Raw genomic sequence first — 57,671 nt, 5'->3', positions numbered from 1 at the left:
GATGCCAAGCTCGGCGAGCTTGTCGATCAGCGCACCGACGGTCCAGTCGAACTGGACGATCGTGTCGCCGCGCGGCCCCATGCCCGAGGTGCCGACGAAGCGCGGATGCGGCGCGCGCGGGACGTGCGGCTCGTTCATCGCGAAATAGAGAAAGAAGGGCTCGCCTTTTCGCGCGGTCACGAAATCGATTGCCTTGCCGAGCAATTGGTCGGTGAGATCCTCGTCCTTCCAGCGCGCCGCCTTGCCGCCGCTCATGTAACCGATGCGGCTGATGCCGTTGACGATCGTGTTCGAATGTTCGGGATCGCCCTTGAATTTGAGCTGCTCGGGATGTTCGGCTCCGGTCGGCTCGTCACCGACCTTGGCCTTGTAGTCGACGCGGATCGGATCGGCGGGATCGAGGTTCATGACGCGCCGGTTCTCGATCAGCACCGTCGGCACGCGGTCGAGCGTCGCGGGCATGAAATAGCCATAGTCGAAGCCGACATCGAGCGGCCCGGGCGCGATCTCGCCGTTCCAGTCGACCTTGCCGTCGCCAAGGCCGAGATGCCATTTGCCCACGACGCCGGTGGCATAACCCGCCTTCTTCAGCATATGCGGCAAGGTAAACTGCCCCGGGCGGATCAACGCGGGCGCATCGCCGGGCAGGATCTGCGTTCCCGACGCGCGCCAGGCATAATCGCCAGTCAGTAGCGCATAGCGCGACGGAGTGCAGGTCGCCGAAGGCGAATGCGCGTTGACGAAGCGCGTCCCGCGCGCCGCGAGCCGGTCGACATGGGGCGTCTTCAGCGCCTTTGCACCATAGCAGGAGAGGTCGCCATAGCCGAGATCGTCGGCATAGATGACGATGATGTTGGGTTTGGTGCGCGGCGTGGCCGCCAAGGCGACTCTTGGCAGAGCAGCCACCCCCGCGCCCGCCAGCAGGAGCGCCCGACGCGACAATGTGGATTTCAAGGCCCCTCTCCTCCTCGCCCAGAGTAGGATATATATGATTTAATCAGAGGACGCAACGCGGCTAGGCTATTTCGCCTGCATCCGCCGGAAATCGTCGATCCAGGCATAGTTGAACGCTGCGGTGCCATCCGCATTCGGACGGATCGTGCGGCCCGCATAGACGCTGTTGAGCAGCCACGGTGTCTTCTTCGGACCGAAATTGTTCGACATCGAGCTGCCCTGCTTGAAGCCGTAGGTCGCGACCGCGAGCCGGCCGGTGTCGCGGAATATCTTCATCTGGTTGGCGACATAATGTTTGCGGTTCTCGAACCACGGGCTCATCCGCAGGAAATCGTCCCACTGCTCCTTCGGGAAAGGCGTTTCGAGCGCCGCCTTGATGATCTGCCAATTCTGCGCATCGCGCGGCGCCCGATATTTGTCGGCGAAGGCGGGCGCGACCGGCTTGGCCAGATTTTGCTGCCACCAGCCGACGAGCGAGAATTCGGTGACGATGAACGTCTGCTCGGGACGCATCCGCGGCAGGATATAGTCGAGAAACGCCTTCGACAGCTCGATTCTGGGAACATGCGGGTGGATATTGACGCCGTCGATCTCCGGCGTCGCCTTCACGAACGCGAGCCAACGTTCGGTCGACGGCGTGATATTCTTCCTGAGGTCGAGCCGGTTGAGCGCCCCCATATAAAGCTTCGTCTTGCAGTCGCCGCCGCAATTGGCCTTGCGATAGGCGATGATCCGGCCCGCCATCGCCTCGTAAAAGGCATTGAGGTCGAGGTCGCGATCCTGCTCGCGCGTTTCGAAATAGGGCTCGTTGCCGATCACCAATATGTCGACCTTGCCCATCACGAGCGGCAACACCGCATCGAGTCGGGCCAGCTCGCGCGCGAACTCCGCGCTTCCCGCCTTGGCAAAGTCGCGGTCGTTCTGCGGCCATTTCAACGTGAAGATCGTCTTGTACCCGCGCGCGCCGGCGTCAAGCACCGTGCGGATCGCGCCATGTCCGGCCGCCCCGCGATCAACCTGCGGCATCGGCAGGAAAAGCCGAATCCATTTCGCGCCCGCGCTATCGAGTTCGCGATAATCGACGTCCTCATAATGCTCGTTGAAATTCGCCCCGAGCGCACCCTGCGCCATCGCTGCACCCGGCTGCGACGCCAGCGCCGCACCCGCCACCCCAATCCATTTTCCCCGCATCCCGCCTCCCGTTCCATGCCGCAAACTTGACTCATCTTAATTATACGATAATACAGATATAACGAAGTCGCTCAGCCGACAAGGGAGGAATGGATGAAATCGGCCCGGCACACGCGTCGATGGATGATCGGGGCGGCAGGAGCCGCCCTTTTCGCAATGCTCGGCGCCGGCACCCCCGCCCGCGGCTTTGCACCCGCCTCAATACCGGCGGAATCGCCCGCGCCGGCGCGGCAGCCGAATATCCTCTTCATCCTGATCGACGACATGGGATATGCCGACCTGTCGCTGACCGGCAACACGCTGGTCGCCACGCCGAACATCGACGCACTCGCGCGCGACGGCATGGTGATGACGCAATTCTACGACGCCGCGCCGATCTGCTCGCCGTCGCGCGCCGGCTTCATGACGGGACGCTTTCCCGCGCGCGACCGCTTCGTCACCTATATCGACGGCCGCAAGCGCAACCGCGCCTTCGGTCAGGCCGACTGGCTCGACCCGTCGCTGCCCGTCCTGCCGCGCCTGATGCGACAGGCGGGTTATGCCACCGGCCATTTCGGCAAATGGCACTTGGGCGGCGGACGCGACGTCGGCGACGCCCCGCTTCCATCGGCCTATGGCTTCGACGAAAGCTATACCCAGTGGGAGGGCCTCGGTCCGCGCGTCCTGCCCACCGACCTCACCAACCGGCTCGGGCAGCAGAGCGCCGAACTCGGCCAGGGCCCGGTCGAATGGCTTCCTCGCGCCGAGATCACCCGCCGCTTCGTCGACAAGACGCTGAATTTCGTCGGACGCAGCAAGGACCGCCCGTGGTTCGCACAGCTCTGGCTGACCGACATGCATACGCCGTGGGTGCCCAGCCCCGAGCAACTCGCGGTCACCAAGGGCAAGGGTGCCACGCCGCGCGAGGACCAGTTCCTTGCCGTGCTCGTCGCGATGGATGCCGAGATCGGCCGCCTCGTCGACGGCCTGCGGCAAGCGGGCGAACTCGAAGACACGCTGATCGTTTTCACCTCCGACAACGGCCCCACCATCGGCGCCAACACGCCGGGGTCGGCGGCGCCCTATCGCGGCCGGAAAGCGAGCCTCTACGAAGGTGGCGTACGCCAGCCGCTGATCGTCCGCTGGCCCGGCCACATCGCCAGCGGCGGCCGCGATGCGCAAAGCGTCGTGCAGGCGGTCGACCTGTTGCCCACGCTCGCCGCGATCACCGGCGCGCCGAAGCCGGCCGGGATCGACGGCATCGACATTTCTGCCGCGTGGCGGGGTCGGCCTCTCACCTCGCGCCCCGATATCTATAGCCATATCGCCCGCACGGACAGCGAAGCCTTCGGACCTCTCTATTCGATCCGGTCGGGGCCCTGGAAATTGCTGATGAACGCCGGCGGCAGCGACGCAGAACTCTACAATATCGAACGCGACCCGCAGGAGCGGCAGGATCGCGCGGCCGAGGAGCCGGCGATCACCAGGACCCTGTCGGCAAAGCTCGCCAAATGGATCGCCGGCCTGCCCGCCCCGACCATGTCCAAACAACCGCCCATGTAATGGAAATATCGGTGGCGGATCGGGCCCGGACCGGTCATCGCCGCCGTCCTTTATTTTATCATATTAATTCTATATCTGGCCAAATTTTTAGGGGGAGATTACCATGCGAAACCGAATAATCCTGGCGTGCACCACGTCGGCCTTGGCGCTCATCGCCATGCCATCGGCGGCACTGGCCCAGGATCAGGATGGACAGGTCACCGTCGATTCAGCACCGGAGGACCCGACGGCCGATGACGCCATCGTCGTTACCGCGATCCAGCGCAGCCTCGAGACGTCGCAGGCGATCAAGGAAGACTCCGATCAGATCGTCGATTCGATCGTCGCCGAGGATATCGGCAAGCTGCCCGACGTCACCGCGACCGAATCGCTGGCGCGCATCACAGGCGTCCAGGTCGATTATGCGAACGGCACCGCCGCCGGCACCCGCGTTCGCGGCTTGCCGAACATCGCCACCACCTACAACGGACGCGAACTCTTCACCGGTCAGGGCCGCGCGGTCGCACTTCAGGACTTCCCGTCGAGCAGTATCGCCCGCCTCGACGTCTATAAATCGGGCAGCGCCAATCTGCTCGAACCCGGCGTCGCCGGCCTGATCGACGTGCGGGCGCGCAAGCCGCTCGATTTCAAGGGCGACCGCATCGCCGGCGGGATCAGCGGCGTGCATTGGAAACAGTCGCAGAAACTGGGTGTCGACGCCAACCTTCTGCTGAGCAAGCGGTGGGAAACGGGCATCGGCGACATCGGCTTTCTGATCGAGGGATCCTACACCGACCTCAAATTCCTCGATTCCTCGCGCAACGTCGCGCAGGCGATTCTCAGCCGTAACGTCGCGGGCCTCGGCACGATCCGCTATCCGTCGTTCGTCAACATCAACTATAACACCGCCGACCGGTATCGGCCGTCGGTGGCGACCGCGCTGCAATGGCGCCCGAGCAACGAGCTCGAACTCTATGCCGACTTCCTGTTCCAGGGCTATCGGAGCAGCGGATACGGCAGCAACCTCCAGATCAACTCGGGCGTGCAGGCCAATCTGACCGACATCGAACTGTTTCCCGGCACCAACAAGGTCAAGAGCATGACCGCGAGCGCGGGCGGCATTCCGACGGGCAACCAGAATGTCGTCTATGGCAAGACCGACACCTATCAGGCGGGCACCGGCTTCATCTGGAAGCGTGACGGCCTGAAGATCACCGGCGACGTCGCCTTCACCGATTCGACCTACACTCGCGAAACGACGCAGTTCAACTATTCGCTCGTCGTGCCGCAACCGACGCGGACCTATGATTTCGACACCGACATCGGCGCCGGTGGCGGCGGGGTCGTCGTGTCCAATTTCCCCGTCAACGATCCCTCGCGCTATCGCATGGTGGCGCTTGGCGAAAATGGCGAGCGGAGCCACGGCCGCGACTGGCAGGGGCGGCTCGATCTCGATTACCGGATGGGGCCGACGGGCGTCACCAACCTCCAGGCGGGTGTCCGCTTCAACAGCCGCGATTTCGACTTCGCCAATTATTCGGAACGGGGCAATGCACCCGCCGGTCAATTCTATTCGCTGCTGCCGCTCGACTATCACACCGTCGCCCCGGGTTTTCGCGGGGACAAGGTGCCGATCACGCGCGTCTTCCTCACCCCGACCGCCGACAGCATCATGGCGAATCTGGACTTCCTACGCGATCTCACGGGGGACCGTACCGAAGTCCCGCCGTTCGACCGGGTCTATTTCGGGAATGAAAAGGGATATGCGGGCTATGTCCAGGGCCGCTATGCTTTCGACCTCGGCAGCATGACGGTCGATGGCCTCGTCGGCCTTCGCGCCGTGCGCACCGAGACCGAGATCAACGGGTTCGACCGGGTGACCGAGGGCGGAGAGACGATCCTGCGGCCGGTATCGCGCAGCAAATCCTATACCGACTTCCTGCCCAACGTCAGCGCGCGCCTGCGCCTGATGCCCAAGCTGCAACTCCGCCTCGCCTTCACCGAAACGCGGACGCGGCCCGGCTTCGGCGACCTGAATCCCTCGCTGACGATCGGCGCCCCGGCGACGATCTGCACGCCCAGCCCCGACGATCCGGAGGCGGGACCGAACAACCCCAATTGCGTCCGCACGTCGAATGGCGGCAACGCCGACCTCGAGCCGATCAAGTCGCAGAACTACGACGCGTCGCTCGAATGGTATTTCTCGCGCGGCGGCTCGCTCACGCTCGGTCTTTTTCAGCGCGACGTGACGGGCTTCATTTCCGACTTCACGACCGATGTCGAGGACGCCGAGTTCGGACGCCTGCGCGTCACGCGCCCGTTCAATGGCGGCGAAGGCCGGCTGCGCGGCATCGAAGCGGCGTTCCGTACCTTCCTCCGCTTCCCGCAGCTGCCCGAATGGCTGCAGAATTTCGGCGTCCTCGCGAACTATACCTATATCGACCATGGCACCGAATTGCCCGAGGCGCTGGCGGAGAGTCTGCCGGGCAAGCAGCGGATCGCGGGGGTGTCGAACCATATCGCGAACGCGTCGGTCTTTTACGAAAACCGGTCCTTCTCGGCGCGGCTTTCGTATAATTACCGGTCGGACTTCGTGGTTGTGTATAACCGCGTGAACGACCCGGCGCTCGGTGCGGCGGTGCTCGGCCCGACGCTGCCGGTGGTCGAAGACGGCCGCGGCAGCCTCGACTTCAACGCGACGCTCGATCCGACGAAGAATGTGACCATCGCGTTCAGCGCCACGAACCTGCTCGGCGCGGCCGCGACCAACCACCGGCAATATGACGCCGACGGAAACACCTATCCGTGGCAGACGCGTTTCCTCGAAACGATCTATCGCGTCGGGGTGCGCTTCCGCTTCTAATCCCATCCTCCACGGGAAACATCGGCCCGCAATCGCTACCCGGCGATTGCGGGCTTCTTTTTCGGGCGCGTGAAACGCCGTGCGCGTCATTCGCCGGCCGCCGCCTGTGCAGCATGCTTGCGTTTCCCCTTCCCGCGCTTGCCCTTGCCCGGCGCCTTGCCGCCTTCCAGCCGGCCCTTGACCACACCGCCGTCGACCTTGTTCGGCCACGGATCGACGAAGCTCGTCGCGGCCCAGTCACCCCACTGCTTCGCCATGCGCGCGGCGATGTCGGGGTGCGCGGCGGCAAGGTCGCGGGTCTCGGTCCGATCGCTGCTCATGTCGTAAAGCTGCCAGGGAGCGCCGAACTGCGCGACCAGCTTCCACTTGCCGTCGCGGACCGCCTTGTTGCCCTCATGCTCCCAGAATATCGGCACGCTGCGCGTTAACGACCCGCCCTCGAACGCACCGGCGAAGCTGCGCCCCGACATCGGGCGAATCTCGTGTCCGTCGAAGCGCGCGGGATATCGGGCGCCGGCAAGCTCGGCGAGCGTCGGCATGATGTCGACCAGATGCCCGGGCTCGCGCACCATCGTGCCGCGTGACTTCGCATCGATCCCGGCGGGCCATGATGCAATCAGCGGCGTCGCGATCCCGCCTTCCTCGGCATAATGTTTGAAATAGCGGAACGGCGTGTTCTGAAGCGTCGCCCAGTTGAGCCCGACAAAGACGTTCGAATCTTTGCCGCCCCACGGCGCCGCGCCGGTGCGGCCGTCGGGACCGCTTTCGGCGTTGCCGCCATTGTCCGACATGAAGAGGATCAGCGTGTTGTCGAACTCGCCGCGCGCCTTGAGGTCGGCGACCAGCGTCCCGACCGCCTTGTCCATCCGCGAAACGGCGGCGGCATAGACCGCCATGATCGTGTCGAACCGGTCCTTGTCGGCCGCAGGCAGCTTGTCCCAGTCATAAGCCTCGGGCAGCACGTCCGGCAGTACCGCATCGGCGGCGATCAGCCCCATCTTCTTCTGGCGCTCGAACCGGTCGCGGCGCAGCCTCTCCCAGCCCGCCATATATTTGCCCTTGAACTTCGCGATCTCGTCGGCGGGCGCCATCACCGGAAAATGGACCGCGGTGAACGGCAGGTAAAGGAAGAAGGGCTTTCCTGCCGCCTTCGCTTCGTCGACGAAGCGCACGGTCCAATCGACCAGCATGTCCGACGCATACCATTCGCCCTCGCCCACCTCGGGCGAGTCGAGCGGCGTGCGCTGGCCGTCGATCATGACGAACTCGCGGCCCGGCTGGTTCGGGAAATAGGTCCCGCCCTTGTGAAACAAGGAGCGGTCGAACCCCACCTCTTTCGGCGGTGTGCCATGCTGCGCGCCGACGTGCCATTTGCCGGCCATTCCGGTGAAATAGCCTGCGGGCTTCAGCACCTCGGCGATCGTGACCGCGCGGTCCGCAATCCGCCCCTGAAGACCCCCGAGACCGGGGCGCACGACGCTGTCGAGTCCGCCCATCCCCGCTTCGTGCGGATAAAGTCCCGTCAACAGCGACGCGCGCGACGGGCTGCAACGCGCCGTATTGTAGAATTGCGTGAAGCGAAGGCCGTTCGCGGCCAGCGCGTCGAGGTTCGGAGTCGGAATCTCGCTGCCATAAGGTCCGATGTCCGAAAAACCCATGTCGTCGACGAGGATGACGATGATATTGGGGCGCTTGCCCTGCTCGGCCGGTGCCGGGGCCGCGGGCTTGGCCGGAGCCTGCGCGTTGACCGCAAACGCGCATGGTCCCGCGAGCAATGCCAGCGCGGCTGCGGTGGTCGCGGCTCCGCGCATGACGCACCCTATCGACTTCGAAACTCTCATACTCATCCCTCTTTCAGGCCACTGAATTGACCTATTTATCTTATAAGATTTGTCGCAGAAGTATGTTAGCTGAATATAGCCGCAGGTTATGGCCTTGCATTGCCTTTGAAGACGCGCGAATCCGATGGTTCGATCATGATGCCCCTGTCCCCACCTGAGAGGCCTTTCATGATCGCCAGCCCCTATCTTCTCTATCTTGGCCATGTGAACGACGAAGTCGGCATCAAGACCTCGCGCGGCCTCGCGGTTTTCCGGCCCGGCGATTGCGTCGGCGAATTTCGCCACGACGATTGCGAGCTGTCGCTGGTCCTCCCCCGGATGGGATTTGCCGAGGCAGTCGCGGCAGGCGCCCGGACGCTTGTGCTCGGCATCGCCAATGCGGGAGGCAAGATGGGCGATGACCTCGTCCGCGACGCCGTCGCCGCGATCGAGGCGGGGCTAGACGTCGCCTCGGGCCTCCACAACCGGCTGCGCGACGAACCCGCGCTGGTCGAAGCCGCAAGGCGCCACGGCCGCACGCTCCATGACGTTCGCGATCCGCGCCCCGACATCCCGATCGGCAACGGCAAGCGCCGCGCGGGCAAACGCCTGCTCGCGGTCGGCACCGATTGTTCGGTCGGCAAGATGTATGCGACCCTCTGCCTCGAACGCGCGATGCGCGCGCGCGGCATGGCCGCCGATTTCCGCGCGACGGGCCAGACCGGCATCCTGATCGCGGGCAGCGGCGTACCGCTCGACGCGGTGATCGCCGATTTCATCTCGGGCGCGATCGAGCAGTTGTCGCCCGCGCGCGACGACGATGGCTGGGACCTGATCGAAGGCCAGGGCTCGCTCTTTCACCCCTCTTTCGCAGGGGTATCGACCGGCCTCCTCCACGGCGCGCAGCCCGACGCGCTGGTGCTGTGTCATGATCCGGTGCGCCCGCACATGCGCGGGCTGCCGCACTATCCGATGCCGGGTCTTCGCGAGACGCTCGACGCGAACCTCCAGGTCGCGCGACTCACCAACCCCGACGTTCGCGCCGTCGGCGTCGCGCTCAACACATCCAAGCTGTCCGCCGCCGAGGCCGAGCGGCTGTGCGCCGAGACCGCCGACGCGCTCGGCCTGCCCTGCACCGACCCCTTCTCCATGGGCGTCGACCCCATCATCGACTGGATCGCCAAATGCTTCGAACCCTCGCCGCGCAAAGCGACGCTTTCCCTCTAGCCCGGCCGTTCCGTATCTCGCGCGGGGTCAAGACCGTGGCGGATGTGGTGACGGTCGAAATCGGGCGCGATGGCGTCACCGGGCGCGGCGAAGGCGTGCCTTATCCGCGCTATGGCGAATCGATCGCGGGCGCGCTGGCCGCAATCGAGGCGGCGCGCGGCGCGATCGAGGCGGGCGCGACGCGCGAAGAGCTGGCCGAAATCATGCCCGCAGGCGCGGCGCGCAACGCGGTCGACTGCGCGCTGTGGGACCTCGAAACCAAGGCATCGGGACAGAGCGTCACCGACCGTCTCGGCCGCCCGCCGCTTGGCGCCACCCCGACCGCGATCACCGTCAGCCTCGACGATCCCGCCGCGATGGGCGCCGCCGCCCGCGCACTCGCCCGCGCCCCGCTGATCAAGATCAAGGTCGACCGCAGCGATCCCGAAACGCAGATCCGCACCGTGCGCAACGCGGCGCCCGCCCCGCGCGTCATTGTCGACCCCAATGAAAGCTGGACCTTCGCCGAGGTTGAACGGCTCCAGCCCCTGCTCGCCGAATTGCGTATCGACCTTCTCGAACAGCCGCTCCCGGCGGACGAAGATGGCGCACTCGTGGGCTTCACTCCGCTCGTCCCGATCGCCGCCGATGAATCGGCGCATGTCGCGGGCGACGTCGGCGCGCTCGCGGAGAAATATCAGGTCATCAACATCAAGCTCGACAAGACCGGCGGACTGACCGGCGCGCTCGCGCTCGCCGACGCTGCCACCGCCGCCGGGCTCGGCGTGATGACCGGCAGCATGATTTCCTCGTCCCTGTCGATCGCGCCCGCGCTGATAATCGCGGCGCGATCGGCCTTCGTCGATCTCGACGGCCCGCTGTGGCTGGCGGAGGATCGACCGGGCGGCGTCGGGCACGGCACAGGTGTCTTGACGCCGCCCGCACGAGGCTTTTGGGGAACGGCATAAAGTCCTTAGCTATGTAAGAAAAAAGGGGTGTCGCACATGATCGGTTCTTTGAGGACAACCACCGCGGTCGTCGCGCTGTTCGCCGCGGGCGGCGCGCTGGTGCCGCAAGGCGCCGCGCAGCCGGAGGCGGCCGCCGACCTGATCCTGCGCGGCGGCACCATATACAGCGGCGAGGCCGAACCCTTTCGCGGCGACATCGCGATCCGCGGCGACCGCATCACCTATGTCGGCCCGAAAGCCCCGGGAACCGCAGCGCGAACGATCGATGCCACCGGACTTATCGTCGCCCCGGGCTTCATCGACCCCCATACCCATGTGGGTGAGGCGCTCGCCTCTTCCGATCCCGCCGCGCGGCTCGTCCTTCCCTTCCTGACGCAAGGCGTCACCACCGCCTTCATCGGGGTCGACGGCGGCGGCGATCCCGACATCGCCCGCACCTTCGGCACCGCAAAGCCAGGCAAGGACGGCGAAGGCGAAGCGGGGCTGGGTCAATCGAAGCGCGACTTCGGGATCAATTTCGCCGCCTTTGTCGGCCTCGGCGCCGTGCGTTCGAAGGTCATCGGTGCCGCCGACCGCGCGCCGACGCCCGTCGAACTCGACCAGATGACCGGCCTTGTCGACAAGGCGATGTGCGACGGCGCACTCGGACTTTCGACCGGGCTTTTTTACGCTCCGCAAAGCTTCGCAAAGCGCGACGAAGTCGTCGCGCTTGCCAAGGCCGCGGCGGCGAAGGGCGGCATCTACGACAGCCATTTGCGCGACGAATCGAGCTATACGATCGGCCTTTCCGCCGCCGTCGACGAAGCGCTGTCGATCGGTCGCGATGCCGGTATTCCTGTCCATATCGCGCATATCAAGGCGCTCGGCGTCGATGTCCACGGCCAGGCCGGAGCGGTGATCGCTCAGATCGAGAAGGCGCAGAAGGCCGGGCAGATCGTCCACGCCGACCAATATCCCTGGTCGGCCTCGGGCACCGGCCTGTCGGCCGCGCTCCTCCCGCGCTGGGCGCAGGACGGCGGACGCGCGGCGATGCTGAAGCGGTTCGACGATGGTGCGGCGATGGCGCGGATGCGCCCCGAGATCGCCGAAAATCTGCGTCGCCGCGGCGGCCCCGCGTCGCTTCTCATCACCTCGGGCCCGGCCGGAGTGGAGGGCAAGACGCTCGAGGATGTCGCCAAGGAACGCGGCGTCGATCCCGTCGACGCCGCGATCGCCATACTCCGCCAGCGCGAGGCCGGGGTCGCCTCGTTCAACCAGAGCGAGGCCGATATCGCCGCCTTCATGACTCGCCCGTGGGTCGTCACCAGTTCGGACGCCTCGCGGGGTCACCCGCGCTACTACGCCTCCTACGCGCGCAAATATGCGACCTATGTGAAGGACAAGCGCGTGCTCGACCTCAAGCGCTTCATCGCGCAGAGCACGACGGTCACCGCGCGCATGTTCGGGCTGGAGGGTCGCGGCGAGCTCAAGGCGGGCGCCTTCGCCGACGTCATCGCCTTTGACCCCGCGACCTTCGCGCCGCGCGCCGACTATGCGCATCCCGCGCTCTTTTCGACCGGGATGCGCTTCGTGCTCGTCAACGGGGTACTCGCGCTCGAGAATGGCGAGCCGACGGGCGCCGCGGGCGGAACGCCGCTGCCGCGCACGCCGGCTGCAGGCAGTTGCGGATAATCCGGAAAAATGCGCCGGCCACACCGGCGAAACGGAGGCGTCCTTCACGCAAAAACAAACGAAAAAAGGGGAAGACACATGACCAGATCAACGCCGATCGTATCGACTGCGGCTCTCGCCACCGCGCTCTTCTGGAGCGCACCCGCACTCGCACAGGACGCGCCTCCCGCCCAAACCTATGCCGACGCCGAGATCACCGTGACCGGCAGCCGCATCCAGCGCGACGGCTTCCGCGCCCCGACCCCGCTCACCGTGCTCAATTCTGAGGATATCGAAAGTTCGGCGCCGGCGAATATCGCCGACTATGTCAACGACATCCCCTCGCTCGTCGGCAGCGTCACGCCGGCCAGCTCGAATCTCAATATCAGCGCGGGCACCGCCGGGGTCAACGCGCTCAACCTGCGCGCACTCGGCACCGCGCGCACGCTCGTGCTGCTCGACGGCCAGCGTTCGGTCGGGTCGACGATGACCGGGCTCGTCGACGTGAACACCTTTCCGCAAGGCCTGATCAAGAGCGTCGAGATCGTCACCGGCGGCGCGTCGGCCGCCTATGGCTCCGACGCCGTGTCGGGCGTCGTCAACTTCATCCTCGACAAGGATTATACGGGGATCAAGGGATCGGCCGAATATGGCATCACCACCTATGGCGACGCACCCAGCTATCGTGCAACGCTGACCGCGGGCACCGCCTTCGCTGGCGGAGGCGGGCATTTGCTGCTCAACGGCGAGGTCGCGATCAAGGACGGGCTGCACAGCGTGCCGCGCGAATGGAACCAGCAGGGCTGGTACATGATCAACAATCCCGCCTATACGGAGGGCAACGGCGCCCCCGAACGGCTCGTCGTGTCGGGTGCGGGCCTCAGCCTCGCGACGCCCGGCGGGATCATAACCGATACCGCGCTGCGCGGCACCGTCTTCGGCCGCGGCGGCGCGGTCGGCCAGTTCGATTATGGCACCGTCCGCAACCCGTGGATGATCGGCGGCGACTGGGAATCGACGCAGGTGAACAGCTTCCAGTCGCTCGACCCGGCCGAAAACCGCAAGAGCCTGTTCGGGCGCCTCAGCTTCGAGGTCTCCGACGGGCTCAACCTCTTCGTCCAGGCATCCTATGCCAAGTCGAAGAATCTCGGCAACCTCGGCATCCAGCTCAACCAGGCGAATGTCACCATCCAATCGGATAATGCCTTCCTGCCGCAATCGGTGCGCGACGAGCTGGCGCTGCGGGGTATCGACGAGTTCAAGCTCGGCACCACCAACGCCAATCTGCCGGTCCGCAAGAATGATACGAAGCGCGAATTGCAACGCTATGTCGTCGGCGCCAACGGCGAGTTCGATCTTTTCGGATCGAGCGCGCGCTGGGACGTCTACTATCAAAAGGGGATCAGTCGCACGCGCGAGATGGCGCGCGACATCACCAACAATGCGCGCCTTGCGCTCGCACAGGACGCGGTGTTCGCGCCCGCCGGCAACGCGATCGGCGTGCCCGAGGGCACGATCGTCTGCCGATCGTCGCTCACCAGCCCGGACAATGGCTGCGTGCCCTTCAACCGCATCGGCATCGGCACCGCGAGCCAGGAAGGGCTCGACTATGTGCTCGGCAACCCGTTCCGCCGCCAGAAATTCCAGCAGGACGTCTTCGCCGCGAACCTGTCGTTCGACGCCTTCGAGCTGCCTGCGGGTCCGGTGTCGGTCGCGATCGGTGGCGAGCACCGGCGCGAGAAGGTGTCGGGCGACGTGGCCGAAGAATATCAGACGGGCTGGTTCGTCGGCAACTTCCTGCCCAGCTTCGGCTCCTACAATGTCAGCGAGGCCTATCTCGAACTCGCAGTGCCGGTGTTCGAGGGTTTCGATCTCAACGGCGCAGTGCGCGGCACCGACTATTCGACCTCGGGCTATGTCACGACCTGGAAGGCCGGCCTGACCTGGGAACCGATCCCCGACATCCGCTTTCGTGCGACGCGTTCGCGCGACATTCGCGCGCCCAATCTCGGCGAGTTGTTCACCGCGGGTTCGACGCGCATCAACGTGCTGATCGACCCGACGCAGAACAATGCCTCGGTGCAGTTCGCCGGGACGACGCGCGGCAACCCGCTGCTCGACCCCGAGAAAGCCGATCAGTGGGGCGTCGGCGTCGTGCTGCAACCGCGCTTCATCCCGGGCCTTGCGCTGTCGGCCGACTATTATGACATCAAGATCAACGGCGCGATCGGCACCGTCGCGGCGCAAACGATCGTCGATCGCTGCGCCGAAGGCGTGCAGGCCTTTTGCGCGGCGGTTGTTCGCGGGCCCAATGATTTCGGCAACAATCTGCAGGTGTTCGAAAGCCCGTTCAACTTCGCGGTCCAGCGCGCGAAGGGGATCGATTTCGAGGGTTCCTATCGCCTGCCCGTGGGTAGTGGCGACCTGACGCTGCGCGCGATGGCGACGCGCTATATCAAGAATTATTTCGACAATGGCATCGATGCGCCCACCGACACGGTGGGACAGAATGCGCCCGGCGGAACACCCAAATGGCTCTATCGCATCCAGGCCAATTGGGCGACCGACGACTTCAACTTCAATCTGACGGGGCGCGGCATTTCGAGCGGCGTCTATGACAACAGCTTCGTCGAATGCACCTCGGGCTGCCCGACGTCGACGGTCACCAATCGGACGATCAACGACAACCACATCGCGGGCGCCTTCTACCTCGACACCTCGCTGACCTTCGATGTCGCGATGGCGGGCAAAGAGCTCGAATTCTACCTCGCGGTGAACAATTTGCTGAACAAGGATCCGGCGATCGTCGCGCCGGGACCGGCGGGCAGCGCCTATGCGACGCCGGCGACCAACCAGTCGCTCTATGACCTGCTGGGCCGCACCTACCGCGTCGGCATCCGGTTCAAGCTGTAAGGAAAGGACGGTCGATGAAACGCCTGACGCTCTCGCTCGCGGCCCTGCTCGCCACCACCGCGCCTGCCCTCGCCCAGCATTATGACGTGCTGATCCGCGGCGGCACGCTCTACGACGGCACGGGCAGCCCCGCGCGCACCGCCGACGTAGCGATCGCGGGCGACCGGATCGCGGCGGTCGGGTCGATCCCGGACGGGGCCACCGCGACGACACTGATCGACGCGGCCGGCCGGATCGTCGCGCCGGGCTTCATCGACCCCCATTCGCACGCGGCGCCGAACATCCAGACGAAGGAACTCGCCGCCGCGTTACCGATGCTGCATCAGGGGATCACGACGCTGGCGATCAATCCCGACGGCGGCGGGCCGGCCGAACTCGGCCAGCAGATTGTCGACCTCAATACCAATATTCCCGGCGTCAACGTCATCCCGCTGATCGGCCACAACGCGGTGCGGCGTGCGGTGATGGGCGATGTCGCACGTCTTGCGACCGCCGACGAGCAGGCGAAAATGGAAGGGCTCGTCACCGCGGCGATGCAGGCGGGCGCCTATGGCCTGTCCGACGGCCCTTTCTACATTCCCGGCAAATATTCGAACACCGCCGAAATCGTCGGGCTCGCGAAGGCCGCGGCGCGCTTCCCCGGCGCTCTCTACATCAGCCATATCCGCGACGAGGGCAATTATGACGTCGGCGTCGTCGCCGCGGTCGACGAGGTGATCACCGTCGCGCGCGAGGCGAAGATTCCGGGCGTCGTCACCCATATCAAGGTGCTGGGGCCGCAGGTCTGGGGCAAGTCGGCCGACGTCATCGCCCGCATCGACAAGGCGCGCGCCGAAGGGCTCGAAATCTGGGCCGACCAATATCCCTATTCGGCATCGGGATCGAGCCTGATGGCTTCGCTTGTCCCGGGCTGGGCGCAGGAAGGCGGCGCAGCGGCGCTCGCCAAGCGGCTTCAGGATCCGGCGATGCGCGCGAAGATCCGGGCAGAGATGGTGCCGAACCTCGAGCGGCGCGCCGGGCCGCACGCGCTGATGATCCGCAGCTTCGCGCCCGATCCCTCGCTCGAGGGCAAGAGGCTCGACGAGGTCGGCCGGATCAAGGGCATGGACCCGCTCGACGCTGCGATCGAGATGCTGATCGCAGGCGGCGCGCCGACGGTCTCGTTCAACATGAGCGAAGCCGATGTCGAGGCCTTCATGCGCCAGCCGTGGACGATGACCTCGACCGACGGCGGCCTGCCGCATTTCGGCAAGACCTCCGAGCATCCGCGCGCCTACGGCGCCTTCCCGCGCAAGCTGCGAGGCTATGTGCTCGACAAACCGGTGATCCCGATGGCGCAGGCGATCCACGCCGCGACCGGCCTGCCCGCGAAAATCCTCGGCGTCCCCGACCGCGGTCTGCTGCGCGAGGGCGCTTTCGCCGACGTGATCATCTTCGACCCCGAAACCATACGCGACCTTGCGACCTATGAACGGCCGCACGCCTATTCGGTCGGCATGGACTATGTCTTCGTCAACGGAAAAGCCGCGCTGGCGGAGGGAAAGCCCACCGCCGATCGCCACGGCCGCGTGCTGCTCCGGCCGCACTGACACCGGGAGCCCCGCCTTGCTGCGATGCAAAACATCTTGCCGCCGGGCGGGGCGGGGCTAACCATGGCGGGGATGAACCTGCGCCATATCGAGATATTCCACGCGGTCTACACGAACGGATCGGTCAGCGCCGCCGCGCGCGCGCTCAACATTTCGCAGCCGTCGGTGTCGAAGACGCTGCGCCACGCCGAATCGATCCTTGGCTTTCCGCTGTTCGAACGCTCGGCCGGGCGGCTCGTCGCGACCGACGACGCGCACGCGCTGTTCGCCGAGGTCAGCGAAATCCAGGACCGCGTCCACGCGCTGCGCGAAGGCGCGCGCAATCTGCGGCGCGGCGCCGGAATGAAGCTGCGCGTCTCGGCGCTTCCGTCGCTGGCGCTCGGCGTCCTCCCCGAAGCCGTCGCGCGCTTTCTCGTCAGCCACCCCCACGTCAATTTCGACCTGCAGACCGTCCACCACGACGATCTGGTGCGCAAGCTCCAGGAGCGCGAGACCGATGTCGCGATAGCGGTGGAAGTGCCGCAGAATGCGCCGATCGGCAGCCGCTGGCTCGGCGAGGGCGAACTGGTCGTCCTCTATCGCGAAGCCGACATGCCCGATGCCCCGCCGCGCCTCGCGCTCGGCGACCTGCGCGAACATCGCTTCATCAGCGTCGCGGCGAGCGGACCGATCGGGCAGATATTCGTCGAGGAACAGCGCCGGCTCGGACTCGAGTTCGACCATGCGATGTCGGCGCGCACCTTCTATATCGCGACCGCGCTCGTTCGCGCGGGCGTCGGGCTGACGGTCGTCGACAGCTTCACCGCGCAGGCTGCGCTGGCGCCGGGCCTCGCGATCCGGCCGCTGACGCCGCCGCTGACCTTCGACCTGTATGCGATGTATTATCACAATCGCCCTCCCACCGCGCTGACGACGGACTTTCTGAAGGTCGTGGCAGAGGTCATCGACGGGATATAGCGACGGGTTATGGATAGGCGCACATTCGCTATGCGGTCCGGGCCGCACCTCCGACTAGGCTGGCAGGCCATGACGTGTCTTGCACTCCATCCCACCGGGCGGGCGACGAAGCGATGATGCGCCGCTGGTTCGCCATCCCGCTCTGGAAACGCGTGCTCGGCGGGCTGGTGCTCGGATTGCTGCTCGCGCTCGTCTGGCCGGAAGCGGCACCGAAGGTCGCGGTCTTCGGCGATCTTTTCGTGCGCGCGATCCGGATGCTCGTCGCGCCGATCGTGCTCGTCACCATCGCGGCCGGGATCACCTCGCTCGCCGATCCCAAGCGCCTCGGGCCGCTGGGCGGGCGGACGGTCGGCCTGTTCGCGCTGACGACCGCTATCGCGGTATCGGTAGGCATGACCGTCGCGCTGATTGTCGAGCCCGGCGTCGCGGCCCCGGTCGGCACCGCGGCACCCAAGGCGCTCGGCGACCCGGTACCGCTCTACGACCAGCTCGTCGGCATCATCCCGCTCAACATCGTCGAGGCGCTCGCGAAAGGCGACATGCTGGCGCTGATCTTCGTCGCGATCCTCGTCGGCGTCGGCACCGTGCTCGCGGGCGAGGCGGGCAAGCCCTTTGCCACCCTGTTGCAGTCGCTGTCGGCGGTACTGCTGAAGATCGTCGGGCTGGTGATGGAGGCGACCCCGATCGGCGTGTTCGCGCTGATCGCCAACGCCGTCGCCGCCAACGGCGCCGCGGTCTTCGTCAATATCGGCTGGCTGGCGCTCGCCGTCGTCCTCGGGTCGGCGATCCAGATCATCCTCGTCCACAGCCTCATCCTGCGGCTGCTCGCGCGCCTTCCCGTCCTGCCCTTCTTTCGCGGCATCGTCGACGCGCTCGTCGTCGCCTTCTCGACCGCCTCGTCATCGGCGACTTTGCCCGTGGCGATGACCGTCGCGGGCAGGAACCTCGGCATATCGTCCAGCGTCTATTCGACCGTGCTGCCGCTCGGCGCCAGCATCGGCAAGGACGGCACCGCCATGTATGTCGGCCTGCTCAGCATATTCAGCCTGCAGGCCTTCGGCGTGCCGATCGATGGTGGAACGCTCGCAATCATATTGCTCACCGGCGCGCTCGCGGCATTCGGCACCGCGCCCGTTCCGTCGGCGTCGCTCTTCATGCTCGCCGCAGTGCTGTCGGCGGTCGGCGTTCCGCCCGAGCAGACCGCGCTGATCGTCGGATTCGTCCTTCCCTTCGACCGGTTGCTCGACATGACGCGCACGGTGCCGAGCGCCAGCGCCAACCTGGTCGTCGCGACCACCGTCGCGCGCTGGGAAGGCGAGCTCGATCAGTCGATCTACCGCTCGCCGCCCCGGCGCTAGGGCGTACCGTCCGCCCTATTTGCCCGCCGCGACGCGCATCGCCGCTCCGCCGCCGGGCGCGAGCCACAATTTATAGCTGTCGCCTTTCTTCACCTTGATCGTGTCATAGGCGATGCGGTGCCGCGCGTCGGTCAGATAGGTGGCGCCCTCGCCATCCTTCCAGATCGTCGCGGTATAGGTCTTGCCCGGGTCGAGGAAATCGAACGACAGGGTCAGCGTGCGCGCGGTCGCGTCGTTGACCCCGCCGACATACCAGTCGGCGCTGTTGCGGTCCCTGCGCGCGAAGATCGCATAGTCGCCCACCTCGCCCGCGATCAGCTTGCTTTCGGACCAGTCGGTCGGGACCATCTTGATGAATTCGAGTTCGCGCGGATGCGCTTCGAGATTCTCGATGAAGTCCGCCGCCATCTGGATCGGCGAATAGAGGGCGAGATAGAGGCCGAGCTGCTTCGCCAGCGTCGAGGCGAGCGGCGCCTTGTTCGCGCCTTCGAGGCTGAGCACGCCGGGCGTATAGTCCATCGGGCCCGACAGCATCCGCGTATAGACGAGCGTCGGCACATGGTCGGGGCCGTTGGCGAAGGCGCCCCAGGCATTATATTCCATGCCCCGCGCGCCTTCGCGTGCGACCCAGTTGGGATATGTGCGGCGAAGGCCGGTGTCCTTGATCGGTTCGTGCGGATTGACCGCGACATGATATTTGGCGGCGGTCTCGACGACCTTCAGATGATGCCGCACCTGCCGCTGGCCGTCGTGCCATTCCATGCGCGTCGTCCCCGGCGTATCGCCGGGCGCGATGATCCCGCCCGCGTCGGCGACATAGCCGGTCTTGACCGTCCCGACACCGAGCTTGCCATAAAGCTTCATCGCATCATCGAGTTGCGCCTCATACACCGCGATATTGCCGCCGGTTTCGTGATGGCCGATCAGCTGGACACCCTTTTTCCGCCCATAGTCGGTGACCGCCTTCAGATCGAAATCGGGGGTCGCTTCGGTGAAGCTGAACTCGTCGCCATGGCCGAACCAATTACCGTTCCAGCCCTTGTTCCAGCCCTCGACGAGCACGCCGCCGAAGCCGTGCTTCGCCGCGAAATCGATATATTGCTTGGTGCGCTCGGTCGTCGCGCCATGCTTGGGACCCTCGGCCCAGCTCCAGTCGCCGCGGATCATACCCCACCAGATGCCGATATATTTCATCGGCTTGAACCAGCTGACGTCGCCCAGCTTGTTCGGCTCGTTGAGGTTGAGTTCGAGGTCGCTTTCGACGAGGCCCGCGGCGTTGTCGGCGATGCGGATCGTTCGCCACGGGGTCGCGAACGGCAGATCGCGAATGACGCGCGGCCCCTGCGACGACGGAGACAGGGTGGCGCGGAATTTCCGCCCCTCGACGCGCTTGAACCACATACCCGCATAGTCGACGAGCGCGGCTTCGTGGAACGACAGATGGGTGCCATCGTCGAGGCGCATCGTGATCGGCGTGTGCGCGGTCGACACTGCCTCGATCGGCGTTTGCTGATAAATCTGCTCGTAGCGGTTCCATTCGCCGCCGGCGATCCACCAGGCCGTGCCCTCCGGCACGATGTCGAATTCGGTGATCTCGTCGGCGATCTTCGCGGTCTGGAGCCCCGCCTGCTCAGGGAGTTCATAGCGGAAGCCGATGCCGTCGTCGAACAGGCGGAACCGCACGTTCATCGCATGCCCGCCCCAGCTTTCATTCTGGCGGAAGCGGACAAGCAGTTCGTTGTGCCGGTCGCGCACGAAGCGGCGTTCGCCCCACGGCTGTTCCCAGCGCGTGTCGGCGCTCGCGCGTTCGACGCCTTCGATCGTAAAGCCGCGCTGGAGCGCGATGCCGTCGGTCAGCAGGAAGCCGAGCTTCGACGGTGCGATCAGCAGCTTGCCCTTGCGGGTCAGCGACCAGGTCGGCCGCTGGTCGTTGTCGGTCGACACGGTCAGCACGATACTGCCGTCGGGCGACGCAGCGGTCTGCTGCGGCCGCGCGTCCTGCGCCGCGGCGGGAACGGTCGCCGCGGCGAGCAGCGGGAGGGCGACGAACAGGCTACGCATCATTTTTTCCTTCGAGTTTCAGCCAGAGGGCGCCGCACGGCGGCAAATGCGCCGGATCGGCGCCGTTCAGTGCGACGATCGGCTCGGCGCCAACGCCGAGGCCCGCGATGTCGAGCGTCCCGCCGCCGAGATTGAAGAGGCAGCGGAGATGCTCGCCGTTCGCGACACGGTCGAAACCGAGCAGGTCGCCCTCGGCGATCCAGTTCGCGTTGACGCCGAGCCGCAACGCCGGGTGCGCGGCACGCAACGCGACCAGATGGCGGGTAAGATTGAGCAGCGACGCGGGGTCGTCCTGCTGCCGGTCGACCGCGAGATCGCCGTGCGCAGCGCCGAGCGGCAGCCACGGATCGACGCTCGAAAAGCCCGCATGGCTTTCGCCCGCCGCCCAGGGCAGCGGCGTCCGCGCGCCATCGCGCGACAGGGTCAGCGGCCAGTTCTTGCGCGCCTCCGGGTCCTTGACGAGCTCGAACGGAATCTCGACCTGGTCGAGCCCCAACTCCTCGCCATTATAGAGGATGATGTTACCGCGCAGCGCACAGAGCAGCGCCATCTTCATTCGGGCAAAGGCGGCGGGATCGACGCCTTCGGGGGTCCAGCGCGACAGCGCGCGCGGCGCGTCGTGATTCTCGAACGCCCAGCTCGGCCAGCCAACCCCCGGCGCGTCGGGCCAGCCCTCGGCCGCCTCGCGCACGAGCTGCGGCGTCAGGCGGTTCGCATAGAGGAAATCGAAGCCATAGGCGCTGTTCAGCCGCCGGTCGCCCGCGGTGAACAGCTTCATCTCGCGCGCAGCGTCGTCGCCGCCGACCTCGGCAACGGTGAAGCGGCCGTCATATTCGTCGGTCAGCGCGCGGATGCGTTCGAGGAACAGCGGGATGTCGGGGTGCGACTGGTTGTAGATCTTTTGCTGGAAATCGAATGGCCGGGTGCGCGGCTTGTTCGATGGCGGCGCCGGCGGATTGTCGCGCAGTTCGGGGTCGTGCATCGAGAAGTTGATCGCGTCGATGCGGAAACCGTCGACGCCGCGGTCGAGCCAGAAGCGCACGACGCCGAGCAGCGCGTCCTGCACGTCGGGGTTGTGGACGTTGAGCTGCGGCTGCGAGCCGAGAAAATTATGGAGATAATATTGGCCGCGCCGCGCGTCCCACGTCCAGGCGGGACCGCCGAACACCGACTGCCAGTTGGTCGGCGGCGACCCGTCGGGCTTGGCGTCGGCCCAGACATACCAGTCGGCCTTGTCATTGTCCTTGCGCGCGCGGCTTGTCGCGAACCAGGCGTGCCGATCGGAGGTGTGCGCGAAGACGAGATCGGTCGTGACCTTCAGCCCCAGCGCATGCGCGCGCGCCACCAGCGCGTCGAAATCGGCGAGCGTACCGAAGATCGGATCGACATCGCAATAATCGGCGATGTCATAGCCGAAATCGTCCATCGGCGAGGGATAGAAGGGCGAGAGCCAGATCGCATCGACGCCCAATGAGGCGATATAGTCGAGCCGCGCGGTGATGCCAGCGAGATCGCCGATGCCGTCGCCGTTCGAATCGGCGAAGCTGCGCGGATAGACCTGATAGATGACCGCACCCTTCCACCAGACATGCGGCGATTGGCGGACGGGTGATGGCAGGGGAGAGAGTTCGTTCATCGGGCTTCGCAGATCATATATCCAAGCGGCGGCAGTTTGATGGCGAGCTGCCCCGGCGCGGCGGGCGCCGCCGGGCAATCGCCGTGAAGCGCCGTGTAGTTGTTCTTCAGGGGATCGACGGCGACGTTCACGCTGAGCGGTGCGTTCGCGGTGTTGAACGCGAGCAGGATTTCCTGCCCCGACGCTGCGTCGATGCGCGACACGGCGAACAACCCCGGCTTTTCGGCATAGCTGCGGATGAGTTGCCGGCCGCGGCGTAGCGCGACATGATCCTGCCGCAGCTTCGCGAGCCGCGCGAAGGCGCGGTAGAGCGGATGGTCCGGGTCGAAATTGCTCACGGCGGTCGTCGCGTCGGTGCCGATCAGCTCATTGTCGTTGTAGATCGCAACCTTCGACGCGAACATATCCTCGCGCGCGTCCTGGTCGCCGCCATCGCCGGTGAACCCCTGTTCGTCGCCCGAATAGAGCACCGGCACGCCGCGCAGTCCCAGCAGCATCGCATGCGCAAGCTCGACGCGGCGCAGCATTTCCGCGTCGTCGGCCTTCGGAAACGCCTTGCGCGCATAATGGGCGAAGCGGCCGAAATCATGGTTGCCGGTAAAGGTCGGAAGCTGGAGCGCGACCGCATCGTCGCCATAGAGCGGATCGGCCGAGAACAGCTTTTCCAGCCAGTCGGGCGCCTTGGTCCCGCCCACCACATCGCGAATCGCCGCGAAAAAGGGGAAATCGAGACTGGACGGCAGCCCTGCGACCCGCGTGCCCTGCGCGGTGATCACCGGATCCATGTCGCCGGTCGCATATTCGCCGAAGATGTGGAAATGGGGCATGCCGTTCTTCGCCGCGCGATCGCGCATCGCGGGCGCGAAGACCTGCCAGAATTCGGGGTTCACATGCTTGGCGGTGTCGATGCGGAAGCCATCGACCTTATATTTGTCGATCCAGTCGCCATAGATGTCGATGAACCCCTGCACGACGCGAGGATTTTCGGTCATCAGATCGTCGAGCCCGACGAAATCGCCCATCGTCGAACTCTCGCCGGTGAAGGTCGAATTGCCGCGGTTGTGGTAATAGATCGGGTCGTTGAGCCACGCCGGAACCTTGATGTCCTTTTCGTGCGGCGCGACCTTGACCGTATAGGCGAAATCCGGATCGGTCAGTCGCGCGAAATTCTCGGCCGACGAAACGGCGTCGCCCGCGAAGCCGTCGTTGACCGGCGCCCCGTCGGCGGCGCGGCGCGAATAGGGATAGTCGGCGCGGCTGCGATAGGGACAGTCATAGCCGTCGCATTCGGCCATCTCGATCACGTCGGCGGTATGGTTGATGAGAATGTCCATATAGACCTTCATCCCGCGCGCATGCGCGGCGTCGACCAGCGCCTTGAAATCGGCATTGGTGCCGAGATGCGGGTCGACCCGTGTGAAATCTGTCACCCAATAGCCGTGATAGCCCGCGCTCTCCTGCCCCTTCGGCCCCTGCACCACCTTGTTCTTGAATACGGGCGACAGCCAGATCGCCGTCGCGCCGAGCGACTGGATATAGTCGAGCCGCCGCACCACGCCTTTCAGGTCGCCGCCGTGGAAGAACCCCTTCGACGTGGGGTCATAGCCGGTCGCGAGCCGGTCGCCTTCGAGCCCGCCCCTGTCGTTCGCCGGATCGCCATTCTCGAACCGGTCGGGCAGCAGGAAATAGACGATCTCGTCCTCGGGCGGACGCTGGCGATAATCCGCGGCGGGCGCGGCGCCTGCCATGGCAAGCAGGGCGATCGATGCGAAAAGGCTCATGCCGGCACTCCTGCCGCGCAATGCTGCGCGATGAAATCGTCATGGGTTGGGAGGCGCGACGCGGTGCGCGCGACGATCGTTTCGATGTCGGCGAAAAAACCCGCCAGTTCCTCGCGCGTCAGCTGGTCCGCCATCGGGTGATAGCCCCTGGGCGCGATATTCTGGCCCGTCAGCACCTGAAACCAGCCGATTTCGACGAACAGCTCGTCGGCTTCGCGGACGATCTGGCCCTGACTGCGGAACAATTCGATCTTCCCCGCCAGCGTCGCCGGAATCGCCATCTCGCGGCAGCGGGTCCAGAAGGGCGAGTCGCTGCGCTGGTTGGCGTGATAGTGGAGAATGATGAAGTCGCGGATGCGTTCGTAATCGAAGCGGACGCGCTCGTTATAGGTGTCGATATTGGCGGCGTCGAAATTGCGGCCCGGGAAATGCGCGATCAGCTTGGCGATGCCGTTCTGGACCAGATGGATGCTCGTCGATTCGAGCGGCTCGAGGAAACCCGAAGCGAGCCCCAGCGCGACGACATTGGCGTTCCACGCGCGCCGCCGCATCCCGGTCCTGAAGCGCAGCGTTCGCGGCTCGGCGAGCGGCCGACCCTCGATGTTCGCGAGCAGCGTCGCGGCCGCTTCGTCCTCGCCGATGAAGTCGCTGCAAAAGACATGGCCGTTGCCCGTGCGGTGCTGGAGCGGGATGCGCCATTGCCAGCCGCTCTGATGCGCGATCGCCTGCGTATAGGGCCGCGCCGGGCCGGCATCTTCGCTCGGCACCGCGATCGCGCGGTCGCAGGGAAGCCAGTGCGCCCAGTCGTCGAAGCCGGTTCCGAGCGCGCCCTCGATCAGCAGCGCGCGAAAGCCCGAGCAGTCGATGAAGAGCTCGCCGGAGATTTCCTCGCCGCCTTCCAGCACGACGGCTTCGATATGCCCGTTTTCGCCGTTCCGCCGGACGCTGTCGATCTTGCCCTCGGTCCGCACGACGCCCGCGCTCTCGGCGATCTTGCGCAGATAGGCGGCGTAGAGCGCGGCGTCGAAATGAAAGGCATAGGCGATGCCGTCGAGGCCCGTGTTCGGAATCTGGGGCAACCGCCCGAAGCGGCCCGCGCGCGCGGCGGTCTCGTTGAGCGAATAGTCGCCGATCCGCCCCGCGACGCCTTCGGCCCGGCCGCGCAGCCAATATTGCGGAAACTGGAGCATGCCGAGGCTGCGCCCGATCTGTCCGAAGGCGTGCATATAGCTATCGCCGATCCGGCCCCAGTCGCGAAACTCGATACCGAGCTTGAACGTCCCCCGGGTTTCGCGGACGAACTCATCCTCGTCGATGCCGACCAGCGCGTTGAACAGGCGGATCGACGGGATCGTCGCCTCGCCGACGCCGACCGTGCCGATCTCCTCGCTTTCGACCAGCCGGATCGACAGATGGTCCATCGTGCGCGACAGCGCCGCGGCGGCCATCCACCCCGCGGTTCCGCCACCGACGATCACCACCTTCGTGATCCGACTATCGCCCACCTTCGTCCATTCCCTCTCGTCCGGAAGCGGGCGGGCCGAAAAGCCCGCCCGCTCATTCGGTCAAAACTTGTAGGTGACGCCCGCCATGAAATTGCGACCATAATTCTGATAGTCGCGGATCTGGCGCGGATCATTGTTGTAATAGTTCACGAACGGCTCGTTCGTCAGGTTCGACGCCTGGAGCAGGATGCCCAGCCCCTCGAGCGCGCCGCTCTGGAAGGTATAGCCGATCTGCGCATCGACGACCATTTCGCTCTTCGCCGTCACCAGGTCGCGCTTGAGGCTGAGGCCCGAAACCTCGGCAAGGAATTTCGAGCGATAGCGGCCCGAAATGCGCGCCTGGAAGCCCGCCTTTTCGAAATAGGCGGTTCCGTTCACGACCCAGCGCGACAGGCCCGGCATGGCGATCGGGTCGGCGCTGCCCTCGCGGACGCGACTCTGGGTATAGGAACCGCTCGCCAGCACGCCGAACCCGTCGAGCGCCTGGGTGAAGGTCGCAAAGGGCAGCGAGAGCGAGGCTTCGGCGCCATAGACGCGCCCGCCGCTGCCGTTGCGCCACTGGTTGGCGAGCCCCTGATATGTCGCGACCGTCCCGCCGTCCGGAATCTCGAAGCCGGTGAAGTCGAACGCTTCGCTCTGACGATAAATATAATTTTCGAGATATTTGTAGAAGCCGCCCACCGACACATAAGCGCCCTGGCCGAAATATTTCTCGAGCGAGACGTCGACGGTGTCGGCCATCAGCGGCCTGAGCTTCGCATTGCCCAGATCGAGCGACCAGGGCGAGGCTTCAATGTCGGTGTTGTTGCGCTTCGACGCATCGAAATTGACCCCGCCGCCCGGCTTCAGCTGATCCATGCGCGCCCGTGCGAGCATCCGCGCGGCGCCGAAGCGCAGGAAGGTGTTGTCGGCGAATTCGACCGTCAGGTTCAGGCTGGGCAGGAAGTCGGTATAGGTCGCACCGTCGGTGACCGGCGTCGACTGCACCTGTCCGCCGACGACCTGCGCATAGAAGCTCGATGCCGTCTGGTCGGTGTGGACGATCTGGATACCCACATTTCCGCGAATGGGGGTGCTGCCCGTGTCGGCATCGAAATTGGCCTGGATGAACCCCGTCAGCACCTTTTCACGGACATTATAGTCGTTGAAGATGCGGCCCGGCGTCCAGCCGGCTTCGTCGGTGAGCGTATAGTTGCCGTCGTTGTAATAGCGCCAGCTGTCGAAGGCGACCATGCCGGGGATACCGATAAAGTCGAGCGACACCGGGTCGTAGAGATAATCGGCGGGCACCGCGGTATTGACCGGATAATCGTTGCTGGTCAGCACGAAACCGCGGTCGTCGAGGCTCTTTTCGCGATCCGAATAATTGGCGCCGACGCGCAGGCTGCTGATCACGCCGCCCAGTTCCTGGGTCGCCTGCAGGCGCAGCGATTTCAGCTCGTCCTTGATCTTCGGCATGTTGACGAAGCCGTCCTGGCAGTTGGGAACCGCGCCGCCGCAGCTGTTCCAGCCCTGCGGGTCGGTGATCAGGAACAGGTTCGGATCGGCATAGTCGAGCGACGGGTCGAGGAGGATGCCACCCTTCGGCCGCAGCTGGAAACCCAGCGCCGTTTCGCGTGCGCCGACACCCGCGCCGCGGCCGGTGCCGAGATAGATTTCCAGATTTTCCTCGGTCTTCTTGAGCCGCGAATAGCCGAGGTCGAGTTCGAGGGTCAGCCGGTCGTTGGGCTTGAACTGGCTGTTCCAGCCGCCCGCGATGATCGTCGAGGTGCGGTGGACGACGTCATTGCGCATCACGGCTTCGGTGCCCGACCAGGTGCCCGACGTCACCAGCCCGTCCTCGATCGTGAAATCGGTCAGCGTGGAATTGCCCCATGCCAGCGGCAACTCGATGCCGCGCAGCCGCTGGTCGTCCTTGAACCGCGACCAATAGGCGTCGATCGTCGTGTGGAACTTGTCGCTCGGTTCCCATTCGACGACCGCCATCACGCCGTCGCGCTTCAGCTCGTTCGACTTCACATAGGGTTTGGCGCCGCCGATCAGGAAAGCGGTGTTCGTCCCGTCGGTCAGCTCGGGATAACCCCAGGCGTTGTAACGCTCTTCGGCCGTCGGCGACTGCATCCGCGCATAGCCGATCGCCCAGCCGAGCGTGCCGTCGGCATTCTGGTCGATATAGGAGATGTTGGCGCGATAGCCCTTGTTCGAAATATCGGGATTGAGCTTGCCGAGATCGTTGACCTCGAAGCGCGCGCCGGCCGCGATCGCGCGGCGGCCATAGGCGAGCGGGCGCACCGTCCGCATGTCGATCGTGCCGCCGAGCGCCTGCCCGATCAGCGACGCGTCGTGGGTCTTGTAGACGACCGCGCCGTTCAGGAGTTCCGACGGATATTGGTCGAGCTCGACGCCGCGGTTGTTGCCCTCCGAAACCTGTTCGCGGCCGTTGAGCAAGGTCGTGGTGAAGTCGGGGGCGAGGCCGCGGATCGACACGACATTGGCGCGGCCGTCGAGGCGCTGCGTCGCGAGGCCCGGCAGGCGCGACAGCGATTCGGCGATCGACAGATCGGGCAGCTTGCCGATGTCTTCGGCCGAGATCACTTCGACGATCGAGGTGTTGTTTTTCTTCGCCTGCACCGAATTGTTGATCGCGCCGCGAATGCCGGTGACGACGATGGCGTCTTCGGCCGCCGCGGCATCGACGGGTGCGGTGTCCGCATCCTGCGCCATCGCGGCACCGGGCAGAAAGGCGGTCAAGGCGAGGCCGAGCGCAATGGCGCTGGCATCCCGGCGAAGATTGGTCGGCATGGTCATATGTGGCTCCCCTGGCACGGACGGGCGGTCTTGACCCGCGCTTCGGACCGGGGACGCGGCGCGTCCGTCAGGCTCCTCTCCGATGCGTGGGCTTTCCCATCTTGAGCCTCGCAATTGAAACCAATCGCGGCGTGCCGCCATAGGGTATACGTATACGCATAATATGCAGCGGTCCGCGCTGTCGCAGAAATGTCACGCTTTCGCCGCGCCGCGAACCGGGGCCGGGCCATGCAAATTCTTGGCAGCGAGGGGACCAATCGCTAGACTCGCGGCGCGCGCGACCGGCGACAAGGCCGCAGCGGCAGGGGAGACGAGCATGGGGCGCCAGCCCTCCGCCAAGCCGACGAGTTTCGACATCGCCTATCTGGCGGGCGTCTCGCAGCCCACCGTCTCGCGCGCGCTGCGCGGCAGCAAGTCGGTGAGCGCCGCGACGCGCGCCAACATCGAACGCATCGCGCGCGAACTCAACTATACCGTCGACAAGAATGCCTCCAGCCTGCGTTCGCAGCGCACCCACACGCTCGCTTTGCTCTTCTTCGAGGATCCGACCCCCGACGAATCGATGATCAACCCCTTCTTCCTGTCGATGCTGGGGTCGATCACGCGCCAATGCGCGCTCAAAGGCTATGACCTGCTGATCAGTTTCCAGCAGATGCACAATGACTGGCACGTCGCCTATCAGGACAGCCACCGGTCGGACGGCATCATCCTGTTGGGCTATGGCGACTATCAGCTCTATCGCACCAAGCTCGAACATCTGGTCGAGATGGATACCAAATTCGTGCGCTGGGGATCGGTTTCGGACGACAGCATCGGGCTGACCGTCGGGTCCGACAATATCGGCGCGGGCGAGCTGGCGGGCGCGCATCTGGTCGAGATCGGGCGGCGGCATATCGCCTTCCTCGGCGACGCGTCGGACCATGCCCCCGAATTTCAGGATCGCTATACCGGGCTTTGCCGCGCGATGCGCGCCGCGGGGATCGCCCCCGATCCGGGGCTGCAACAGGGCGCCGTGTCGTCGGAAGCATCGGGCTATGCCGCCGCGCGGTCGCTGCTCGCCAGCGGGCGGCGCTTCGACGCGATCTTCGCCGCGAGCGACCTGATCGCGATCGGCGCGATGCGCGCGCTTGCCGAGGCGAACCTCCGCTGCCCGCAGGACGTCGCGCTGATCGGCTTCGACGACATCCCCGCCGCCAGCCAGACCTCGCCGACCTTGACCACGGTGATGCAGGACATGAAGGGTGCGGGCGCGCTGCTCGTCGATGCGCTGCTCGCGCGCATCGAGGACCAGCCGGTCGAACAGCGCATGCTGCCCGCGCGGCTTGTCAGGCGTCAAAGCACGGCGGTGTAGAAGAAGCGAACGATCCTCCCCGGCACGGGGAGGATCGGCTGAGCCCACCCCCCAACGTATTCGTATACGTAACCCCACCGCGCTTGCTCTCTCCCGCGCGCGCTGCGACACCCTCACCCGACGAGAGCCGCCGACCGGCCGCAAGGGAGAGACGCGATGGACAAGCCGCGGCAGGGTTTCGCCGGCCTGTGGAATATCAGCTTCGGCTTTTTCGGCATCCAGATCGGCTTCGCGCTGCAGAATGCGAATATGAGCCGCATCTTCCAGTCGCTGGGCGAGGATATCGAGAAGCTGCCGGGCCTGTGGGTCGCGGCGCCGCTGACCGGGCTGCTCGTCCAGCCGATCATCGGCCATATAAGCGATCGAACCTGGCTCGGCCGCCTCGGGCGCCGCCGTCCTTACTTTCTCGCCGGTGCGATCCTCGCCGCCATCGCGCTGTTCGTCATGCCCGAAAGCCCGGCGATCTGGTTCGCGGCGATGATGCTGTGGATCCTCGACGCGTCGCTCAACATCTCGATGGAGCCCTTTCGCGCCTTCGTCGGCGACATGCTGGGCAAGGACCAGCATAGCGTCGGCTATGCCGTGCAGACCGCCTTCATCGGCACCGGCGCGGTCGTGGGATCGCTGTTCCCGAGCCTGATGGAAGCGATGGGGGTCGCCAATGTCGCGCCGCCGGGGCAGATCCCCGACACCGTGCGCTATGCCTTCTGGTTCGGGGGCCTCGCACTGTTCCTCGCGGTGCTGTGGACCGTCGTCGCGACGCGCGAATATAGCCCCGAAGAGATGGCGGCCTTCGAGCCGCCGGTCGCCGCCAACGCGCCCGCCGTCCGTACGCTCGCCTCGCGCGGCTATGCGGCGAGCGCCGGCTGGATCGCCGCGGGGGTCGCCGTCGCCCTTGTCCAGATGCGCTTCGCGTTGCTGCGCGAGGTGCTGCTGCTTGGCGCGCTGCTCGCCGGATATGGCGTCGCGAGCGCGCTGGCGATCATGCTGGCGCGCCGCGGAAACGATCGCAACATGCTGTCGAGCATCGTCGGCGATTTCGCCGGCATGCCGGTACTGATGAAGCGGCTCGCGCTCGTGCAATTCTTCAGTTGGTCGGCGCTGTTCATCATGTGGATCAACACCACGCCGATCGTCGCCCAATATCATTATGGCGCGACCGATGCCGCGAGCGCCGCCTATCAGGAAGCGAGCAACTGGGTCGGCGAACTGTTCGCCATCTATAACGGCATTGCGGCCGTCGCCGCGCTGACGTTGCTGCCGTGGCTTTCGCGGCGGCTGGGGCAGGCGCGCACGCATATGATCGGGCTCGCCTGCGGCGCGGCAGGCTATGCGAGCTTCTTCCTGCTGCGCGACCCGTCGCATCTGATCGTCAGCGAGATTTTCATCGGCATTTTCTGGGCGTCGGTGCTCGCCATGCCCTATGCGATCCTCGCCTCCAGCCTGCCGCAGGCGAAGCTCGGCATCTATATGGGCCTGTTCAACATGTTCGTCGTGCTGCCGCAGCTGCTCGTCGCGACGGTGATGGGCTCGATCATGCAGGCGCTGTTTCCGGGCGAGCCGATCTACACGATGGCGTTCGCCGCGGTCACCTTGCTGCTCGCCGTGCTGGCGATGACGCGCGTCGCCGGTGCCGAGGCCGGGATCGCCGGCTCCGCCGTCACGGCCCGGCGTTAAAATCCGCGACCAGGTCGAAGCGATCGCCGCGAAACAGTTGCCGGACGTGGGTGACGACGCGTCCGGCGCGCCAGGTCGTGCGGTCGAGTTCGAGGCAGGCGGCGCTCGCGTTCACGCCCAGCAGCCCCGCTTCCCTTCGCGTGGGCGTCACCGCGCGGATGACGTGCCGCGCCTGCGTCCACGGAATATGCCCGAGCAGCCAGGTTCCGGGCGCCTCCCCGGTAAAGTCCGCTCCCTGTGCCTCGGGCACCTCATCGAGCGCGATAAAGCGGCGTTCGAGCGCGAAGGCTTCGCCCGCCGCCATATGCACGCCCTCGATACGCAGCGCCGGGCCCGGGCAGACATCCTCGCCGGCTTCGGCGGTCGCGATTGCCATCAAATCCCAGCGATAGGCTTCGCCCCGCGCGGCGATCAGTTCGGCGAGATCGGGTACGGTCATCACCGCCGAATGAACGGGCGGATGTGCGACGAAGGTCCCCGCCTTGCGCCGCCGCTCGACGAGGCCCGACGCGGCGAGCTCGCCGAGCGCCTTGCTCACCGTCGCGCGCGCGCAGCCGTAGCGCGCGGCAAGCTCCTGCTCGGTCGGCACCCGGTCCCCCGGGCGCCACTCGCCCGAGCGGATCGCTGCGGCGATCTCGTCGCGTATGCGGCGTGCCGGGTTCACGCGAGCAGCCGCGCGATGCAGGCGCGGTAGGCCGCAGCGATCGCCCCGGCATCGACATGGCGCCCCTTTTCGACGCGCTTCACGCCGCCGCGCCACACGCTGTCGATCGCGCCCGCGCGCGCCGCGAAGATCCAGCGGTCGAGCAAAGTCGCTTCGTCGCACCCGGCGAAGGAGGGGTGATCGAGGTCGAGCGAGACGATGTCGGCGGCATGGCCGACGGCAAGGCCAGCGGGGACGCCGAGCGCCTGCGCGCCGCCATCCACCGCGCGCGCGAAGAGGTTGGCGCCGACGAACGGCGCTTCCTCACCCGCGAGCAAGGCGCGCGCGCGCTGCGCCAGACGCTGCGAATATTCGAGCGCGCGCAATTCCTGCGCCGCATCGACGAGGATATTGCTGTCGGTGCCGACCCCGAAGCGGCCCTTCGCGGCGAGATAATCGACGGCGGGGAAAATGCCGTCGCCAAGATTGGCCTCGGTGACCGGGCACAGCCCGGCGACCGCCCCGCTCGCGGCGAGCCGCGGCACTTCCTGTCCGGCGAGGTGTGTCGAATGAATGAGGCACCAGCGTTCGTCGACCCCGGCGTTGTCGATCAGCCACTCGACCGGCCGCGCGCCGCTCCACGCGACGCAGTCGGCGACTTCCTTCACCTGTTCGGCGGCATGGATATGCACCGGGCCGGCCGGCGACATCTCGAGCAGCGCCGCGAGTTCGTCGGGCGTCACGGCGCGAAGCGAGTGCGGCGCGACACCGAGATTCGCGTCGCCCGAAAGCTTCCCCCGCGCCGCGTCGACCAGCGCGGAAAAACCGTCGATGTCGCTCAGGAAGCGCCGCTGGCCGGCGCTCGGCGGCGCCGCCCCGAAATTGCCGTGCGCGTAGAAGACGGGCAGCAGCGTCAGCCCGATCCCGGCCGTGTCGCTCGCCTCGACGATCGCACCCGCCATCTCGGCCGGATCGGCGTAGCGACCGCCCGCCGGATCGTGGTGGAGATAGTGGAACTCGCCGACGCGCGTGAAGCCGGTCTCGAGCATCTCGGCATAGGCCTGCGCGGTGATCGCCGCAACATCCTCGGGCGTCAGCCGGTCGAGGAAGCGGTACATGATCTCGCGCCAGCTCCAGAAATTGTCGTCGGGGCGGCTGCGGCGTTCGGACAATCCCGCCATGCCCCGCTGGAATCCGTGACTGTGGACGTTGCAGAGGCCGGGCAGCGCGGCGCGGTGGCGCTCGTCGTCCGCGTCCGCCGCAACGCCCGGCTCGATCGAGGCGATGCGGCCCTCTGCGAAGCGCAGCCGCACCCCGCGCTGCCAGCGGCCGTCCATCCAAGCGCGTTCAAACCAATAGGCTGGCATCTCGGGTCCTTCATCAGTGGGCGACAGCGATTGTTTCTGAAAGGCTCGCCTCCCCTCCTCGTCACCCCGGACTTGATCCGGGGTCCCGCTCAGCACCAAGGAAAAGCGGGACCCCGGATCAAGTCCGGGGTGACGAAGCAGGCAAATCACGCCCTTGCTCTCCAACCATGCCACCGCGGCCTTCATATTATGTCTAGACATAATGGCGCATAAGAACGATGCTGTCCAGATGGAGCAACGCTGGACGAACGCCCGACTCGCGACGATGGCCGGAGACGATCTCGGCCTGATCGACGATGGCGTGGTGGCGGCGAAGGACGGCCGGATCGTCTATGCAGGGCCCGCCGAGGGCGCGCCGGCGACCGGCGCGAGGGCCCATGATTGCGCAGGCCGGCTGATCACGCCCGGGCTGATCGACTGTCACACCCACCTGATCCACGGCGGCAATCGCGCGAACGAATGGGCGATGCGGCTCGAAGGCGCGAGCTATGAAGAAATCGCGCGGGCCGGCGGCGGCATCGTCTCGACGATGCGCGCGACGCGCGCCGCCAGCGAAGCCGAGTTGGTCCAAAGCGCCCTGCCCCGCCTCGACGCGCTGATCGCCGAGGGCGTGACGACGATAGAGATCAAGTCGGGTTATGGCCTGTCGACCGACGATGAAGTGAAGATGCTGCGCGCCGCACGCGCGCTCGCCGATCATCGCGCAATTCGCGTCGAGCCGACCTTTCTCGGCGCGCACGCGCTGCCCCCGGAATATAAAGGCAAGAGCGACGCCTATATCGATCTGGTCGTGGACGAGATGATCCCCGCCGCGGCACCGCTCGCGAGCGCGGTCGATGCGTTCTGCGAAGGCATCGGCTTCTCGCCAACGCAATGCGCGCGGGTCTTCGCGGCGGCCGAAGCGCACGGGCTCAAGGTCAAGCTCCATGCCGAGCAATTGTCAGCCCTCCACGGCAGCGCCCTCGCCGCGCGGCATGGCGCGCTGTCGGCCGACCATCTCGAACACGCGACCGACGACGACGTCCGCGCGATGGCCGAGGCCGGCACCGTCGCGGTGCTCCTCCCCGGCGCCTATTATTTCATGCGCGAGACGAAACTGCCGCCGGTGGACGCGATGCGGCGCCACGGAACGCGCATCGCGCTCGCGACCGACAACAATCCCGGCACCTCGCCGACGACCTCATTGCTGCTGATGCTCAACATGGGCGCGACTTTGTTCGGCCTGACGGTGGTCGAGGCGCTGCGCGGCGTGACGGTGAACGCCGCCGCCGCACTCGGGCTGGGCGACGAGATCGGCACGCTCGAGCCCGGCAAGGTCTGCGACCTCGCAATCTGGGACGTCACCGACCCCGCCGAGCTCGTCTATCGCATCAGCTTCAACCCGCTTCACCAACGCATCAAGGACGGACAATGATTATCGAGCCCGGGCATATAACGCTCGCCGACTGGCGCGAGATCTACGAAGGCGCGAGCGTCGAACTGAGCGCGGGCGCGTGGGAAGCGATCGACGCCAGCGCCGACGCGGTCGCGCGCATCGTCGCGAAGGGGGCGCCGGTCTATGGCATCAACACCGGCTTCGGAAAGCTCGCGAGCGTGCGCATCGCCGACGACGAGTTGTCGACGCTCCAGCGCAATATCGTACTCAGCCACGCCGCGGGGACCGGCGCGCCATCGCCGGCGAAGATCGTCCGCCTGATGATGGCGCTCAAGCTCGCGAGCTTCGGCATGGGCGCTTCGGGCGTGCGGCGCGAAACGGTCGCGATGATCGAAGCGATGCTGGCGAAAGGGCTCACCCCGGTCGTTCCGTCGCAAGGATCGGTCGGCGCGAGCGGCGACCTTGCGCCGCTGTCGCACATGGCCGCGGCGATGATCGGCGTCGGCGCGATCGACGTGGACGGCAAGACGCTCCCCGCCACCGACGCGCTGAAGCAGGCGGGCCTTGCCCCGCTCGACCTCGGCCCCAAGGAAGGGCTCGCGCTGCTCAACGGCACGCAATTCTCGACCGCCAACGCGCTCGCGGGGCTGTTCCGCGCCGAAACCGTCTTCCGCTCGGCCTTGATCACCGGCGCGCTCTCGACCGAGGCAGCGAAAGGCTCCGACGCGCCGTTCGACGCGCGCATCCATGCGCTGCGCGGCCATGCCGGCCAGCGCGAGGTCGGCGACGCGCTGCGCACCCTGATGGCGGGATCAGCGATCCGCGCCTCCCACGCGGTCGACGATCCGCGCGTGCAGGACCCCTATTGTCTCCGATGCCAGCCGCAGGTGATGGGCGCCGCGCTCGATCTGCTGCGCCAAGCCGGCACGACGCTCGGCATCGAGGCGAATGGCGTGTCGGACAATCCGCTGATCTTCGCCGACACCGATGAAGCGCTTTCGGGCGGAAACTTCCACGCCGAGCCCGTCGCCTTCGCCGCCGACATGATCTCGATGGCGCTCTGCGAGATCGGCTCGATTTCGGAACGCCGCATCGCGATGCTCGTCGATCCCGCGCTGTCCGGGCTGCCCGCCTTCCTCACCCCGCGTCCGGGGCTCAACTCGGGCTTCATGATCCCGCAGGTCACCGCCGCCGCGCTGGTCAGCGAGAACAAGCAGCGCGCCTATCCGGCCAGCGTCGATTCGATCCCAACCTCGGCCAATCAGGAGGACCATGTTTCGATGGCCGCGCACGGCGCGCGGCGGCTGCTCGACATGGCCGACAACGCCAGCGCGGTGATCGGGATCGAACTGCTCGCGGCGTGCCAGGGGATCGACTTCCACGCGCCGCTCGAATCGAGCGACGCGCTGGAGGCGGCACACAAACACCTGCGCGCGGCGGTGCCGATGCTCGAAGACGACCGGCACTTCCACCCCGATATGGAGGCCGCGACCGCGCTGATCCGCTCGGGCAGCCTTGTCGCCGCGGTCCCCGCCAGCCTTCCGGGCCTCGGCTGATGGACTGGCTGCGCGTCCATCGCGGCGACGCCCCGCTCGTCGTCGCCTTCCCACACGGCGGCACCGGCCTCGCGGGGCTGGACGAGCAGTTCGTCTCGCCATGGCATGCGCAGATCGACACCGACTGGTGGATCGCCGAACTCTACGCCTTCGCCGCCGATCTCGGCGCGACTTTGGTCGCGACCGACATTTCGCGCAGCGTGATCGACATGAACCGCGATCCCTCGGGCGCGTCGCTCTATCCCGGGCAGGCGACGACCGAGCTATGCCCGACGACGACCTTCGACGGCGAACCGCTCTATCGCTTCGACCAGCCCGACGAAGCGGCGATCACCCAGCGCCTCAACCTCTACCATCGCCCCTATCATGAGGCGCTGATGGCCGAACTCGACCGGCTGAAGGATGCGAATGGCCGCGTCGTCCTCTACGACGCCCACTCGATCCGCAGCCATGTCCCGCGCCTGTTCGACGGTGAGCTGCCGCAATTCAACATCGGCACCAACGGCGGCGCGACCTCAGCCCCCGAACTCGAAACCGTCGTCGCGAACATCTGCGCCGCGAGCGGCCATAGTCATGTGGTCAACGGCCGCTTCAAGGGCGGCTGGACGACGCGCCATTACGGCCGTCCCGAGGAGGGCATCCACGCGATCCAGATGGAGCTCGCGCAGCGCGGCTATATGACCGAGCCCGATACGATCACGCACGCGAATTGGCCCTCTCCCCTCGACCCGAACCCCGCGATCCGGCCCGTGTTGGAGCAAGTGATCGCCGCGACCCTCGACTTTGCGAAAGGACGACAATGACTACCCGTCTCGACAACAGCCGCGTGATCCGCCCGGCCACCGGCCCCGAGATCAGCGCGAAAAGCTGGCTCACCGAAGCGCCGATGCGGATGCTGATGAACAATCTCCATCCCGACGTCGCCGAGGCGCCACACGAGCTGGTCGTCTATGGCGGCATCGGCCGCGCCGCGCGCGACTGGGAAAGCTATGACCGGATCGTCGAGACCCTCAAGCGGCTCGAGGGCGACGAGACTTTGCTCATCCAGTCGGGCAAGCCGGTCGGCGTGTTCCGCACCCACGAAAACGCCCCGCGCGTGCTGCTCGCCAATTCGAACCTCGTTCCCGAATGGGCGAATTGGGAGCATTTCCACGAGCTCGATAAAAAGGGTCTGATGATGTACGGCCAGATGACGGCCGGGAGCTGGATCTATATCGGCAGCCAGGGCATCGTTCAGGGCACCTACGAAACCTTCGTCGAGATGGGGCGGCAGCATTATGGCGGCGACCTTTCGGGGCGCTGGCTGCTCACCGCCGGGCTGGGCGGCATGGGCGGGGCGCAGCCGCTCGCGGCGGTGATGGCGGGCGCGAGCTGCCTCGCGATCGAATGTCAGCCGAGCCGCATCGAAATGCGGCTGCGCACCGGCTATCTCGACCGGCAAGCGGCGAGCATCGACGAAGCGATCGCGATAATCGAAGCGAGCCATGCCGAAGGCAAGCCGGTGTCGGTCGGGCTGCTCGGCAATGCCGCCGAAATCCTGCCCGAAATGGTCCGCCGCGGCATCCGCCCCGATCTGCTCACCGACCAGACTTCGGCGCACGATCCCGTGAACGGTTACCTCCCCGCGGGCTGGACGCTCGACCAATGGTTCACGAAGCGCGAGAGCGACCCCGCCGCGGTCGCAAAAGCCGCCAAGGCGTCGATGGCGGTGCATGTGCAGGCGATGCTCGACCTCCAGGCGGCGGGTGTCCCGACGACCGATTATGGCAACAATATCCGCCAGATGGCGAAGGACGAGGGCGTCGAAAATGCCTTCGACTTCCCCGGCTTCGTCCCCGCCTATGTACGCCCGCTCTTCTGCCGCGGCATCGGGCCGTTCCGCTGGGCGGCGCTGTCGGGCGACCCCGAGGACATCTACAAGACCGACGCCAAGGTGAAGGAGCTGCTGCCCGACAATGCGCACCTCCACAACTGGCTCGACATGGCGCGCGAGAAGATTCAATTCCAGGGGCTGCCCGCGCGCATCTGCTGGGTCGGGCTCGGCGACCGCCACCGGCTCGGCCTCGCCTTCAACGAGATGGTGGCGTCGGGCGAACTCAAGGCGCCCGTCGTGATCGGCCGCGACCATCTCGACTCGGGCTCGGTCGCGTCGCCAAACCGCGAGACCGAGGCGATGCGCGACGGGTCCGATGCGGTTTCGGACTGGCCTTTGCTCAATGCGCTGCTCAACACCGCGTCGGGCGCGACCTGGGTCTCGCTGCACCATGGCGGCGGCGTGGGCATGGGCTATTCGCAGCATAGCGGCATGGTCATCGTCGCCGACGGCACGCCCGAAGCGGCGAAGCGGCTCGAACGCGTGCTGTGGAACGACCCCGGCACCGGCGTGATGCGCCACGCCGACGCGGGCTATGACATCGCGATCGACTGCGCGCGCGAAAAGGGGCTCGACCTGCCGAGCATTTGAGGCATGATCGCCCTTGATTGAAAAAGCCCTGTGCTCCCGCGAAGGCGGGAGCCCATCTCCGGTCGGCGCTATTTTGAACCCGTAGGAGATGGGTCCCCGCCTTCGCGGGGACACGATGGGTCAAGTCGATCGCACTGTAGCACTGATGGGGCTTGGCGCATGATGCTTCGCATCCTAAGGCTCTCCCGACGATCAGGGGAGCGCCACACGCCGATGTCCGAAGCCGAGCCGCAAAGTCATCCCGAAATCCGCGAGGCGGTACGCCGGCTCTGCGCCGATTTCCCCGGCGAATATTGGCAGAGGCTCGACCGCGACCGCATCTATCCGACCGAATTCGTCCGCACGCTGACCGAGGCGGGGTTCCTGTCGGTCCTGATCCCCGAGCAATATGGCGGGTCGGGCCTCGGGCTCGGCGCCGCGACCGCGGTGCTCGAGGAAATCCACCGTTCGGGCTGCAACGGCGGCGCGTGCCACGCGCAGATGTACACGATGGGCACTTTGCTCAAACACGGGTCGGAGGCACAGAAACAGGCCTATCTGCCCGCGATCGCGCGCGGCGAGCTCCGCCTCCAGGCGTTCGGCGTCACCGAGCCGACCGCGGGCACCGACACGACGCGCATCCGCACCTTCGCGCGGCGGGCCGGCGACCAATATATCGTCAACGGCCAGAAAATCTGGATCAGCCGCGCCGAGCATTCGGACCTGATGATCCTACTCTGCCGCACGACGCCGCGCGAAGAATGCGCCAGGCCCTCCGACGGGATGAGCGTGCTGCTCGTCGACATGCGCGAGGCGGTGGGCAAGGGCCTCACCATCCACCCCGTGCGCACGATGCTCAATCATGCGACGACCGAGCTTTTCTTCGACGACCTCGAAGTCCCCGCCGCCAACCTGATCGGCGAGGAGGGCAAGGGATTCCGCTATATCCTATCCGGCATGAACGCCGAGCGCATCCTGATCGCGTCCGAATGTATCGGCGACGGCCGATTCTTCATCGACCGCGCGGCCGCCTATGCCAAGGACCGCTCGGTCTTCGGCCGCGCCATCGGCGAGAATCAGGGCGTCCAGTTCCCGATCGCGCGCGCCTATGTCCAGATCGAAGCCGCCGCGGGAATGGTCGACAAGGCCGCGCGCCTGTTCGACGCGGGCGCCGATTGCGGAACCGAGGCCAATATGGCGAAGATGCTCGCATCGGAGGCGAGCTGGTATGCCGCCGACATGTGCATCCAGACGCACGGCGGCTTCGGCTTTGCCGAGGAATATGACATCGAGCGCAAGTTCCGCGAGACGCGACTCTATCAGGTCGCGCCGATCAGCACGAACCTGATCCTCAGCCATGTCGCGACCCACGCGCTCGGCCTGCCCAAGAGCTTCTGATGGACGATTATTCCGCCTGGGTCGGCCGCAGCGAGACGCGCGAGGACGTCGCGACCGCCGCGCCGCTCACCGGTCTCGCCGCGCTGCTCGACCATGACGCCCCGCCGTGGACCGCCGGCACCGTCCCGCCGCTCGGCCACTGGCTCTATTTCCTGCCGGCCGCGCGCCAGTCGGCGATCGGCGAAGACGGCCACCCGCGCCGCGACGGGCATGGTCTGCTCCCCCCCGTCCTGCTTCCCCGCCGCATGTGGGCGGGCAGCCGCATCGACTTCCTCGCCCCGATCGCGGTCGGCGCCGCGCTGACCCGCGTCACCATGATCGAGGCGATCAAGCCCAAGCGCGGCGCGAGCGGCGATCTGCTCTTCGTCACCTTGCGCCACGACATCGCGGCGAATGGCGTGCCCGCGATCCGCGAGGAGCAGGACATCGTCTTTCGCGAAGCCGCGTCGGCGTCGCCCGCGCCGCCACCAGCCACCACCGCCGAACCCGCCGACGCGATCCGCCGCGTTTCGCCCGATCCAGTGCTGCTCTTCCGCTATTCCGCCCTCACCTTCAACGCGCACCGCATCCACTATGATCGCGATTATGCGCAGGGCGTGGAGGGCTATGCCGGTCTTGTCGTACATGGTCCGCTGATCGCGACGCTGCTGATCGATCATGCCGTGCGCACGGCGCCCGACATCGCCCCCCGCCGTTTCGCCTTCCGCGCCGAAGCGCCGCTGATCGACGGCGCGCCCTTCGACCTCTGCCTCGCGCGCGACGGCGACGGCGCCAGGCTGTGGGCGCGCGATGCCTCCGGGCGCACGACGATGCGCGCGCGCCTCGCCTGAAAACAGCGGATTCTTGGCGGAATCGGCCGCGCGCAATTCATCCTACTGTTATCATCTGGGTAATTCTCCACCCCCGACATTGCCAATTCGCAAAGCAGATGGGCCGGGCGGGGAGCATGGTGCGCTTGTTCGCAAGGATGCGGACAATTGTGGGGAGGTCCGCACCATCGCGCCAGGCGGCGTGAGCGAATTCCCTTTTTGCCAATGTAAGGAGACGATCATGAAGAAAGTCATGCTTGCAGCGTCGGCCCTGGCGCTCGCCGTTGTCGGGGCTCCCGCCTACGCGCAAACTCTCGGCGGTGGGACGAACACGACGGGCGCATCGGGCAACAACAGCGACAATGATACCGTCGTTGTGAACGACCTGATCGACCTGTTCGTGCAGGACAATGCCGCCGACACCTTCTCGGACGACGACCAGGACAATGACGGCAACGGCTCGCTCAACGGCAACACGCTCGTTGTCGCGACGCAGTCGCTGAGCGCAACCAACACCAACCAGAACATGGACGAGCTCGTCGATCTGGACGGTGAGGACGACACCGATACCGCGGTCGGCTACAACAGCGGCAACAACTCGGTGCGCGGCAATGCCTTTGCGGCCTATGCCGGCATCCTGAATGCCGCCTGGAACACGGGCATCAACTCGAACGCCCAGGCAGCGACCAACATCGCCGCGCAAGGCACGGTCAGCTTCGGCGACAGTGCTCCGGCCGGTGGTGGCGGCGGCGGCGGCGACTGATCGGTCCCCCCGGATGGCCGGCCCGGCCCCACTGGCGGGCCGGCCATTTATTCCCGTATCGCTTTCGAGGAGCGCATCATGAAACCCCCGATCGTCCCGGTTCTGCTCGTCATGGCAGGCTTGTCCGTGCCGGTATCGGCCCAATTGCCCCCGCCCGACGCAGAGGTGCCTTCCGTGGCGCAATTTGCCCCCGTCGAAGCTATTGCGGTGCCGGCGATCCCGGCTCGGCCCGAGCGCAAATCGCCGATGCTGAACGACAGCGAGCTCGACACGCAACGCGGCGGCCAATCGCTCGTGATCACCAACCAGACGATGGAGTCGCTCGTCGCGGGCAATGTGCTCAATGGCGACTACACCGCGGGATCGGTCGCGCTCAGCGATTTCGCCCTGTCGAATTTCAACGGTGTCGGCAATCTGCTGATCAACACCGGCGCGCAGGTCAGCGCCCAAAGCGGCATGAACCTGACCATCAATCTCGGCGATTGAATTCCCCGTGCGCCCCATGCGAGCCTTGATCGCGGGCGTGCTGTGCGCCCTCGTGACGGCGCCAGCCGCCGCCGAAGTCCGGCTGACGGGCCCCGAAACCGGCGGCACCTACCAGCTTCAGGTGATGACCTGGTGGGACATCCCCTTTCGGTCGGTCATTCGCCAGCGTTATGATTTCAGCTGCGGTTCGGCCGCGCTCGCGACGCTGCTCACCTATCATTATGGATTGCCGACCTCGGAAACGATGCCGTTCCGTGCGATGTGGCAGAAGGGCGACCGCGAAGCGATCCGCAAGGTCGGCTTCTCGATGCTCGACATGAAGACCTATCTCGCTTCGCGCGGCTTTCGCGCCGAAGGCTTCCGGCTCACCGTCGACCAACTCACGCAGGTGAAGCGGCCGACGATCGTGCTGATGGACCTCAAGGGCTTCAAGCATTTCGTCGTGATCAAGGGCATCCGCGGCGACCGCGTGCTCACCGGCGATTCGGTGCTCGGCCTCAACGAATATTCGCTCGAGGATTTCGACAAGCACTGGAACGGCATCGCGCTGGCGATCGTCGAAGGCGGCGAGAAGCGCCCCCGGTTCAACCTCGCCGGCGACTGGGGCCCCTGGTCGCAGGCGCCGCTCGAAAAGGACGGATCGCTCCACGTCTCGGCCGGCGACCTCACCAACCACCTCCCTCCCCAATATCAGCTGACGCCGCAGATCCTGCTCGATGTGCGCGTCGGCACCGTGAAATGAGAAAGACCATGTCACCACGCCTCCTCCTGCTCGCCCTCGCGCCCGTGCTCCTCGCGGCCAGCGAGCCCGAGGATGCCGATCCGCTGGCAAGCGCGCAGACGGTCCCCGACGAGGTGCTCGCCACGCAGCGCGGCGGCTTCGCCTTTCAGGGCATGGTGATCGCCTTCGGCGCCGACATCCGCAGCTTCGTCAACGACGAGCTGGCGCTGCGCACGATCATCAGCTGGACGCCCGAGGGGCAGTCGATCGAACGCTTCGTCTCGCCCTCGCTGACCGCAGTCGACGCGGCGCAGGTCCAGGGCGGCATATTGACCAGCGGCGGCATCTCGATGCGCGTCGGTGACGAGACGGTGTTCCTCGCCAACAACGGCCAGACCGCGCTGATCCAAAGCACCGACGCGATCCAGAATGTGCTGATCAACACCGCCAGCAACGTCTCGCTGAACCAGCAGGTCGACGCCGTGCTCGACATCAGCGGTTATGAAGGTTTCCGCGACACGCTCGCGACGACGCGGCTCAGCGACTCGATCGGCGCCGTGATGGGCGCCCAGACCGTCGGCGCGCTCGGGAATTAGGGAAGATTCCGAACGACCCCCCGCCCCCGTTTCGACAGGGACGGTTCACCTGGCCCCGCCCTCATCGGCGGGGCTTCTTTCAAGGTCTGCCGGGCTAAACCCGATCGGGTTGACACACCAGATCTTCTCATTTCGTCATCCCGGCGAAGACCGGGATCTCGCCGATGCGTCAGGCCGAGAGGGTGAGATTCCGGCCTTCCGCCTTTGGCGGAAGTTTATCCTGAGCGCCTGCAAGGCAGTCGAAGGGCCGGGATGACGATTCAAATAGGGGTGATCCTGTTCCGTAAGGGCTTATTTGCCGCCGAACGGCATGCGCAGCGTGATCGACACGTCGGGCGCATCCTCGGTCACCCCGATTTCGAAGCCGAGGTTGAGCACGTCGCGCTGGGTCAGCCGGTACGACATACCGAAATTGAGCGAGCCGACGTGGAGATAGTTGGATTTCTGAAACGTATCGCCGATTTCGGTTTCCGTCGGGAAGATATAATTGTGGCGATAGCCGAGCGAAAAGGAAAAGCGCGGGTTGAGCGCGAAGCCGAAGCCGATGTTCGCCGACACCGCATCGCCCGGATCGACGCGCCCGATCAGCACGTCGCCGACCATTTCGTTCACGTCGCGCGGGATGTGATAGAGATAGGCGACGCCGCCATAGAGGACCGCCGGATCCGACGGCATCAGGAAGTTGAGCCCCGGCTGGACTGCCCAGAATCCCGATCCGGTGGCGAGCCCCGTCGCGACGCCGAATTCGTCATAGCCGATCTCGAACGGCCCCTTGCCGGTGTCCGATTTGACGCGCAGCGTTCCGACGAAGATCGGCTTTTGCCCGACCGGCCGGTTGAATTGATAGCGAAGCGAGAATTCGGCGTCGCCGAAGCCGTCCTCGCGCAGCGCGATCTGCCGGACGATGCCCTCGTCGCGCTGCTGGACGACCTCGATCCGGTCGTTGCGATAGAGATAGGGCAAGCGCACTTCGGCTTCGAGCCGGTCGGTGATCCCGTAACGCAGCGACGCGGTGCCGACGAGCGTGTCGCGATCGGCGTCGGTCGCCTCGATCAGCCCGATCTGGATGCCGGGGATCAGCTCGATCCCGCGGAACACGAGACGGTTGGTCGACGAGCGCGTATATTCGAACGAGGGTTCGAAGAAAAGCTCGCCGGCGCGCGTCAGCACCCCCTGTCCTTCGGGAACCGCGGCGACGCGCTGCTCGGGGGGCTCTTCGGGCGGCGGCGCTTCGCCGACCGGCGCGTCGGGCAGCGCGACGGCATCGCTGCCGGGGCCGGGAAGCGCAGGCCCCGGCCCGACCCCCTGTCCTCCCAGGCCCGTGCCGCGGAAGATGTCGAGCGGCGCTTCGGCCAGCGCGAAAGAGGACAGCCGGTCGACCTGTGCCTGCTGGGTCACGATCTGTTGCTGCAACTTCGCGATCTGCTCTCCCTGCTCGGCGATCATCGCGCTCTGCCGGTCGATCAGCGCGCGCTGCTCGGCGATGATCCGGCGCTGCGCGTCGATCTCGCTCTCGGCGCTTGCGGCGGGCTGGCCCTCGGCGGCGCCTGCGGGCGGCGGCGCGGCGGCGCGCCAGGTCGGCGCGACATCAAGGAACGGCAGCGTCTCGCAAAGGCATTCGAGCGCCGGGGCCCCGCGCGCCTGAGCCTGCGCGGGCATGAAGACGGCCGAAAAGCCGACGGCCGCCACGCCCAGATGGCGCAGTGCGGACGGAGCCGACACGATGCTCATGCCCCCAGCTCCTGCCCGGCGAAGGCTCGCCGCATCCGCACCGCGCCCATCCTGTCGATCGCCACCTCCGCCTCTTCGCCGGCGATGGCGCGCAGCCCGCCCGGATCGAGCAACCGGCACGACTGCGGTCCGTCGAGCTCGATCAGGCCCTGACGGACGAAGCCCGATATGGTACGGCTCACGGTATGGATCGTCAGCCCCAGATGGTCGGCGATGTCGCCGCGCGTCATCGGCAGGGGAACGCTGCCGATCGCCGACAATCGCTTCGCCGCCATCAGCAGAAAGGCCGCGACGCGTTCGTTCGCATTGCGGCGGCCGAGCAGGAAGATGCACTGGTTCGCGCTGTCGAGCGCGCGCTCGAGAGCGCGGTTCTGCCCAGGCGCATCGCTCCCCCCGTTCGACGCGGGACGGCGCGCCAGCACGGCGTTCGTCACGGCTTCGGCCGCCGAATCGCGCGCGCCATATTCGACGCCGAACACGTCGCCCTGATAGAAAAAGCCCGTCAGCTGGCGATGACCGTCAATGTGAAAATGACAGGTTCGAACGGTGCCGGATATGACTTCGAACCAGCAATCCCCCGGATCGCCCTGCGAAAATATGATTTCGCCTTTACGGAATTTCAGGATGGTGTCCTGCGGAACTACCCCCCGCTCAACTTCTGCCGACAGACCTTGCACGCCACGTCTCCAATCTCGAATTGGTTTTTGCGGCGACCCCGTTTGCGAGTCTCATCTGCCTTTGCGGGCTGTGAATCCATCCGGGGAAAGACCTAGGAATTCGTGTGTAGGAATGGCCTAGATAAATCACTTACGTATATTTCCTTAGCATTTTCTGGAAAAATACAATTTGATTTCAGCATCATAGCTGTATTGGCACAACAGATGCCGCGCTATGCTTAATTGACTTAGGTTAATTGCTAAACAGCGCGCAAAGGGATATGCTTCCCGCCAGAGCAGGTGGGTGGCGGCTTTAGCCCGCGCAAAAGATGCTCGTCGGTCGCAAAGAGTCCACGCCTTGGGTGTCAGGGGAATTGCACCGTGCATCATAATGCCTTGAACGTCGAACCGCATTTGACCTTTCGCGAGCATCAGATACTGGAATTGGTGGCTGTCGGCTGCTCAGCCAAGCAGATCGCGCTCGAGATCAATATCGCCCCGCGCACGGTCGAACGGCATATCGAAAATGTGCGGCTGAAACTGAACGCCCGCAACCGCGCGCACCTGATCACCCAGGCGATGCACCTTGGCCTGCTGGTCATCGAAACCCCGTCCCCCGAAGAGCCGACGCTCTTCGAACTCAAATGATCAACGGGCGCCCGGACCTGCGATTCAAGCTCGCATCGGGATAGGGCGCCGCCATTCGCAAAGGCCCGGCGCAATTCCGGACGGCTGTTCCGGCCTCCGACCCGCCGGACAACATCGCCCATGAAATTCGAATGCGTCCACTGCGACAGCGCGCCGCCGGCGAGGCGGGCCGGATCGCGTCATTCCACCCCCTGTCCGCCAAGCTTTAGAAATTCTTTAGAGCGGGTTCAGGACTTCGAGCAGGCGCCGGAATAGCTCTCTCGGCCTGGGAGGCACCGCATCGCCGATGCTTCCGCTTTAGGCAAACGGCCGCGGTTCGTCGGGATATCGCCCGCACGCCGCAGCCGGCCCGGGGGAGGAATGCGGCACATGAAGGGAAAAATTCTGGGGTTCGACGAAGCCACCGGCAGCGGCGCCATAAGCGCCGAAGACGGCACGCGCCACAAGTTCGAACGGGCCGACTGGCGGGGCGGCGAGAAGCCGCCCGCGCCCGGCATGACGGTGGACTTCGAAAGCGAGGGCGGCGCGGCGCGCGAAATCTATCCGATAAGCGGGGCCGCTCTGGCGGCGCTCGGAACGATCGGAGCCGACCTTGGCGGTCTCGCGGAATCGGAGCAGGGCGCCCGGATCGCCTCGCTGTTCACGAAATCGCTTGCCGTCCCTCTCGCCCTCATCCTTCTTCTCGGCTGCTTCCTTCCCGCTCTCGCATCGCCGGTGCAAAGCGCGACGCTGATCGGGCTGGGCAATGCGATGGACGATCTCGGCCGGGTCGCGGCGGCGCAGGAAATGCTGGGCGGCGGCAAATCCGGTTTCGATACGATCCATACCCTGCTCATCCTGCGCTTCGCCGCGCCGCTCGCGGCACTTTGGCTGATATGGTCCGCCTGGTCGGGAAAGGCCGAACGCCTGCCCATGCTGGCAGCGGGCGCGGCATCGATCCTCGCCGCCCTGCTCGTCGTCATGCTTCGCTCGGCGATCCTGTCGATGGTTCCCGACTTCGCGCGCGAACGGATGGCGGCGGGCGTCAGTCTCGGACTGGGCACCTGGCTGCTTTTCCTCGTCGGCGCAGCGTTGATCGCCGCCGGTCTCGGCAAACTCCGCAACCCGCTAGCCAAGGATTGAAACGATGAAATATGGCACGACATCGCTGGCCGGCGCGGCCTTCCTCATGCTCACCGGTTGCGGAGGGCCGGCAGCGGAGAAGCCCTCCGAGACCCGCGACCTCGCCGCGGGGGAAGGCCCGTCGGGCGCGATGACCTATTATGGCAAGAAGGTCGAGGTCGACTGCGGCGGCATCGCGATGCCGCCACGGCCCGAAGGTGGCCCGGTCGATGATCTGAGAGGGCTTCGCCTCGGCGTGCCGCTCGACACCGCGATCCGCTTTGTCCAGTGTCCCGAGGGTGAGGAAGCCGACAGCATCCTCCTCGAAGGCGACGGCCCGCGATTGTCGCGCGACCAGGCCGGCCTCGACATCCGGAACTTTGCAAGGATCGCGACCGGCCGCCATCAGGCCCGGTGGAGTTCGACCGACGTTCTCAACTACAACCCGCGAAACCGCCTCGATCAGGTCGATGCCGAGTGGAGCCTTTACGCCGACGGCATGCCGGGGCAGGAAAAACTCTATGCGCTCTGGCTTGTGCAACCCTTCGCCAAGGGCGGCGAGCCGACCGTCGCATCGCAGCAGGCGGCGCTCGAGAAGAAATATGGCAAGCCCACCTTGGTGGGAGACCGCGGTCAGCTGTTCTGGCTGTTTGGTCCCGACGATAAGCCGCTCCCCGAATATGATCGCGACAGGCTTCGTTCATGCAGCGCGGGAATTTCGATCCACGGCACCCAGATGAACTGGCGCCCCGATTGCGGTTTGACCATCGTGGCGCAGATCGATCCCGCCTATGGCAATCCGCAGCTGTCGCAAGCGGTCCGCGTCGCGATGATCGATGCCGCCCGCTATTATGATTATGAAGTCAATCGCTTCCCCCGCGAGCGTGACGCCTATCGCGCGTCGCAGGCGGCCGACGCCGGCGCCAACGAAGGGGGGAAATTCTGATGCGCCATCGTTTCCTGTCCGCCGCGCTGGGCGTGTCGCTCGCTTTTTCGATCGCCGGCTGCGGCGACCAACAGGCGGCGGAAAGCAACGCCGCGAATGTGCCCGCGGGGTCCGCCACTTCGCCATCCCCCGCAGCGGCACCGCCCGCCGCCGCGGCGGCGCCCGCCACCTGCGACAATTACACCGACAGTCTCACCGATCGCGACTGGGCCATCGTCTATTATGCGATGACCGGACTCGCGCCCCCGCGCGAGAAATGGGCGGACGAAGCCCTCGCCGGTATCGATCGCTCGCTGGGCGCCGAAGAGGCCTGGAAACGCGCCAATGCGCAAGTCGATGCCCAATGGAATGCGGTGAAGGATATCCGCTGCGTGACGCTGCGCACGCGCGCCGACCCGCAAGCTTTCGACGCATCGCTCGGAGGCATTCCGCTCGGCGCGTTCGCGCCCGACGCCTTTTTTCCGTTCCATGACGGGTCGATGCGGATCGCGGTCAAATTCCGCAACGCGGACAAGGCGCGCGTCTGGAAAATGAACGCCGACAAGGCGGCGGCGCTGAAAGCCGACAGCTGGCTCGGCAATCTCCGCCTCGCCATACGCGTCCGCCTCGTCGCTTCGCGGCCCAGCGGCAACGGCGGCACGATCGAGGGCGACATCGTCGGCTTTGACATCGAGCCCTCGGAATATAGCCGCATCGACCGCGAAACCGTCACGGTGACGCCATGAGGCGCGCCCCGCTCCTGGCTTTCGCGATGCTGGGGCTGGCATTCGCCTCTCCGGCAATGGCGCAGCAGGCCGGAACGGCGATGACCGTCGAAAGCGGCGGACGCGCGAAGGGCTGCGTCGAGTGGAGCCATCAAACACTTGCGAAACCCTCGCCCAGCAGCCCGGAAAGGCAACTCGTCTATTTCCGGCTGGTCAACAAGTGCGGGCGGGAAGTCAGCGTCATGCTCGCCAGCCAGACCGCGGATTATGCGCAGCGCGTGGGCGACAAGGGCGGAATCGTTCTGGAGGCGGGACAAAACTATGGCGATGCCAGGACGATCCGCAATTACATCTTCTTCAACCCGCCCAAGGACCGATTTCTGAACTTCTGGGTGTTCCAGTCGGATCGCCGGTTCAGCGCCGCGATTTCGCCCGACATGAACCGGTGCGTCCCCGGATTTCAGCCCGTCCGCAACAGCAAGCGCCGCTATCCCGCCTGCCCTCCCGCGTTCCGGTACAGATAGGATTTTCGCCATGCGCATTATCGCAGCCATCGCTTTCGCCTGCCTGCCCGCAGCCTCCTTCACTCCCGCGCCGGCGGCCGGGCAGCCGCCGGCAAGCGCGGCGACGGCGCGGGCGGATATCGAGGAACTTCAGCGCCTGTACGCCGAACGGTTCGTCGCGACGCCCTTTCCAGACCTCTACCAGATCGACCGGCCGATTCCCCATTCGCCGCGCGAAACCGCCCCGATCCTGGTCACGCGCGGCGGTGAATACAGCTTCAACAATGGCAAGCTCGGGGCACAGCGCGGCGACAATGGCGCCGCGCTCTCGACGTCCGAATGGGGGGCGCTGATATTGCGATGGCGAAACCATATTCGGTACGGCGACCTGATCCAGCAGGGCGGTAAAGGCCCGCTGCGCATGCTGCTTCTCTCGGCCTATGATTGCCCCTATTCCCGAAAGCTGGAGGCGGCGCTCGGCGCCGCCGGAACGCGCTATGCAATCATCCCGAGCACCATCGGGACGGCGAATAAGCGGCATCTTCCCGACATCTGGTGCAGCCCCGACCGTTCCACGGCGTGGAAACAGGCGATAGCAACCGGAGCCCTTCCCCCGCGCGCGCGGAGCGCATGCCGCTATGACAGCCGGTATTTCGCTACTCTCAGCGGCATGTTCGGCGGGTCGAAACCCACGGCGTTATTTGCCGATGGCACGGTCGTCCGATCGCCCGATCCTGGCTATGTGAAGCGGAAACTCGCCGAACTGGCACGGACAGGAACCGCTTTTTAGCCCGCATCGCGCCGCCGCCGCCGTCGTTCTGAGCGCCAATATCGGCAACGGCCGTATCTATGAGCTCGATGGCGAACGGCTTGCCGCCGAATGGCACCCGATCGACCTCCCGGGCATGGGTGCGAGAAGCCGGTCGGCCGCTTTCGCCCGCTGACCTCTCCGGTTCCATCCCAGACGTTCTCCAGAGCGCCCGTCCGCACTGCTCGCGGGGCGGCCGGGCCCACCGGATCAATCGTCTGATGCGCGGGCGCCCGCCTCGCGGCCAAAAATCCGGCGATCGTCATTTCGTTGTTCGGCCGGACCCGAATGCCGATCCGTCCTAAGTCCCGCGCCTGCCGCGTCCCGGTATGTGGCTGAGCACGCTTCGCATCGCGAGGCTGGAGTGGATGCGGGCCACGCCCGGCAAGCGCGAGAGGATATTCTTGTGAATGGCTTCATAAGCCGCGGCGCTCGCGGCCGAGGCCCGGAGCAGATAATCGGCATCGCCGGTCATCAGGAAACATTCCTCGATTTCGGGATGCTGGCGCACGGCCTCCTCGAACCGGTTGAGATAGGCCTCGGTCTGCCGCTCGAGGCTGATGCGCACGATCGCGATCACGCCGCCCTCCTCCGGCGCCGCGACGATGGCGGTATAACCCCGGATCACCCCGCGCGCCTCGAGATTGCCGACGCGCCGCAGGCAAGCCGAGGGCGACAGCCCCACCTCTGCCGCCAACTGGCTGTTCGGGATGCGGGCGTTGCGGCGCAGCAGCCGCACAATATTCCGGTCTATCGAGTCCATGGCGCAATATCATTCCGTTTATGTCGGTGATTATTGCAAATAGTATCGATCTTCGCCGGATTGGACAACAGTTCAACCGAACATTCGAATGATGTTTGCCTAGAAGCGATGTAGCCGGATGCGCCGGCGGGGATCGAGGACATGGATGAAGGGGGCATAAGCGGCGGACGGCTGCGCATCGACCTGGGCGCCATCGCGGCGAACTACCGGCTGATCGCCGGGCGTGTCGCTCCCGCCGAGGCCGGCGCCGTCGTCAAGGCGAACGCTTACGGGCTCGGCGCCGTAGAAGTGACGCGGGCGCTGCGCGACGCCGGGTGCCGGCTCTTTTTCGTCGCCCATCTGGGCGAGGCGCTGGCGCTGCGCCCGGCGCTGCCCGCCGACCTGCGACTGATCGTGCTCAACGGCTTGCCGCCGGGCGCCGAGGCGCTGTGCGCCGAAGCCCATGTCATCCCGGTCCTCAACTCGCCCGAACAGGCGCGGCGGTGGGCGGAGGCGGCACGAAAGACCGGCAGACGGCTTCCCGCCGCGCTTCAGTTCGACAGCGGCATGGGGCGGCTGGGGATGGCAGCGGAGGATCTGGCGCCGCTGGCGGCCGACGCCCTATTCCTCTCGGCCGTCGATCTCGTCATGGTGATGAGCCACCTCGCCTGCGCCGACACGCCCGAGCATCCCGCCAATCGCGCGCAGCTCGCACGCTTCGAGGCCGCGGCCGCACTGTTCCCTGGCATTCCCCGCGCCCTCGCCAATTCGGGCGGCGCCTTTCTGCCCGCCGGGTTTCACGCCGACATCGTGCGGGCCGGCATCGCGCTCTACGGCGGCGCCCCCAACCGCGACGGCCCCAATCCGATGCAGCCAGTCGTCGGGCTGGAGGCGCGCGTCATCCAGATCCGGACAATCGCGGCGGGCGGCGCGGTCGGCTATGGTCACAGCCATGTCTGCGAACGCGAAAGCCGCATCGCGACGATCGGGGTCGGCTATGCCGACGGATTGCCGCGCTCGCTCGGCAATCGCGGCGCGGCATGGCACGCCGGCGAGCGGCTGCCGATCGTCGGCCGCGTGTCGATGGACAGCATCACGATAGACGTCACCGCCCTCGCGCCGGGCCGCATCGGAGCCGGCGACTGGGTCGAACTGATCGGCCCGCATCAACCGATCGACGCGCTCGCCGACGACGCGGACACCATCTCCTACGAGATGCTGACCAGCCTCGGCGCGCGATATGATCGCAGCTACGTCGATGCGGCGACATGCAATAGGGGAGACACGATATGAAGGTCGCGGTTCTCGGCAGCGGGGTCATCGGCGTCGCGTCGGCCTGGTATCTGGCCGAGGCGGGGCATGACGTCGTCGTGATCGATCGCCAGCCCGGCCCGGCGCTCGAGACGAGCTTCGCCAATGCGGGCGAAATCTCCCCGGGCTATGCCTCGCCCTGGGCCGCGCCGGGCATCCCGCAAAAGGCGATCCGCTGGCTGATGATGCGCCACGCGCCGCTGATCCTCCAGCCGGCGGTCGACCGCGAGATGCTCGGCTGGCTGTTCGCGATGCTGCGCAACTGCACGGAAGCGCGCTATGCGATCAACAAGGCGCGGATGGTGCGGCTCGCCGAATATAGCCGCGACCGGCTTATCGCACTCCGCGCCGATACCGGCATCGCCTATGACGAACGGATGCAGGGAACGCTGCAGCTTTTCCGGACGCAAAAGCAGCTCGACGGCATCGCCAAGGACGTTGCCGTTCTGCGGGCCGGCGGCGTTCCGTTCGAAGTGCTCGATCGCGAAGGCTGCATCGCGGTCGAGCCCGGACTCGCGGCGGCGCGCGAGAAGATCGTCGGCGGCCTCCGTCTTCCGGGCGACGAAACGGGCGACTGCTTCAAATTCACCGGCGCGCTCGCCGCGATGGCCGCCGAACGCGGCGTCCGGTTCCATTATGGCGAAACGATCCGTTCGCTGGCGGTCGAGGGCGGACATGTCGCCGGGATCGAAACCGACCGCGGCCGGATCGTCGCCGATCGCTACGTCCTCGCGCTCGGCAGCCATTCGGCGGGGATGCTGCGGCCGCTGGGCCTGAGGCTGCCCGTCTATCCGGTGAAGGGCTATTCGATCACCGTCCCGATCGTCGACGCGGCGCGCGCGCCCGAATCGACGCTGATGGACGAAAGCTACAAGATCGCGATCACGCGCCTCGGCGAGCGCATTCGCGTCGGGGGAATGGCGGAGATTTCGGGCTATAACAACGCGCTTCCCGAGCGCCGCCGCGCCACGCTCGTCCACTCGCTCACCGACCTGTTCGCGGGCGCAGGCGATGTCGGCGCCGCGAGCTATTGGTCGGGCTTACGCCCCATGACTCCCGACGGTCCGCCCGTCATCGGCGCGACACCTTACGGCAACCTCTTCCTCAATACAGGGCACGGAACGCTCGGCTGGACGATGGCGTGCGGATCGGGCCGGCTGATCGCCGATCTCGTCAGCGGGCGACCGACCGATATCGAGGCTGCGGACCTGTCGATCGCGCGCTATGGCGCCCGTTAGTTCCACCCACTCCATCCAGACGAAAGGAAAAGACATGACCATCACCCGCATCCAGGCCGGCACGCGTATGAGCCAGGCCGTCGTCCACGGCGACACCGTCTATCTTGCCGGTCAGGTCGGTGCGCCGGGCGAAAGCGTCACGAACCAGACGCAGGCGATCCTCGGCCAGATCGAGGCGCTGCTGGCCGAAGCCGGTTCGGAAAAGGCGAAGATTCTGTCCGCGACGATCTGGCTCGCCGACATGGCGGACTTCGCCGAAATGAACGCGGTCTGGGACAAATGGGTCGACGGAAAAGATGCCCCCGCCCGCGCGACCGGCGAGGCCAAACTCGCGACGCCCGACTATAAGGTCGAAATCATCGTCATCGCAGCACGCTGATCCAAAATGGAGCGGGCACGGACGGCCCGGGAATGGCGCGCCCGGCAGGATTCGAACCTGCGGCCACCCGCTTAGAAGGCGGGTGCTCTATCCAGCTGAGCTACGGGCGCGCGGCACGGCTGTGCGGCGCCGCGAATAGCGTGGTTTGCGCGGGCTGCAAAGCAGGTTAAGCAGCGGCCGATGACCGATTCCGACGCGCCCCCCGCCAAACCCGCGCCCGTGAGCGCCGGAAGCATCCGGCATTTTCGCTATTACGACCTCGTCATGGCGGCCTTCGTCGCCGTGCTGCTGCTGTCGAACATCATCGGGGCGTCGAAGCTGTCGATGATCGGCGGGCTGACCTTCGGCGCGGGCATCCTCTTCTTTCCGATCAGCTATGTCATCGGCGACGTGCTGACCGAAGTCTATGGCTATGCCCGCGCGCGGCGGGTGATCTGGACGGGGTTCGCGGCACTGCTGTTCATGGCGGTGATGAGCTGGGTCGTGCTCGCCATGCCTCCGGCGCAGGACTGGTGGTGCAGCGGGGCCGAGACGCTGGTGCTGAAATCGGGCGATGCGCCGGGGCCCGGCGCGGTCTGCCAGCAAAGCTATGAAAGCGTGTTCGGATCGGCGTGGCGCATCGTCCTCGCCTCCGTGGCCGCTTTCTGGGCGGGCGAGTTCGTCAACTCCTATGTCCTTGCGCGGATGAAGCTCGCGACCGAAGGGCGCCACCTGTGGATGCGCACGATCGGCTCGACGATTTTCGGACAGGGCATCGACAGCCTCATCTTCTATCCCATCGCCTTCCTCGGCATCTGGGAAACCGAACAGGTTTTCCTGGTCCTCACGACCAACTGGGCGATGAAGGTCGCGTGGGAGGCGGCGCTGACCCCCGCAACCTATGTCGTCGTCGGCGCGTTGAAGCGCCGCGAAGGTGTCGACGTGTTCGACGAAGGCACCGACTTCAACCCCTTTGGCGCCAAAGTCTGACCGCGCATGACCCTCATTGAAATCGCGTCGCTGTTCGAGGCCCGCAAGCTGTCGGTGCTCGAAGCGACCGGCCTCGGCAAGGATGCGCTCCACATTTATTTCGGCATGACGCTGTTCCTGACGGCGCGCCTCGCGTGGCGTGGCCGCGGCGGATGGGTCGCGGCGTGGCTCGCGGTGCTCGTCATGGCCTGCGGCGGCGAATGGCTCGACCTGACCGCCGAATACAGCCGCTCGACGATCCAGCCCGACGCCGCGCATTGGCACGACATCTGGAACACGATGTTCTGGCCGACGGTGCTGTTGTTCGTCGGGCGCTGGCTGCAACCGCAGCGCGCCGCGCCCGCGGCGGACGCGCCCAATCGCGGACCGATCGAGATTTAGCCTCTGGCGAGTCGAAAATGGTGGTTTTCCGTGACCCGGAGCGCAGCGTGCTTCTGCACGTGAGCACCGGAAGCGCGGAAGGCCGCCATTTGCAGGCCGCCAGAGGCTAAATCTCGATCGGTCCTAGGCGAGGACGCCGAGCGCCGCCTCGAACAGGCGTAGCCCGTCGGTGCCGCCGTGCGCGCGGTCGATCGCGCGTTCGGGGTGCGGCATCATGCCGAGCACATTGCCCGCATCGTTGAGCACGCCGGCGATGCCGCGCGCCGATCCGTTGACCCCGTCCGCATAGCGGAACGCGACGCGCCCCTCGCCCTCGATTCGGTCGAGTGTGCCCTCATCGGCGAAATAATTGCCGTCGTGGTGCGCGACGGGAATATTGATCTCCTCGCCCGCCTTGTAGCCCGCGGTGAACAGCGACTGGCTGTTCTCGACCGTCAGCGGCACGGTGCGGCATACGAAGTTGAGCCCCGCGTTGCGCATCAGCGCGCCCGGGAGCAGCAGCGCCTCGGTCAGCACCTGAAAGCCATTGCACACACCGAGCACCGGCACGCCGCGCCCCGCGGCGTCCGACACCGCGCGCAGGATCGGCGAGCGCGCCGCCATCGCGCCCGAGCGCAGATAGTCGCCATAGGAAAAGCCGCCGGGCAGCGCGATGAAATCAACGCCGTCGGGCAGCTCGCTTTCGCGGTGCCACACCATCGCGGGCGCCCGGCCCGTGACGGTCTCGAGCGCGACCGCCATGTCGCGGTCGCAGTTCGAACCCGGAAAGACGATGACGGCGGTCTTCATGGGCTGGGCTCCTTTACGGGCGTTCGATGCGGTAGTTTTCGATCACCGTGTTGGCGAGCAGCCTGGCGCACATCGCGTCGAGATCGGCGTCGCTCGTGCCGTCGGCGACGTCGAGCTCGATAAAGCGGCCCGCGCGTACGTCGGAAACGCCGCCGAATCCCAGCCCTTCGAGCGCATGATGGATCGCCTTGCCCTGCGGGTCGAGCACCCCCGGCTTGAGCGTCACATAGACATTCACTTTCATGGGGGCGGACCTTTGCTTTGGCGGGCGGGGGAAGATGGGCGCGCCTATGCCCGCGAATCACTTCGGGGGCAAGGGGGAGCGATGGGGCGCGGACGGCGGCCCCGGCCACGAAAATGCGGCCGTTCACATTGCGAACCAGTCGCATCTTTGCTGTTGCGAATCTCTCGCACTATCCCTAAATCAGCATTGTTGAGAAGGATTCGCACATGGTCGTCTGTGTCTGCAACGCAATAAGGGAACGCGATCTGCGCGACGTCGCGCGGAACGGCCAATTGCGGTGCGCCAAGGCGGCCTATGCGCAATTGGGTCGCAAACCCAAGTGCGGACAATGCCTGTCATTCGCTCGCAATATCATCAGCGACGTCGCCGCGACCGCCTGATTTTTCTTGGTTTTCCGCCATTTTTGACCTTGGCCTGATGGGGACTGGGGGCGTATAATGCCGCCACTCCCATCCCAAGAAAAATGACAGGACAGACACCATGAAGGGCGACGAAAAAGTCATCGATTTCCTCAACGAGGCGCTCAAGAACGAGTTGACCGCGATCAACCAGTAT

The 57,671-nt window shown here is 66.0% G+C and carries 49 protein-coding genes, 1 tRNA gene and 1 other annotated feature (2 of these 51 only partly in view); of the genes, 34 read left to right on the top strand and 16 right to left on the bottom strand.

Going from position 1 to position 57,671, the window contains the following annotated elements; genetic code table 11:
• A protein-coding gene (locus QZL87_RS02065; protein WP_295323167.1) for an arylsulfatase crosses the window boundary here: on the bottom strand, window positions 1–882 show its 5' portion. It extends 624 nt beyond the left edge of the window; 882 of the gene's 1,506 nt are visible here — the first part of the coding sequence; its start codon is at window positions 880–882; the stop codon falls past the left edge of the window.
• 138 nt (window positions 883–1,020) lie between these two features.
• The gene (locus QZL87_RS02060) at window positions 1,021–2,145 is read right to left on the bottom strand and encodes a hypothetical protein (RefSeq protein WP_295323165.1); all 1,125 of its coding nucleotides are present in this window, start codon (window positions 2,143–2,145) and stop codon (window positions 1,021–1,023) included.
• A 156-nt stretch (window positions 2,146–2,301) separates the two neighbouring features.
• Between QZL87_RS02060 and QZL87_RS02055 the strand changes: the two genes are divergently transcribed.
• Entirely contained in the window at window positions 2,302–3,687 is a 1,386-nt protein-coding gene (locus QZL87_RS02055) for a sulfatase-like hydrolase/transferase (protein ID WP_295323162.1), read from the top strand.
• 103 nt (window positions 3,688–3,790) lie between these two features.
• Window positions 3,791–6,529, top strand: a complete 2,739-nt coding sequence (locus QZL87_RS02050) for a TonB-dependent receptor (protein ID WP_295323160.1) — start codon at window positions 3,791–3,793, stop codon at window positions 6,527–6,529.
• A gap of 86 nt (window positions 6,530–6,615) precedes the next feature.
• On the opposite strand, the gene QZL87_RS02045 is transcribed toward QZL87_RS02050, so the two are convergent.
• Complete coding sequence (locus QZL87_RS02045; RefSeq protein ID WP_295323157.1) at window positions 6,616–8,340, bottom strand: arylsulfatase; 1,725 nt, start codon at window positions 8,338–8,340, stop codon at window positions 6,616–6,618.
• Between the two features lie 198 nt (window positions 8,341–8,538).
• On the opposite strand from QZL87_RS02045, the gene dgcN reads away from it, so the two are divergent.
• From dgcN to QZL87_RS02010, 7 genes are all read left to right on the top strand, one after another.
• Window positions 8,539–9,576: an N-acetyltransferase DgcN gene (gene dgcN, locus QZL87_RS02040; RefSeq protein WP_295323154.1), complete on the top strand. Its 1,038-nt coding sequence runs from the start codon at window positions 8,539–8,541 to the stop codon at window positions 9,574–9,576.
• Window positions 9,534–10,523, top strand: a complete 990-nt coding sequence (gene dgcA / locus QZL87_RS02035) for an N-acetyl-D-Glu racemase DgcA (RefSeq protein WP_295323152.1) — start codon at window positions 9,534–9,536, stop codon at window positions 10,521–10,523. The genes dgcN and dgcA overlap by 43 nt, the downstream gene beginning before the upstream one ends.
• Before the next feature lie 36 nt (window positions 10,524–10,559).
• Window positions 10,560–12,194: an amidohydrolase family protein gene (locus tag QZL87_RS02030; RefSeq protein ID WP_295323149.1), complete on the top strand. Its 1,635-nt coding sequence runs from the start codon at window positions 10,560–10,562 to the stop codon at window positions 12,192–12,194.
• A 78-nt stretch (window positions 12,195–12,272) separates the two neighbouring features.
• Window positions 12,273–15,086, top strand: a complete 2,814-nt coding sequence (locus QZL87_RS02025; protein ID WP_295323147.1) for a TonB-dependent receptor — start codon at window positions 12,273–12,275, stop codon at window positions 15,084–15,086.
• A gap of 14 nt (window positions 15,087–15,100) precedes the next feature.
• On the top strand, window positions 15,101–16,675 hold the full coding sequence (locus QZL87_RS02020; protein WP_295323144.1) for an amidohydrolase family protein: 1,575 nt from the start codon (window positions 15,101–15,103) through the stop codon (window positions 16,673–16,675).
• Between the two features lie 72 nt (window positions 16,676–16,747).
• The gene (locus QZL87_RS02015; RefSeq protein WP_295323142.1) at window positions 16,748–17,632 is read left to right on the top strand and encodes a LysR family transcriptional regulator; all 885 of its coding nucleotides are present in this window, start codon (window positions 16,748–16,750) and stop codon (window positions 17,630–17,632) included.
• A 113-nt stretch (window positions 17,633–17,745) separates the two neighbouring features.
• On the top strand, window positions 17,746–18,990 hold the full coding sequence (locus QZL87_RS02010; protein ID WP_295323139.1) for a dicarboxylate/amino acid:cation symporter: 1,245 nt from the start codon (window positions 17,746–17,748) through the stop codon (window positions 18,988–18,990).
• Between the two features lie 15 nt (window positions 18,991–19,005).
• Here the strand turns inward: QZL87_RS02010 and QZL87_RS02005 are convergent, their stop codons facing one another.
• From QZL87_RS02005 to QZL87_RS01985, 5 genes are read right to left on the bottom strand one after another with little or no spacing between them, the layout of a single operon-like run.
• Window positions 19,006–21,054 carry a glycoside hydrolase family 97 protein gene (locus tag QZL87_RS02005; protein WP_295323136.1) on the bottom strand — a complete coding sequence of 683 codons (2,049 nt, stop codon included), beginning with the start codon at window positions 21,052–21,054 and terminating at the stop codon, window positions 19,006–19,008.
• Window positions 21,044–22,687, bottom strand: coding sequence for an alpha-amylase family glycosyl hydrolase (locus QZL87_RS02000; RefSeq protein ID WP_295323134.1), 1,644 nt, complete (start codon window positions 22,685–22,687; stop codon window positions 21,044–21,046). The genes QZL87_RS02005 and QZL87_RS02000 overlap by 11 nt, the downstream gene beginning before the upstream one ends.
• Window positions 22,684–24,468 (bottom strand): alpha-amylase family glycosyl hydrolase, encoded by a 1,785-nt coding sequence (locus tag QZL87_RS01995; RefSeq protein WP_295323131.1) that lies wholly within the window; start codon window positions 24,466–24,468, stop codon window positions 22,684–22,686. Before QZL87_RS01995 ends, QZL87_RS02000 begins: the two co-directional genes overlap by 4 nt.
• On the bottom strand, window positions 24,465–25,973 hold the full coding sequence (locus tag QZL87_RS01990; protein ID WP_295323128.1) for a tryptophan halogenase family protein: 1,509 nt from the start codon (window positions 25,971–25,973) through the stop codon (window positions 24,465–24,467). The genes QZL87_RS01995 and QZL87_RS01990 overlap by 4 nt, the downstream gene beginning before the upstream one ends.
• Before the next feature lie 60 nt (window positions 25,974–26,033).
• Window positions 26,034–28,781, bottom strand: coding sequence for a TonB-dependent receptor (locus tag QZL87_RS01985; RefSeq protein ID WP_295323126.1), 2,748 nt, complete (start codon window positions 28,779–28,781; stop codon window positions 26,034–26,036).
• A 316-nt stretch (window positions 28,782–29,097) separates the two neighbouring features.
• Here QZL87_RS01985 and QZL87_RS01980 point away from each other — a divergent pair, with 316 nt between their 5' ends.
• A complete protein-coding gene (locus QZL87_RS01980; RefSeq protein ID WP_295323123.1) occupies window positions 29,098–30,132 on the top strand; it encodes a LacI family DNA-binding transcriptional regulator in 1,035 nt (344 codons plus the stop codon).
• Window positions 30,133–30,288: 156 nt separating this feature from the next.
• Window positions 30,289–31,809 carry an MFS transporter gene (locus tag QZL87_RS01975; protein WP_295323121.1) on the top strand — a complete coding sequence of 507 codons (1,521 nt, stop codon included), beginning with the start codon at window positions 30,289–30,291 and terminating at the stop codon, window positions 31,807–31,809.
• Here QZL87_RS01975 and QZL87_RS01970 read toward each other — a convergent pair.
• Entirely contained in the window at window positions 31,793–32,473 is a 681-nt protein-coding gene (locus QZL87_RS01970; RefSeq protein WP_295323119.1) for a UTRA domain-containing protein, read from the bottom strand. The two genes, QZL87_RS01975 and QZL87_RS01970, sit on opposite strands and share 17 nt — an antisense overlap.
• A complete protein-coding gene (locus QZL87_RS01965) occupies window positions 32,470–33,819 on the bottom strand; it encodes a formimidoylglutamate deiminase (RefSeq protein WP_295323117.1) in 1,350 nt (449 codons plus the stop codon). Before QZL87_RS01965 ends, QZL87_RS01970 begins: the two co-directional genes overlap by 4 nt.
• Before the next feature lie 202 nt (window positions 33,820–34,021).
• On the opposite strand from QZL87_RS01965, the gene hutI reads away from it, so the two are divergent.
• The 10 genes from hutI to QZL87_RS01915 all read left to right on the top strand — a co-directional run bounded on the left by hutI (window position 34,022) and on the right by QZL87_RS01915 (window position 43,966).
• Complete coding sequence (hutI, locus tag QZL87_RS01960; RefSeq protein WP_295323115.1) at window positions 34,022–35,233, top strand: imidazolonepropionase; 1,212 nt, start codon at window positions 34,022–34,024, stop codon at window positions 35,231–35,233.
• A complete protein-coding gene (gene hutH / locus QZL87_RS01955) occupies window positions 35,230–36,750 on the top strand; it encodes a histidine ammonia-lyase (protein WP_295323112.1) in 1,521 nt (506 codons plus the stop codon). Before hutI ends, hutH begins: the two co-directional genes overlap by 4 nt.
• Window positions 36,750–37,553 carry an N-formylglutamate deformylase gene (gene hutG, locus QZL87_RS01950; RefSeq protein WP_295323110.1) on the top strand — a complete coding sequence of 268 codons (804 nt, stop codon included), beginning with the start codon at window positions 36,750–36,752 and terminating at the stop codon, window positions 37,551–37,553. The genes hutH and hutG overlap by 1 nt, the downstream gene beginning before the upstream one ends.
• Window positions 37,550–39,214, top strand: coding sequence for a urocanate hydratase (gene hutU / locus QZL87_RS01945; protein WP_295323108.1), 1,665 nt, complete (start codon window positions 37,550–37,552; stop codon window positions 39,212–39,214). The genes hutG and hutU overlap by 4 nt, the downstream gene beginning before the upstream one ends.
• Window positions 39,215–39,427: 213 nt before the next feature.
• On the top strand, window positions 39,428–40,591 hold the full coding sequence (locus QZL87_RS01940; RefSeq protein WP_295323105.1) for an acyl-CoA dehydrogenase family protein: 1,164 nt from the start codon (window positions 39,428–39,430) through the stop codon (window positions 40,589–40,591).
• Window positions 40,591–41,421 carry an acyl-CoA dehydrogenase gene (locus QZL87_RS01935; RefSeq protein ID WP_295323103.1) on the top strand — a complete coding sequence of 277 codons (831 nt, stop codon included), beginning with the start codon at window positions 40,591–40,593 and terminating at the stop codon, window positions 41,419–41,421. Before QZL87_RS01940 ends, QZL87_RS01935 begins: the two co-directional genes overlap by 1 nt.
• A gap of 220 nt (window positions 41,422–41,641) precedes the next feature.
• On the top strand, window positions 41,642–42,163 hold the full coding sequence (locus QZL87_RS01930) for a hypothetical protein (protein WP_295323100.1): 522 nt from the start codon (window positions 41,642–41,644) through the stop codon (window positions 42,161–42,163).
• Between the two features lie 78 nt (window positions 42,164–42,241).
• Window positions 42,242–42,649 carry a hypothetical protein gene (locus QZL87_RS01925; RefSeq protein WP_295323098.1) on the top strand — a complete coding sequence of 136 codons (408 nt, stop codon included), beginning with the start codon at window positions 42,242–42,244 and terminating at the stop codon, window positions 42,647–42,649.
• Window positions 42,650–42,665: 16 nt separating this feature from the next.
• Entirely contained in the window at window positions 42,666–43,391 is a 726-nt protein-coding gene (locus QZL87_RS01920; protein WP_295323095.1) for a C39 family peptidase, read from the top strand.
• A gap of 8 nt (window positions 43,392–43,399) precedes the next feature.
• Window positions 43,400–43,966, top strand: coding sequence for a hypothetical protein (locus QZL87_RS01915; RefSeq protein ID WP_295323093.1), 567 nt, complete (start codon window positions 43,400–43,402; stop codon window positions 43,964–43,966).
• Between the two features lie 291 nt (window positions 43,967–44,257).
• On the opposite strand, the gene QZL87_RS01910 is transcribed toward QZL87_RS01915, so the two are convergent.
• Both QZL87_RS01910 and QZL87_RS01905 read right to left on the bottom strand, forming a co-directional pair.
• Complete coding sequence (locus QZL87_RS01910) at window positions 44,258–45,697, bottom strand: hypothetical protein (RefSeq protein ID WP_295323091.1); 1,440 nt, start codon at window positions 45,695–45,697, stop codon at window positions 44,258–44,260.
• Window positions 45,694–46,374: a helix-turn-helix domain-containing protein gene (locus tag QZL87_RS01905; protein ID WP_295323088.1), complete on the bottom strand. Its 681-nt coding sequence runs from the start codon at window positions 46,372–46,374 to the stop codon at window positions 45,694–45,696. Before QZL87_RS01905 ends, QZL87_RS01910 begins: the two co-directional genes overlap by 4 nt.
• Window positions 46,375–46,767: 393 nt before the next feature.
• Between QZL87_RS01905 and QZL87_RS01900 the strand changes: the two genes are divergently transcribed.
• The 6 genes from QZL87_RS01900 (at window position 46,768) to QZL87_RS01875 (ending at window position 51,045) form a co-directional block, all read left to right on the top strand.
• Window positions 46,768–47,001 (top strand): helix-turn-helix transcriptional regulator, encoded by a 234-nt coding sequence (locus QZL87_RS01900; RefSeq protein WP_295323086.1) that lies wholly within the window; start codon window positions 46,768–46,770, stop codon window positions 46,999–47,001.
• 58 nt (window positions 47,002–47,059) lie between these two features.
• Window positions 47,060–47,115: a sequence feature (sul1 is cis-regulatory element that is thought to sense ions involved in sulfur or methionine metabolism; They are found in Alphaproteobacteria), on the top strand.
• Window positions 47,116–47,370: 255 nt separating this feature from the next.
• On the top strand, window positions 47,371–48,123 hold the full coding sequence (locus QZL87_RS01895) for a hypothetical protein (protein ID WP_295323082.1): 753 nt from the start codon (window positions 47,371–47,373) through the stop codon (window positions 48,121–48,123).
• A 4-nt stretch (window positions 48,124–48,127) separates the two neighbouring features.
• The gene (locus tag QZL87_RS01890) at window positions 48,128–49,048 is read left to right on the top strand and encodes a hypothetical protein (protein WP_295323079.1); all 921 of its coding nucleotides are present in this window, start codon (window positions 48,128–48,130) and stop codon (window positions 49,046–49,048) included.
• Complete coding sequence (locus QZL87_RS01885) at window positions 49,048–49,773, top strand: hypothetical protein (protein ID WP_295323077.1); 726 nt, start codon at window positions 49,048–49,050, stop codon at window positions 49,771–49,773. The genes QZL87_RS01890 and QZL87_RS01885 overlap by 1 nt, the downstream gene beginning before the upstream one ends.
• The gene (locus QZL87_RS01880; RefSeq protein WP_295323075.1) at window positions 49,770–50,276 is read left to right on the top strand and encodes a hypothetical protein; all 507 of its coding nucleotides are present in this window, start codon (window positions 49,770–49,772) and stop codon (window positions 50,274–50,276) included. The genes QZL87_RS01885 and QZL87_RS01880 overlap by 4 nt, the downstream gene beginning before the upstream one ends.
• A gap of 10 nt (window positions 50,277–50,286) precedes the next feature.
• Window positions 50,287–51,045, top strand: coding sequence for a hypothetical protein (locus QZL87_RS01875; RefSeq protein ID WP_295323073.1), 759 nt, complete (start codon window positions 50,287–50,289; stop codon window positions 51,043–51,045).
• Window positions 51,046–51,364: 319 nt separating this feature from the next.
• Here QZL87_RS01875 and QZL87_RS01870 read toward each other — a convergent pair whose 3' ends face one another.
• Window positions 51,365–51,826, bottom strand: coding sequence for an Lrp/AsnC family transcriptional regulator (locus QZL87_RS01870; protein WP_295323071.1), 462 nt, complete (start codon window positions 51,824–51,826; stop codon window positions 51,365–51,367).
• Between the two features lie 141 nt (window positions 51,827–51,967).
• Between QZL87_RS01870 and alr the strand changes: the two genes are divergently transcribed.
• Genes alr through QZL87_RS01855 form a run of 3 tightly spaced genes read left to right on the top strand, consistent with a single transcriptional unit; the run spans window position 51,968 to window position 54,733 of the window.
• Window positions 51,968–53,098: an alanine racemase gene (alr, locus tag QZL87_RS01865; protein ID WP_295323069.1), complete on the top strand. Its 1,131-nt coding sequence runs from the start codon at window positions 51,968–51,970 to the stop codon at window positions 53,096–53,098.
• Complete coding sequence (locus QZL87_RS01860) at window positions 53,095–54,354, top strand: D-amino acid dehydrogenase (protein WP_295323067.1); 1,260 nt, start codon at window positions 53,095–53,097, stop codon at window positions 54,352–54,354. Before alr ends, QZL87_RS01860 begins: the two co-directional genes overlap by 4 nt.
• Window positions 54,355–54,388: 34 nt before the next feature.
• Window positions 54,389–54,733, top strand: a complete 345-nt coding sequence (locus tag QZL87_RS01855; RefSeq protein WP_295323064.1) for a RidA family protein — start codon at window positions 54,389–54,391, stop codon at window positions 54,731–54,733.
• Window positions 54,734–54,766: 33 nt separating this feature from the next.
• Here QZL87_RS01855 and QZL87_RS01850 read toward each other — a convergent pair.
• A tRNA-Arg gene (locus QZL87_RS01850) sits at window positions 54,767–54,843 on the bottom strand.
• Between the two features lie 70 nt (window positions 54,844–54,913).
• Here QZL87_RS01850 and QZL87_RS01845 point away from each other — a divergent pair.
• Both QZL87_RS01845 and QZL87_RS01840 read left to right on the top strand, forming a co-directional pair.
• On the top strand, window positions 54,914–55,702 hold the full coding sequence (locus QZL87_RS01845; RefSeq protein ID WP_295323062.1) for a queuosine precursor transporter: 789 nt from the start codon (window positions 54,914–54,916) through the stop codon (window positions 55,700–55,702).
• A gap of 6 nt (window positions 55,703–55,708) precedes the next feature.
• Window positions 55,709–56,083 carry a hypothetical protein gene (locus tag QZL87_RS01840; RefSeq protein ID WP_295323059.1) on the top strand — a complete coding sequence of 125 codons (375 nt, stop codon included), beginning with the start codon at window positions 55,709–55,711 and terminating at the stop codon, window positions 56,081–56,083.
• A 123-nt stretch (window positions 56,084–56,206) separates the two neighbouring features.
• On the opposite strand, the gene purQ is transcribed toward QZL87_RS01840, so the two are convergent.
• Both purQ and purS read right to left on the bottom strand, forming a co-directional pair.
• On the bottom strand, window positions 56,207–56,872 hold the full coding sequence (gene purQ, locus QZL87_RS01835; RefSeq protein ID WP_295323056.1) for a phosphoribosylformylglycinamidine synthase subunit PurQ: 666 nt from the start codon (window positions 56,870–56,872) through the stop codon (window positions 56,207–56,209).
• A gap of 13 nt (window positions 56,873–56,885) precedes the next feature.
• Window positions 56,886–57,116 carry a phosphoribosylformylglycinamidine synthase subunit PurS gene (gene purS, locus QZL87_RS01830; RefSeq protein WP_295323054.1) on the bottom strand — a complete coding sequence of 77 codons (231 nt, stop codon included), beginning with the start codon at window positions 57,114–57,116 and terminating at the stop codon, window positions 56,886–56,888.
• Between the two features lie 206 nt (window positions 57,117–57,322).
• Between purS and QZL87_RS01825 the strand changes: the two genes are divergently transcribed.
• Together QZL87_RS01825 and bfr are read left to right on the top strand one after the other, a co-directional pair.
• Entirely contained in the window at window positions 57,323–57,496 is a 174-nt protein-coding gene (locus tag QZL87_RS01825; RefSeq protein ID WP_295323051.1) for a (2Fe-2S)-binding protein, read from the top strand.
• Window positions 57,497–57,596: 100 nt separating this feature from the next.
• Window positions 57,597–57,671, top strand: the 5' end (the start) of a protein-coding gene (gene bfr, locus QZL87_RS01820) for a bacterioferritin (RefSeq protein WP_295323048.1). 408 nt of this gene lie beyond the right edge of the window; only the first 75 of its 483 coding nucleotides appear in the window; its start codon is at window positions 57,597–57,599; its stop codon lies beyond the right edge, outside the window.

It is taken from the genome of uncultured Sphingopyxis sp., from assembly GCF_900078365.1.
Lineage (GTDB): Bacteria > Pseudomonadota > Alphaproteobacteria > Sphingomonadales > Sphingomonadaceae > Sphingopyxis.
The sequence above is the reverse complement of the archived record's forward strand: the minus strand, read 5'-3'. Positions and strand labels throughout refer to the sequence as shown.

Bases quoted from the DNA above. Each gene is read 5' to 3' on its own strand.
- QZL87_RS02055 (WP_295323162.1), top strand. From the start codon at position 2,302: ATGCTCGGCGCCGGCACCCCCGCCCGCGGCTTTGCACCCGCCTCAATA.
- QZL87_RS01915 (WP_295323093.1), top strand. From the start codon at position 43,400: ATGTCACCACGCCTCCTCCTGCTCGCCCTCGCGCCCGTGCTCCTCGCG.
- QZL87_RS01995 (WP_295323131.1), bottom strand. From the start codon at position 24,468: ATGAGCCTTTTCGCATCGATCGCCCTGCTTGCCATGGCAGGCGCCGCG.
- QZL87_RS02045 (WP_295323157.1), bottom strand. From the start codon at position 8,340: ATGCGCGGAGCCGCGACCACCGCAGCCGCGCTGGCATTGCTCGCGGGA.
- dgcA (WP_295323152.1), top strand. From the start codon at position 9,534: ATGCTTCGAACCCTCGCCGCGCAAAGCGACGCTTTCCCTCTAGCCCGG.
- QZL87_RS01885 (WP_295323077.1), top strand. From the start codon at position 49,048: ATGCGCCATCGTTTCCTGTCCGCCGCGCTGGGCGTGTCGCTCGCTTTT.
- QZL87_RS01870 (WP_295323071.1), bottom strand. From the start codon at position 51,826: ATGGACTCGATAGACCGGAATATTGTGCGGCTGCTGCGCCGCAACGCC.
- QZL87_RS01965 (WP_295323117.1), bottom strand. From the start codon at position 33,819: ATGCCAGCCTATTGGTTTGAACGCGCTTGGATGGACGGCCGCTGGCAG.
- QZL87_RS01975 (WP_295323121.1), top strand. From the start codon at position 30,289: ATGGACAAGCCGCGGCAGGGTTTCGCCGGCCTGTGGAATATCAGCTTC.
- QZL87_RS02030 (WP_295323149.1), top strand. From the start codon at position 10,560: ATGATCGGTTCTTTGAGGACAACCACCGCGGTCGTCGCGCTGTTCGCC.
- QZL87_RS01895 (WP_295323082.1), top strand. From the start codon at position 47,371: ATGAAGGGAAAAATTCTGGGGTTCGACGAAGCCACCGGCAGCGGCGCC.
- hutI (WP_295323115.1), top strand. From the start codon at position 34,022: ATGGCGCATAAGAACGATGCTGTCCAGATGGAGCAACGCTGGACGAAC.
- QZL87_RS02050 (WP_295323160.1), top strand. From the start codon at position 3,791: ATGCGAAACCGAATAATCCTGGCGTGCACCACGTCGGCCTTGGCGCTC.
- dgcN (WP_295323154.1), top strand. From the start codon at position 8,539: ATGATCGCCAGCCCCTATCTTCTCTATCTTGGCCATGTGAACGACGAA.
- QZL87_RS01910 (WP_295323091.1), bottom strand. From the start codon at position 45,697: ATGAGCATCGTGTCGGCTCCGTCCGCACTGCGCCATCTGGGCGTGGCG.
- QZL87_RS01880 (WP_295323075.1), top strand. From the start codon at position 49,770: ATGAGGCGCGCCCCGCTCCTGGCTTTCGCGATGCTGGGGCTGGCATTC.
- alr (WP_295323069.1), top strand. From the start codon at position 51,968: ATGGATGAAGGGGGCATAAGCGGCGGACGGCTGCGCATCGACCTGGGC.
- QZL87_RS01875 (WP_295323073.1), top strand. From the start codon at position 50,287: ATGCGCATTATCGCAGCCATCGCTTTCGCCTGCCTGCCCGCAGCCTCC.
- QZL87_RS02060 (WP_295323165.1), bottom strand. From the start codon at position 2,145: ATGCGGGGAAAATGGATTGGGGTGGCGGGTGCGGCGCTGGCGTCGCAG.
- QZL87_RS02005 (WP_295323136.1), bottom strand. From the start codon at position 21,054: ATGATGCGTAGCCTGTTCGTCGCCCTCCCGCTGCTCGCCGCGGCGACC.
- QZL87_RS01930 (WP_295323100.1), top strand. From the start codon at position 41,642: ATGAAGAAAGTCATGCTTGCAGCGTCGGCCCTGGCGCTCGCCGTTGTC.
- purS (WP_295323054.1), bottom strand. From the start codon at position 57,116: ATGAAAGTGAATGTCTATGTGACGCTCAAGCCGGGGGTGCTCGACCCG.
- QZL87_RS01860 (WP_295323067.1), top strand. From the start codon at position 53,095: ATGAAGGTCGCGGTTCTCGGCAGCGGGGTCATCGGCGTCGCGTCGGCC.
- purQ (WP_295323056.1), bottom strand. From the start codon at position 56,872: ATGAAGACCGCCGTCATCGTCTTTCCGGGTTCGAACTGCGACCGCGAC.
- QZL87_RS01980 (WP_295323123.1), top strand. From the start codon at position 29,098: ATGGGGCGCCAGCCCTCCGCCAAGCCGACGAGTTTCGACATCGCCTAT.
- QZL87_RS01985 (WP_295323126.1), bottom strand. From the start codon at position 28,781: ATGACCATGCCGACCAATCTTCGCCGGGATGCCAGCGCCATTGCGCTC.
- QZL87_RS02020 (WP_295323144.1), top strand. From the start codon at position 15,101: ATGAAACGCCTGACGCTCTCGCTCGCGGCCCTGCTCGCCACCACCGCG.
- QZL87_RS01935 (WP_295323103.1), top strand. From the start codon at position 40,591: ATGGACGATTATTCCGCCTGGGTCGGCCGCAGCGAGACGCGCGAGGAC.
- QZL87_RS02015 (WP_295323142.1), top strand. From the start codon at position 16,748: ATGAACCTGCGCCATATCGAGATATTCCACGCGGTCTACACGAACGGA.
- QZL87_RS01925 (WP_295323098.1), top strand. From the start codon at position 42,242: ATGAAACCCCCGATCGTCCCGGTTCTGCTCGTCATGGCAGGCTTGTCC.
- QZL87_RS01920 (WP_295323095.1), top strand. From the start codon at position 42,666: ATGCGAGCCTTGATCGCGGGCGTGCTGTGCGCCCTCGTGACGGCGCCA.
- hutU (WP_295323108.1), top strand. From the start codon at position 37,550: ATGACTACCCGTCTCGACAACAGCCGCGTGATCCGCCCGGCCACCGGC.
- QZL87_RS01890 (WP_295323079.1), top strand. From the start codon at position 48,128: ATGAAATATGGCACGACATCGCTGGCCGGCGCGGCCTTCCTCATGCTC.
- QZL87_RS02010 (WP_295323139.1), top strand. From the start codon at position 17,746: ATGATGCGCCGCTGGTTCGCCATCCCGCTCTGGAAACGCGTGCTCGGC.
- QZL87_RS01840 (WP_295323059.1), top strand. From the start codon at position 55,709: ATGACCCTCATTGAAATCGCGTCGCTGTTCGAGGCCCGCAAGCTGTCG.
- hutH (WP_295323112.1), top strand. From the start codon at position 35,230: ATGATTATCGAGCCCGGGCATATAACGCTCGCCGACTGGCGCGAGATC.
- QZL87_RS01855 (WP_295323064.1), top strand. From the start codon at position 54,389: ATGACCATCACCCGCATCCAGGCCGGCACGCGTATGAGCCAGGCCGTC.
- QZL87_RS01940 (WP_295323105.1), top strand. From the start codon at position 39,428: ATGTCCGAAGCCGAGCCGCAAAGTCATCCCGAAATCCGCGAGGCGGTA.
- QZL87_RS02000 (WP_295323134.1), bottom strand. From the start codon at position 22,687: ATGAACGAACTCTCTCCCCTGCCATCACCCGTCCGCCAATCGCCGCAT.
- hutG (WP_295323110.1), top strand. From the start codon at position 36,750: ATGGACTGGCTGCGCGTCCATCGCGGCGACGCCCCGCTCGTCGTCGCC.
- QZL87_RS01825 (WP_295323051.1), top strand. From the start codon at position 57,323: ATGGTCGTCTGTGTCTGCAACGCAATAAGGGAACGCGATCTGCGCGAC.
- QZL87_RS01845 (WP_295323062.1), top strand. From the start codon at position 54,914: ATGACCGATTCCGACGCGCCCCCCGCCAAACCCGCGCCCGTGAGCGCC.
- QZL87_RS02025 (WP_295323147.1), top strand. From the start codon at position 12,273: ATGACCAGATCAACGCCGATCGTATCGACTGCGGCTCTCGCCACCGCG.